Origin of the sequence: Amycolatopsis sp. 505, assembly GCF_031625235.1 — a bacterium.
GTDB lineage: Bacteria > Actinomycetota > Actinomycetes > Mycobacteriales > Pseudonocardiaceae > Amycolatopsis.
In genome coordinates this window covers 57,672-113,892 of sequence record NZ_JACKQP010000019.1, presented here as the reverse complement: position 1 = coordinate 113,892, position 56,221 = coordinate 57,672, and the positions used below count along the sequence as shown (strand labels likewise).

The window sequence follows — 56,221 nt, the reverse complement described above, 5'->3', positions numbered from 1 at the left end:
GGCGTGCCAGAGGCCGGCGAGCCTCGGATCCTCGCCGAGCACCGGCAGGTGGTCGTCGACGTACGGCCGGAAGCCGCCGTAGGCGCGCATCACCGCGGCGTCGGCCAGGGCCGGGAAGAGGCGGACCGCCTTGGCCGCGATCGCGCCCAGCACGTCCGGCCGGATGGTGTCGTCGAAGCCCACGCGGCGGCGGGACGAGCCGATCAGCACCGTGCCGCCCCAGGTCGACTCCACCACCGCGGACGTCTGCAGCTCGCCGCTGCCGGTGCCGACCGCGCCGACGTAGTCCGCGTCGTAGACCTTGTGCCGGACCACGCCGGGCATCGGCGTGGTCACCAGGACCTCGCCGCGCCGGGGCCGGACCGCGATCGGCGCGCCGAGCCGGGCCGACACCGGCCCGGACCACGGTCCCGCCGCGTTCACCACCACGTCCGCCTCGACCGGCTCGCCGGCCACGCGGACGCCGGTGATCCGGCCGTCCCGGACCTCGGCGCCGGTGACCTCGGCTTCGGTGCGCAGCCGGGCGCCGTGGCGCAGCGCCGAACCCAGCAGGGCGAGCGCGGCGCCGGCCGGCTGCACCTGGGCGTCCTCCGGGTAGCGGACGGCGGCGGTCACCTCGCGGGTCAGCGCGGGTTCGGCCGCCGCGACGTCCGCCGCGTCGAGGCGCTCGGTGCGCACCCCGGCCCCGGCCTGGGCCTCGGCGAACGCGAGGAGCGCGCCGGCGCCGGCCTCGGTGGTGGCGACGACGACGCCGCCCTTCGGGTCGAACTCCGTCGCGGCCGCCGCGCGCGGGTCGTCTCCGGCGATTTCGGCCAGCACCTGCGGCCACAGCCGGGCGGACAGCTGCGCGAGGGTGAGTTCGGCGCCCGGCCCCTTGTCGGAAACCAGGAGGTTGCCTTCGCCGTGCGACGTCGTGCCGCCCGCGGGCCGGCCGCGGTCGAGGACCAGGACGTCGAGACCGGCCAGGGCGAGTTCCCGGGCGCACGCCGCGCCGACGATACCGGCGCCGATCACCACCACCCGCGTTCGGTTCATCGACCCTCCAGCGTTCGGTATAGCGAACGATAGGTCCCGATCAGGAAGGGTGTCAATCCGGCAGGACGGGGTGCGGCCGGCCGTCGAGGCGTTCCTCCGCGCGGTACTGCAGCAGCAGCACCGACTGCACGGGCCCGTCCGGCGCGGTGTAGCTGTGCGGCTCGCGGGCGTCGAACGCGACGTAGTCGCCGGGCTCGAGGTCCACGCTCCGGCCGGCGACCTCGACGCACAGCCGGCCGGCCTGCACGACGGTGTGCTCGACGCCGACGTGCCCCTGCGAGCGCTGCGGCGCGTCCCCGCGGACGACCTGGTCGTAGACCTCGAAGACGCTGTTCTCGGCCTCGATCCGGCGCAGCGGCCGCAGGTCGACGCCCTCGCCGCGGAGCACCTCGACCCCGGCGGCCCGCACCACGGTCAGTCCCCCGCGCGGGCGGTGGTCGAGCAGGTCGGAAATGGCCACTTCGAGAACCCGGGACAGGCTGAAAACGGTCTCGATGGTCGGGTTGCCGGTGCCGCCCTCGAGCTGCGACAGCGTCGCCTTGCCGATCCCGGACCGCCGGGACAGCTCGGACAGCGACAGGCCACGCGCCGCCCGTGCCGCGCGCAGGTTGACCGCCAGCATGTCGCGGATCGACAGACCGCCGTCATCGTTCGGTAAAGCGTCCATCAGCGACGCCCTTCGTTCGGTTTGCCGATCGTCATGATGCCACGTCGTCGCTAAGCTCGACGGGGTGACACAGTCGATCCTCGGGATGGCCGAGCTGGCCACGCCCATGGCCATCCGGGTGGCGGCGACCCTCGGCCTCGCCGAGCACGGCGAGGCGACGGCCGCCGAACTCGCCTCCCTCACCGATGCGTCCCCCTCCGCGCTGACCTGCCTGCTGGACCACCTGGTCACGGCCGGGGTGTTCGCGTTCGACGCGGAGTCCGGCCGGTACCGGCCCACGGAGCTGGGGGCGCAGCTGCGGGAGGACGGCGTCAAGCTGCTGCTCGACATCGACGCGGCGGGTGGGCGCGCGGATCTCGCGTTCGCCGACCTGCTGGGCACGATCACCACCGGCCGGCCGGCTTACGAGCAGCGGTACGGCCGGGACTTCTGGACGGACCTCGACGCCGAACCCCGGCTGCGGCGCACGTTCGACGCCCAGATGAACTGGCGGTTCCGGGTGCAGGCGCCGCAGATCGCCGCGCGGTTCGGCTGGGGGCGGTTCGCGCGGATCGTCGACGTCGGCGGCGGGGACGGCGTCGTGCTGGCGGAAATCCTGCGCGCCCACCCGTCGGTGCGCGGCTCGGTGCTGGACCTGGCCCCGTCGGCGGCCGCGGCGGCGCGGCGGTTCGCGGCGGACGGGCTCGCCGACCGGGCGGAGGCGGTGCCCGGCAGCTTCTTCGACCCGCTCCCGCCGGGGGCGGACGCGTACGTGCTTTCGGACATCCTGCACGACTGGGACGACGAGCACGCGGCAGCCATCCTCGCCGGTTGCCGCGACGCGGCGGGCGACGACGGCACGGTGGTGGTCATCGAGCCGCTGCGCCAGGCCGCGGGCACGGCCATGGACCTGTTCATGCTGATGTGCTTCGGCGGCCGCGAGAGGACAGCGGCCGAGCTGACGAAGCTGGCCGAGGACTGCGGCCTGGTCCTGCGCGCGACGACAAAGGTGTCCGACGGCCGCACCGCCCTGGAGTTCAGACCGGCCACCCACGCCCGGTCGTGAGTGGTAAGGCGGGTTGGAACCCGCCTTACCACTCACGAGCGCCGCGGCAGGGCGCTCGTCCGGACCGGCCGGGGCTACCGGGTCGTGTACGTCAGGCAGTTCGCCGCGTGGCCGCCCTCGCCGGGGCCGACGCGGATGTTGTCCGCCGTGCACTCCAGTGCCGAGTTGTGCCGGCAGTCCGTCCTCGAGCACGCGCCGACCTGGGCCACGACCCGGTCCAAGCCGCCCTTCGTGTTCAGCGGGACGAAGGTTCCGCAGTCCGCCGATCCGTTGCCGCCGCCGACCGTGATGGCGAAGGCGTGGCAGCCGTCGTGGTTGTAGGAACAGCCGCTGACCGTGCACTCGTGCACGGCCGGCATCTCGGTGGTGGTCATCCGCTCTCCTGGTTCCGTGGTGGGAAAACAGTCGGTTCACCGACGCTCCCACCCGGAACCGGGGCTCGCAACGGACGCGGCCCCGGCCGGGTGACAAACGCCCCCGATCGAGCGCCGGCCCCTCAGTCGGTGAGCGTGTTCGGGTCGCTCGTGCTCGGCCGCCCCGTCTCGACGTGGCCGGCCAGGCGGCGCAGGAAGCGCGGGTCGCGGTCCGACACGATCGAAACGTCGTACCAGTTGCCGCTGCGCCGCGTGTCCACCACCTCGACCACCCGCGCGCCCGGCCGCAGCAGCCGCGACGTCGAACGGCGGGTGTACGCGTCGGTCAGGGTGAGCCGCACCGGCGTCGCGCCGCTGTTGGTCAGCACCAGCGCCAGGTTGCCGCTGCGCCCCTCCGGACGCGCGCTCACCTCGGGCCCGGCCAAGCCGCCGCGGAACTGCCGGACGAACCCGTTCGGACCGTGCGCGGTGTAGTCGTAGCCCCCGGTCACCGGCAGGTTGGCGGCCAGCGAGCAGCCGGCGCCCGCGGTGTACGTCCGTGGGTCGCCCCCGGGCGAGGTGACGTAGAACGTCGCGCCCGCCCGGCCCTGGTTGACGAACGTCAGGTTCAGCGCCGTCCCGACGTGGGCGTCGGCGGCGAGGTCGTACGGCAGCGCCCGCGCCGGCCGCACTCCGGGCTCCTGCTTCGGCAGCACCGCGTGGGCCGGGACGGCGGGCACGTAGTCCGGGTGCCGCAGGCGGTCCGGCGGCTCGTAGCCCGCGGTGTCCGGCAGGGCGGGCACCCGCGCGTCGGTCCGGGCGAAGTCGAACGCCGACGTCAGGTCGCCGCACACCGAGCGGCGCCAGGCCGTGATGTTCGGCTCGTGCACGCCGAAGCGCCGTTCGATGAACCGGATGATCGACGTGTGGTCGAACGTCTCCGAGCAGACGTAGCCGCCCTTGCTCCACGGCGACACCACCAGCATCGGCACGCGCTGGCCGAGCCCGTACGGGCCGGCCGGGTTCGCCGCCGAGCCCGCGAAGACCTCCCCCGTGGTATCCACAGTGGACTGTCCGGCCGTCGCGTACGGCGGGACGACGTGGTCGAAGAAGCCGTCGTTCTCGTCGTAGGTGATGAACAGCGCGGTCTTGCTCCACACGTCCGGGTTCGCGGTGAGCGCGTCGAGAACCTGCGCGATGTACCAGGCGCCGTAGTTCACCGGCCAGTTCGGGTGCTCGCAGAACGCCTCGGGCGCGGTGATCCAGGAAACCTGCGGCAACCGGCCGGCCTTGACGTCGGCGCGCAGCCGGTCGAAGTAGCCCTCGCCTGCCTTGGCGTTCGTGCCGGTGCGGGCCTTCTCGTAGAGGGCGTCGCCGGGCTTCGCGTTGCGGTAGGAGTTGAAGTACAGCAACGAGTTGTCGCCGTAGTTGCCGCGGTAGGCGTCCTCGATCCAGCCCCAGCCGCCGGCGGCGTCGAGACCGTCGCCGATGTCCTGGTAGATCTTCCACGACACCCCGGCCTGCTCCAGGCGCTCGGGGTAGGTCGTCCAGGAGTAGCCCTTTTCGTCGTTGCCGAGGACCGGACCGCCGCCCTTGCCGTCGTTGCCCGTGTACCCGGTCCACATGTAATAGCGGTTCGGGTCGGTCGAGCCCATGAACGAGCAGTGGTAGGCGTCGCAGATGGTGAACGAGTCGGCGAGGGCGTAATGGAACGGGATGTCCTCGCGGGTCAGGTACGCCATGGTGGTCGAACCCTTCGCGGGCACCCACTTGTCGTAGCGGCCCGCGTTCCACGCCGCGTGCGTGTCGTTCCAGCCGTGCGGGAGGTCCTGGATGAACTGCAGGCCCAGGTTGTCCGCTTCGGGACGGAACGGCAGGATGTCGCGCTTGCCGTCCGACTGCGCCCAGACCGACTTGCCGTTCGCCAGGGTCACCGGCCGCGGGTCGCCGAAGCCGCGGACCCCGCGCAGCGTGCCGAAGTAGTGGTCGAACGACCGGTTTTCCTGCATCAGCACCACGATGTGCTCGACGTCCCGCAATGTCCCGGTCCGGTGGTACGCGGGGATCTCCGCCGCGCGGGCGATGCTGGTGGACAGTGCGGAAAGGGCGGCGGTACCGCCGGCCAGCTGCAGAAAACGTCGTCGGTTGACGTCCGTCATGGGGACTCCGGGGGTGTCGTGGTGGCGAGCCGGGTCAGTATGGGCGGCGAAAAGGGAACCTGTCCCGGGACCGAGGCTAACGGCGGGCGAAAGCCTGGTTAACGCCTGCGAGCGGACAGGCTGTTGACAGAGATACGGAAGTACGTACTAATGTATCTCTTCACTATGAATGATGTACCCAACCTGGCCCGGGACGAGGACGACCGGCTCTACTCCCCCGACGTCCGCAGTGCGCTGGCCGGCTTCACCCTCGGCGAAGACACCGGCGTGCTCGAAGCCGCGGCCGCCGTCCGCACGGCCGCGCGGAGCCTCGAGGCGCTGCGCTCCCGGGGCACCGACAGCCGTGGCCTCAGCCCCGGTGCCCTCGACATCCTGATCCGGCTCGCCACCGGCGGCGCGCAGATCAAGGACCTCGCCGCGTCCGCCGGGGTGAGCTCCCGGAACGTGACCGGCCTGGTCGACACCCTCGAACGCGCCGGGCTCGCCGAGCGCGTGCCCGACTCGCGCGACCGGCGGGCGGTCCAGGTCGGGATCACCGCGGAGGGCCGGACGTGGCTGGAGGAGTTCCGGCGGCCGTCCCAGCTCGCCATGGCCGCGCTCTTCCGGGGCTTCACCACCGCCGAGACGGCCCAGCTGCGGCACCTGTGCCTGCGGCTGGCCGAAAACCAGTACCACCTCACCCGCCACCTGGAGGACCGATGACCACGCAGACAAGGGAAACCGTGCAGGCCTACCACCGCGCCCGCTTCGACGGGGACGTGACCGCGGCGGCCGCGCAATTGGCCGGCACGTTCACCTTCCGCAGCCCGCTGATCGAATCCGCCGACGCCCGCGGCCACCTGGACGGCCTCGCGGGATTCGTCGGGGTCGTCACGGGCGTCGACCTGATCAGCGAGCTCTACGGCGAAACGGAAGCCACGCTCGTCTACGACGTGCACACCGCGACCCCGGTCGGCACGCAGCACACGGCGGAGCACTTCCGGTTGCGCGACGGGAAGATCGAAGCCATCACGCTGATCTTCGACGCCACGCGCTGGCACCCGCTGATGGCAGCGATGGCCCGCCCGGGCGCCCGGGTTGTGGAGACCACAGGCTGAGCTCGAACACCGGGCGGGCACCGCCGGGACCGGTGTACCCGGCGCCGGGGGCGGCAAACGCGGGGTGGTTCAGGCCCGTCTCCGCCCAGCGGAGGTCCGAGGGGGGTCGACCTGCGAGCGGAGACGGGAGTTCGAGGCCGGTACGGGGGCCGCCTCGCGGCGGAAGGCTCAACACGGCTCCAGCCGGACTGGTATTCCGTGAAGGCAAGGGGTGAGGCCCGGGGGCACCACCGTACCGACACCCTGTACAACGTCCTGTCCCCGCTGGTGTTCCGGACTTCGAGGGTGACGTGCGTCGCTCAGCGGGCCGCCACGGGCTGCCGCGTCCGGACCGCCCAGCGGGTCAACGCCGGCACGGGCGCGACGGCCGCGAGGAACACGACCGCGACCAGCAACCACCCCGGGCCGCCGAGCCCGCCGACGGCGAGCGTGAACACCCCGGGCCCCACCATCTGCACGGTGGCCGTGGCCGCTTCGGTCGCGCCTTGGTAGGCGCCCTTGGCGTCTTCGCGCATCAGCCGCACCGACAGGCCCCAGTTGGCGGCCACGTACGCCAGCTCGCCGACGACGTGCAGCACCGCAGCCAGTCCCACCACCGCGATCGCGGCTGCGCCCGACCCGCCGGACGTCGTGGCGAGCAGCACGCAGCTCACCGCGAGCACCACGCCGGACACCACCGCCGTCCGCGCGGCCTGGCCGGTCGTGCGGGCGAAGCGGGCGAACGGCACCTGGAACACCGCGATCCCGACGGAACTGAGCACGACCACGACCCCGCCGAGGCCCAGCGGCAGGTGCGTCCGGCCGGACAGCCAGAGCGGCAGGCCGGCCGACAACATGGCCCAGCACAGCGAAAGCACGGCCGTGGCCGCGGTGACGCACAGGTACGGCCGGTCCGTCAGCACCGCCCGGGTCGAAGTCCGGACCGGGGTCCGGGCGGGTGCGGGCACGAGCAGGGTCGCGCCGGCGAGCACCAGGAAGCTGACGGCGTTCCCGGCGATGGCCAGGGTGTAGGCCCACCGCGCGTCGGCGGTGAGCACCAGCGCGCCGAGCCCGGCACCGGCGGCGTACCCGACGTGCTGGGCCACCCGCTGCTGCGCCAGCACGCGCACCCGTTCGGCGGGTTCGGTGACGAGCGCCGTGACGAGCGCGGTCCGCACCGCCGTGCCGCCGGTGGCCAAGGCGGTGAACGGCACCGTCACGGCCAGGAACGACCAGGTGCCGTCCACCGCGAGGTAACCGGCCATCGCGGCGGCCCGCACGAGCGTGAGCACGACCAGGACCGGCCGCGCGCCCGCCCGGTCGGCGAAGGCGCCCAACGGCACGGCGGCGGCCATGCCGACGGCGCTCGCCACGGCGAGTCCGGCGCCGACCGTGACCGGCGGGAGCCCGGCGATCCGGGTGAGGTACAGCGCCCAGATCGTGAACCAGAGGCCGTCGCCGAGCGCGGAAACCCCGCGGCCCCACAGGAGACTTCGCATGCATCCACCCTTCACGAGGATGTGAAGGGTAGTTCCCGGTCGACGCCGTAAGCAATCATCATTCACGTACTCGTGAAGCGTGCTAGGCTCGCGCGCGTCGGAAGGAACGGTGATGGGCGGACTGGTCGATGCGGGCAACGCGGTCCAGGGCGCGATCGTCGAGCTGACGCGCGAGCTGGCCGACCCGGTGCGGCTCACGGCCCTGCAGGTGCTGGCGGCGGAAGGCCCGCACACGATGGTGCAGCTGGCCGACGCGCTCGGGGTGACCGCACCCCGGCTGGGCAACCACTTGGCCCGCCTGCGAGCGGCGGGGCTGGTGACGGTCGAACACACCGGGCGGCACGCGATGTACCGCGTCGGCCGCGAAGACCTCCTGGGCGTGCTCACCGCCCTCGCGCACTACGCCGGCAACGAGAGCATCGCGCCACCGGATCGGACGGAGTCGGGCGCGGACCTCGCGCACACGTGTTACGACCACGCGGCGGGACGGCTCGGCGTGGCGGTGTTCGCCTTGCTCGTCGCGCGGGAAGCGTTGCGGCCGCCGGACGGTTCCGCGGCGGACGTCGTCCTCGGCGACGACCTGTCGGCGTTCCGGGACCTCGGGGTCACCCCGGCGGAGGTGGCCCCGGGCCGCCGCCGCCCGGCGACGGCGTGCCTGGACCGCACCCACCGCGTCCCCCACCTCGGAGGCGTCCTCGGCCACGAAGTCCTGGAGGCGTTCCTGGCCGACGGCCTGGTCCGGCGGGGCCCGGGAGAGCGCGAACTGCGGATCACCCCACGGGGGCGCCGCCGGTTCGGTACCCTGCTGCCGGGTTTCTGACAGTCGTCAGCGCCGCCCGGAGCGCGACGCGGCGAGGTACTCCCGGTTCAGCGTCGCGATGCTCGCGAACGGGATCCCCTTCGGGCACGACGCCACGCACTCCCCCGTGTTCGTGCAGCCGCCGAAACCCTCGGCGTCCATCGCCTCCACCATGTCGAGGACCCGGCTCGCGCGTTCCGGCCCACCCTGCGGCAGTAAGCTCAGATGCGTCACCTTCGCCGCCGTGAACAGGGTTGCCGAGCCGTTCGGGCAGGCCGCCACGCAGGCGCCGCAGCCGATGCACGTGGCGTTGTCGAACGCCAGGTCCGCGTCCGGCTTGGGGACCGGTGTCGCGTGGGCGTCGGGGGCGCTTCCCGTCGGCGCGCTGACGTACCCGCCCGCCTGGACGATCCGGTCGAGCGCCGAACGGTCGACCACCAGGTCCTTGATGATCGGGAACCCCGCCGCGCGCCACGGTTCCACGTCGATCACGTCGCCGTCGGCGAAGGAGCGCAGGTGGAGCTGGCACGACGTCGTGCGCTCGGGGCCGTGGGCGCGGCCGTTGATCACCACGCCGCACGAGCCGCAGATGCCTTCGCGGCAGTCGTGGTCGAACGCCACCGGTTCGTCGCCCTCCTCGATCAGCCGCTGGTTCAGGACGTCCAGCAGCTCGAGGAACGACATCTCCGGGCTGACGTCGTCGACCGGGTAGGCGACCAGCCGCCCTTCCGCGGCCGGGCCGGCCTGCCGCCAGACGCGGACGGTGAGTTTCATGTGTAGCTCCGCTGGGTCGGGTGGACGTGCTCGAAAACCAGTTCTTCGCGGTGCAGCACCGGCTCGGCGCCGTACTCCCACGCGGCGACGTGCGCGAAGTTCTCGTCGTCCCGCAGCGCCTCCCCCGAGGACGTCTGGTGTTCTTCGCGGAAGTGCCCGCCGCACGATTCCTCGCGCGCGAGGGCGTCGACGAGCATCAGCTCGGCCAGCTCCAGGAAGTCCGCGACGCGGTTGGCCTTCTCCAGCTCCTGGTTGAGCTCCGCGCCGCCGCCCGGGATGCGGACGTCCCGCCAGAACTCCGCCCGGAGCCCGGGCACCCGGTCGAGGGCCTTGCGCAGGCCTTCGCGGGTGCGGGACATCCCGCAGTGGTCCCACATCAGCAACCCCAGCTCGCGGTGGAACGAGTCGACCGACCGCGTCCCCCGCACCGCCAGGAGCCGGGAGATCCGCTCGCGCACCTCGGTCTCCACTTCGAGAACCGCGGATTCGGGGACGTCGTCGAGCCGGGTGCCGCCGAGGTAGTCGTTCACCGTCGCCGGGAGCACGAAGTAGCCGTCGGCGAGGCCCTGCATCAGCGCCGACGCGCCGAGCCGGTTGGCGCCGTGGTCGGAGAAGTTCGCCTCGCCGATCACGAACAGCCCGGGGATGGTGCTCTGCAGGTCGTAGTCCACCCACAGCCCGCCCATCGTGTAGTGGATGGCCGGGTAGATCCGCATCGGCACCGCGTACGGATCTTCCGCGGTGATGCGCTGGTACATGTCGAAGAGATTGCCGTAGCGGGCCTCGATCGCCGGGCGGCCCAGGCGCGCGATCGCGTCGGCGAAGTCGAGGTAGACGCCGAGACCGCCGGGACCGACGCCGAAGCCGGCGTCGCACACGTTCTTCGCCGCTCGCGAGGCGATGTCGCGCGGCACGAGGTTGCCGAAGCTCGGGTATAGGCGTTCGAGGTAGTAGTCGCGCTCGTCCTCGGGGATCTCCCCCGGCGGCCGCGTGTCGCCGGCCTGCTTCGGGACCCAGATGCGGCCGTCGTTGCGCAGCGACTCGCTCATCAGCGTCAGCTTCGACTGGTGCTCGCCCGACCGCGGGATGCACGTGGGGTGGATCTGGGTGAAGCACGGGTTCGCGAAGTACGCACCGCGTTTGTGCGCCCGCCAGATCGCGGTGGCGTTGGAGCCCTTCGCGTTCGTCGAGAGGGAGAAGACGTTGCCGTACCCACCGGTGGCGAGCACGACGGCGTCCGCGAGGTGTGTGGTGATCTCACCGGTGACCAGGTCGCGCGCGACGATGCCGCGGGCCCGGCCGCCGGCCACGACGAGGTCGAGCATTTCGGTGCGCGCGTGCAGCTCGACGTTCCCGGCGTCGATCTGCCGGGACAGCGCCTGGTACGCGCCGATCAGCAGCTGCTGGCCGGTCTGGCCGCGAGCGTAGAACGTCCGCTGCACCTGCACGCCGCCGAACGACCGCGTGTCCAGGAGGCCGCCGTACTCGCGGGCGAACGGGACGCCCTGGGCGACGGCCTGGTCGATGATCTGCGCCGACACCTGGGCCAGCCGGTACACATTGGACTCCCGGGCCCGGAAGTCGCCGCCCTTGACCGTGTCGTGGAAGAGCCGGTACACCGAGTCGCCGTCGTTGCGGTAGTTCTTCGCGGCGTTGATGCCGCCCTGGGCGGCGACGGAGTGCGCGCGCCGCGGGGAGTCCTGGAAGCAGAACTGGACGACGTGGTAGCCCTGCTCGGCCAGCGTCGCGCCGGCCGAGCCGCCGGCCAGCCCGGTGCCCACCACGATCACCCGGTGCCGGCGCCGGTTCGCCGGGTTGACCAGCTTCGCGGCGAACTTCCGTTCGTCCCAGCGCTGTTCCAGCGGAACCGGCGGGGTTTTGGTGTCGGCGATCGGGTCGCCGACGCGGTAGTCGGCCATCAGTGCACCAGTCCCGTCATGATCGCGACCGGGACGAGGGCGTAGCCGCCCGCGACCACGACCGCCGTCGTGCTGCCGAAGATCCGGATCGCGCGCTCCCGCCGCGGGCGGGTGACGCCGAGCGTGCGCGCGGCGCTCGCGAAGCCGTGGTGGATGTGCAGGCCCAGCATGGCCAGGGCGACGAGGTAGATCAGGTTGACCCACCAGACCCGGAAGTCCGCGACGAGGTTGTGGTACGGGTCGCCCGGGACGAAGTCCTGGTTCACCGTGCCGACGGTGAAGTCCAGGAGGTGCCAGACGACGAACACCGCGAGCGTCGCGCCGCCCCAGCGCATCGTCCGCACCGCGAAGGTCCCGTGCGACGGCGGCCGGTGGGCGTACCGGACCGGGCGGGCGCGGCGGTCGCGGCGGGCCAGCTGCACGGCCGCGGTGACGTGCAGGACCAGCGCGGCGAGCAGGACCGCGCGCTGGAGCCAGAGGAACCACTCGCGGCGCAGCACCGGTTCGCCGATCGTGCGCAGCCAGCCCGCGTAGTGGTTGAGGTCGCCGGCCCCCAGGAACGTCTTGAGGTTGCCGACCATGTGCGCGAACACGAAGGCGAGCAGGAGCAGGCCGCTCACCGCCATGACGGCTTTCTTGCCGATCGTCGAGGCCCAGAAGCGCCGGACGGCGGAGCGCCGGTGCGGGGCGAGGGTGTTCACCACCCGATCGACGGTAGGAGCGCGTCGACCAGAGGTCAAAGACATGATGACTCTGTTGTCGATAGGCTGTGGCTATGCAGTTCCAGCAGCTCGCGTACTTCGTCGCCGTCGCGGAGCACCGGCACTTCACCCGCGCCGCCGAACAGGTGCGGGTGGCGCAGCCGTCGCTGTCCCAGCAGATCCGCGCGCTCGAACACGACCTCGGCGCCCCGCTGTTCCACCGGATCCGCGGCAACGTCACGCTCACCGAGGCCGGCGAGACGCTGCTGCCGATCGCGCGGCGGATCCTCGCCGACACCGAAACCGCGCGGCTGGCCATCCGCGAGCTGGCCGAGCTCGACCGCGGCCGCGTCCGGCTGGGTGCGCCGCCGAGCCTGTGCACGGGCCTGCTGCCCGCGATGCTCGCGGCCTTCCGCCGCCGGTACCCGGGCATCCAGCTGGAGCTGCACGAGAGCGGGTCGGGTGACCTGCGGCAGCGGCTGGCCGAGGGCGCGCTGGACCTGGCGCTGCTGGCGGGCGCCCGGATCACCGCCGACGCCGGCCTGACGGCGACCCCGCTGCTGCTGGAGGAGCTGGTGGTGATCTCCGCCCCGGAGGCGCCGGTCGCCGGTGACCGCCTCGGCATCGGGCAGCTCGCCGACGTCCCGCTGGTGATGTTCCGCCGCGGTTACGACGTCCGGGAAGCGACGGTCAACGCCTGCGGCGCGGCCGGGTTCGAGCCGTCGTTCGCGATCGAGGGCGGCGAGATGGACGCGGTGCTGGAACTGGTCCGTGCGGGGGTCGGCGCGGCGGTGGTGCCGAGCACGGTGGCCGGCGACCGGTTCCGGATGACCCGCTTCACGCCCGACGCGGGGATGACGCGCGTGGTGCAGCTGGCCCACCGCGCCGATCTGGAACCGACCCGGGCGGTGCGCGCGCTGCGGGCGGCGATCGCGGGGTTCGTGGCCGACCGGGCCCGGCGGGAGAGCCTGCCGCCGGGCATCGAGTCCCTGGTGGACGAGGTCAGCTGAGGCCGAACCGCTCGGCGAACCCCGCCATCTCCGCCCGCCTGCGGCCGGGTTCCGCCGTGCCGGGCGTCACGACGATGCGGGTCACCCCTTGCCGGGCCAGCTCCTCGACGTCCTCTGTGGACATGTCCAGCGCACCCCAGCGCGTGTACTCGATGGTCTCCGGGTCGCTCGCGGTGGCCCGGACGAGCTCGAACTGGCGGCGGCGTTCGTCCGCGGTGAGCGCGCCGCCGGGGAAGTACCCGTCGCCGCGCCGGCCGGCCCGGCGGGCCGCGGCCGTGCTCGAACCGCCGACGTGGATCGGCAACGTGCGGACGCCGGCCGGCTTCGGAAAGATGCAGGCGTCCTCGAAGGAGAAGAACTCGCCGGCGAAGGAGACGCCCTCTTCACCGCCCGCCCAAAGCAGGCGCAGGACGTCGATGGCCTCGTCGGTCCGGCGGCCGCGGGTGGCGAAGTCGACGCCGGCCGCCCGTGCCTCGCCGGGCAGGGCGCCGACGCCGACGGTGAGCAGCCGCATGCGTCCGCCGGACAGCACGTCGATCGTCGCGAGCCGCTTGGCCAGCACGACCGGGTGGTGGTAGGGCAACAGCAGGACGCCGGTGCCCAGCAGGATGCGGCTCGTGACGGCGGCGACGAAGCTGAGGCACTCCAACGGGTCCGCGAACGGCAGCGACGGCGGCAGCGCCATCGGCCCGATCTTCGCGCCCGGGTACAGGGCGACGTGCTCCGGCAGGTACAACGACTCGAACCCGCACTCCTCCGCGTCCCGGGCGAACCCGGCGATCGTTTCCGGGCCGGCGCCGAAGAAGGGGGTGCTGTAGCTGATTCCGAACTTCACCCACGGAAAGCTAAAGGTTGCCGTGCACGTCAAGGCAACTTCGTCAAGCGGGTCAAAGCGGCGAACCCGTCGTCGGTCCCGGGCCAGTGGGCCCGCACGGCCTCGAGCCCGGCGCGGCGCACGACCGAGCGCAGGACGGCGCTGACGATGATGGCGTCGTCGGCGTACCCGAGCACCGGGATGAAGTCCGGCACCAGGTCGATCGGCAGCGCGAGGTAGGCCAGCAGGAGGCCGAGCCGGATCCGGACCCCGCGTGGCAGCGTCTTGTCGGCGGCCAGCCGGCGCACGAGCCGCAGCACGTCCGGCAGCAGCCGCAGCGCCTCCCGCAGCAGTCCCCCGCGCGGCCGGACGATCACGAGCGCGACGACGAGGGCGGCCCACGCGAGCAGCAGGGCGGCCGCGACCCCGATCAGCAGATCCCACCAGAACGCTCCCGTCACCCGCTCGAGGTTACGGGTGCGTCCCGCGATCGGGCGGGTTTGACCTCCGGCCACCGGGGAACGCGAAACGGACAGGCTCGGCAGGCGGAGGTCGGTGTGCTCGGTGGGTTGTTCGCGGTCACGAAGGCGGGGATGACGCTGGCCTTGGCCGGCCCGCTCCTCCTCACCCGCCAGGCGAAACAGGTGCTCGGCCCGCTCGCCGGCGACCTGGTCGCGGGCGCCGCCGGGACCGCGGCCGAAGCGACCCGGACGAGCAGCCGCACCGCCGTGCGCGCCGCGCGGGTCGTGCGCAACGCGGCGGGTCCGCGGTCCGCCGTCTGGCGCGCGGGACGCCGGCTGCACGTCCCCCTGCGCCCCACCGGAGACCGTCCGGACGGCTCCGCGTTCGCTGCCGAGCTGGCTGGGCACACCGACGTCGCCGGCGCCTACTGGGACGGCGGGCTCGGCAGCGTGGTCCTCCACCTCGCCGAAGAGGCCGCCGCCGACCGCGTTCTCGACTGGATCGCCGATCGCTGCGGGCGGCACGGGCTGACGGCGGCCGAGCCCGGTGACTCCGCCCCCGCCCACCCCGGCGACACCTACGGCGTGCGGACCGCCGCCCTCGCCCTGGCGATGGACGTCGCCGGGCTCGCCGTTTCGGTCGGCACCCGGACGACGCGGCTGCACCCGGCCGTGCGCGCCGCCGTGTCGGCGGCCCGGGAACACCCGGCCGTCCGTGCCGCGCTCGACGAGCAGTTCGGCTGGTACACGGCCGAGCTGGCGCGCGCGGGCGTGTCCGCGGCGGTGCGCGGGCTGAGCCAGGACCCCCTCGAACTGCTGCTGGACGCCGTCCTGCGAACCGGCCAGCTCACCGAGGTGATCGCCCGGCTCACCGCGTTCGACGCCCACCACGACGACCTCTGCTCGCCGGAGCGGCCCAGCCTCGGCGTGACCCCGGCGGAGCGCCGGGTCCGCATCCCCATGGAGGACTACGCCCGCAACGCCGTCGGCGGCGGCCTGCTCGCCGCCCTCGCCGACCTGCTGGTGCGCCGCAACGCGCGCGAAGCCGCCGAAGCGTTCCTCGCGGCGTCGCCGATGCCAGCCCGGTATGCCGACACCGCCTTCCACACCGCGATGGGGACCGCGTTCGCCCGTGAAGGCGTGCTCGTCCGCGACCCGGACCGGCTCAAGGCATTGGACACTGTGGACACCGTCGTGCTGCACGCCGACGCGCTGCACGGCCCGGACGGCCTCGACCCGCACGCCGAAGCCGTGCTGGACGCGGCCCGCCGGGCCGAGGCACGGGTGGTCATCGCCGGGGCCGGCGCCCGCGAGCGGCTCGGCGAGTTCAGCTCGCTCGCCGACGACGTCGCCGAGGAATCGTTCTCCGGGCTGGTGACGCGGCTGCAGGACGACGGCCGGGTCGTGCTCACCGTCGGGCGGCCGCCGGCGGCGTGCGCGCCGAACTGCGACGAGGTGGCGGGCCTGCTCGCCGGGGACCTCTGCGTCGCCCTCGCCGACCGCGGCGCCCCGGTGCTCTGGGGCGCCGACCTCGTCGTCCGGCCGGGGCTGACCGGCGTGTGGCGGGTGCTGCGGGCGGCCGCGGCCGCGCGGGTGAACAGCAAGCGGGCGACCCGGGTGGCGACCGCGGGCGGCTTGATCGGCGGCCTGCTGCTGATGTCCCGCCGCCGCCGGACGCTGGTGCCGGTCGTGCCGCGGCTGGACCCGGTGCTGCTCGGCGGGCTGACCGGCCTGACGATGGGCACGCTCGCCGCGGTGCGGGTGGCCGCCGCCCGGCCCCCGGCCGGCCGCACCCGGATCGCCTGGCACGAACTGACCGGCGAGGAGGTCCTCCAGCGGCTTGCGGACGCCCGAGCCGAGCCGACGAACTGGGAGCTGACGACCCGGCGGGTGCGGGCGGCCGCCGGGGCGGTGGCCCGGCACCCGGCCGCGGCGCCGGTCCGGTTCGGGACCGGCCTCGCCGCCGACGTCGTCGCCGAGCTGAACGACCCGCTGACCCCGGTGCTGGCCCTCGGCGCGGTCGCGTCCGCGGTGGTCGGCTCGCCGGTGGACGCGCTGCTGGTGGCCGCGGCCATGGGCCTGAACGCCGTCGTCGGCGGGGCCCAGCAGTTCCGCGGCCGCCGGGCGCTGGCGAAACTGCGGGACGACGAGCGGCAGCGGGCGCGGCGGGCAGGCGGCGAGGTCGTCGACGCGCGGGCGATCGAACCCGGCGACCGGATCGAGCTGCGGGTCGGCGACGTCGTCCCGGCCGACGCCCGGTTGCTGACCGCGGGCGACCTCGAAGTCGACGAATCCGCGCTGACCGGCGAGTCGCTGCCGGTCGCCAAGCAGCTCGACCCGGTGCCGGGCGCCCCGATGGCCGAGCGCAGCTGCCTGGTCTTCGCCGGCACCACGGTGGTCAGCGGCGAAGCCACCGCGGTGGTCGTCGCGGTCGGCTCGGAGACGGTGGCCGGCCGGGCGGTCGAGCTGGCCACCCGCACCGCCGCCGCGGTCGGCATCCAGGCGCGGCTGCAGGACCTCACCCGCCGCGCCCTGCCGCTGACCATGCTCGGCGGCGCGCTCGTCACCGGCCTTTCGGCGATCCGCGGCCGTCCGCTGCGCCGCGCGCTGGCCGGCGGGGTCGCCATCGCCGTCGCCGCGGTGCCCGAAGGACTGCCGCTCGTGGCCAGCGTCGCGCAGCGGGCGGCGGCCCGCCGGCTGTCCGCGCGTGGCATCCTCGTCCGGGCGCCGCGGGCACTGGAAGCGTTGGGGCGCTTGGACGTCGTGTGTTTCGACAAGACCGGCACCCTGACCGAGAACAAGCTGCGCGTGGTGACGACGACCGGGCCCGGCGGGGAGGCGCGCGAGCCGGGGCCCGAGGACGTCGTGGTGCGGGCCGCCGCACGGGCGTGCCCGGGCATGCTCGACGATCCCCACGTGCGAGCCCACGCGACCGACCACGCCGTGCTCGAGGCCGCCGGCCCGGACGAGGGCTGGACCGAGCTCGCCGGGCAGCCGTTCGAGGCGAACCGCGGGTACTCGGCCACGATCGGCCGGGAGGGGGACGGCGAGGTGACGCTGCTCGTCAAGGGCGCCCCGGAGGTCGTCCTGCCCGCCTGCACCGGCGCGGAGGAGCTCGCCCGCGCCGCGGAAGCGCTGGCGGACCAGGGGTTGCGCGTGCTCGCCGTGGCGTCCCGGAAGGCGCCGCCGTCGCTCGACGACGACGCGGAAGTGCTGGCGGACCTGGAGTTCCTCGGTTTCCTCGGGCTGGCCGACACGCTGCGGCCGACGGCCGGGCCGCTGATCGGCGGGCTGCGCGAGGCCGGCGTCTCACCCGTGATGCTCACCGGCGACCACCCGAACACCGCGCGGGCCATCGCGACGTCGCTCGGCTGGCCGTCCGACGCCCCGGTCGTCACCGGCGACGAGCTGGCCGCGCTCGATCGCGCCGGCCGGGCCCGGCTGCTGTCCGGCGCCGGCGTGATCGCCCGCGTCGCGCCGGAGCAGAAGCTGCAGGTGGTCGAGTGGTTGCGCGAGGCAGGGCGGGTGACGGCGATGGTCGGCGACGGCGCGAACGACGCGGCGGCCATCCGCGCCGCGGACGTCGGCATCGGCGTGCGCGCCCGGGCCTCGACCGCCGCCCGCACCGCGGCCGACGTCGCGCTGACCGACGAGGACCTGACCGTGCTGCTGGAGGCGGTCGCGGAGGGCCGCGCACTGTGGCGGAGCGTGTCGGACGCGGTGGTGATCCTGGTCGGCGGCAACGCGGGCGAGATCGGCTTCTCGGTGCTGGGCACCCTGCTGGCGGGCGACTCGCCGCTGGGCACCCGCCAGCTGCTGCTGGTCAACCTGCTGACGGACCTGTTCCCGGCGATGGCGGTGGCCGTGACGCGTCCGGACGACGACCGTGCGCCGGGCGGCCTCGGCCCGGGCCTGAACCGCGCGATCACCAGCCGCGGCGTGACGACGGGCGTCGGCGCGACGACGGCGTGGCTGATCGGCCGGTTCACCCCGGGAACGGAGCGCCGCACGAGCACGATGGCCCTGTGCGGCCTGGTCGGCACCCAGCTGGCCCAGACCCTGCGCGGCCGCCGCCGCAGCCCCCTGGTGGTCGGGACGGCGGTCGGGTCCGCCCTCGCGCTGGCGGCGATCGTGCAGACGCCGGGGGTGAGCCGGTTCTTCGGCTGCACCCCGCTCGGCCCGCTGGCCTGGGCCGGCGTCGGCGCGGGAGTCGCGACCGGGGCCTTGACGTCGTCGTTGCCGATCCTGCGCCGGGGGGCGGCGGTGTCCACAGTGGACACCACCGCCGGCCGCTGAGGTCAGGCGCCGTCCACCGACCCCGGCGGCAGGAAGTCGACGTCGTGCAGGGCCGACAGCCGGACCACCTCGGCCGGGTCGCTCAGGTCGTGCAGCCGGTCGAACAGCTGCGCCAGCCGCCCGGCCGGGCTCACCCAGAACAGCGCGCGGGTGAGGGCATCGCTGCGGTTGTAGTAGGCGTGCGGAAGGCCTTTCGGCATCCGCACGGTGTCCCCGGGGCCGGCGGTCGTCCATTCGCCGTCGAGGTAGAGGGTGAAGACGCCGTCCAGGACGTAGATGTGCTCGTCCTGGGTGGGGTGCACGTGCGGCGGTACGCCGGTCCCGGGCGGGTCGAGGGTTTCGAAGGCGAAGCTGGACGTACTGGCGGCCTTCATGGCGTAGGTGTGGCCGAGGACGTTCCACACCTTCCCTTCCCCGGCGGCGGTGATGCCCTTGGGCAAGGGGCCGAGCACGATCTCTTCTCCGGTCATGGCAGGTCACTTTCCGGTGTTCCGGCCGCGTTGTCCAGAACCTCGGCGGTGAACCCGGCTTCGGCGGCGAGGCGGACGAGGTCGGCGCCGTGGTCGGCGGGCAGGAGTACGAGCGGGTAGCAGTCGGACTCGATGTCGAACACGGCGAGGGCGGTTTCCGCGCGGTGCAGGCGGGTTCCGGCCTCCTCGAGGAAGTCGTAGGTCGGTAGCTCGCTCCCGGCCGGCGTCCAGACGTCATCGGCGATCGGTGCGGACCGCAGCCCCCGCAACCGGCCGGTGATTTCGTCCGGCGCCTCCTTCCAGTCGACCTCGGCGAGCAGCCCCTGATCGGCGAGGGCGTTGACGAGGGCGATCCACGGCAGCAGGTCGAAGGGCTCGTCGATCCCGCGCTCGTCGAGCCGGTCGGCGTGCGCCTGCAGGAAAGCCTCTTGATCGTCGTGGGCGGCCGCGGCGAGGGTGGCCACCTCCGGGGCGTCCGGCGCCAGCAGGGTGGCGACCGCGAGAAGCGCGTCACGTGCCGTCATCGATGTCCTCCGTGGGGCCGGCGTCCGACCGGCAGAGCATGGCAGATCATCCGGGCGGCCCGAACCTAACGGACCAGTGCCGCCAAGGCCTGGCGGAGATCGGCCGGGTGGCGGATCCATACGTCCACCGCCGGGCCGTCCGAGGACGTGAGCGTCAGGCACCCCTGGTCTCCCGGGCCCCACAAGGGAACCACCTCCGTCGTCCACGACCGGTCGAACGTCACCGGTCCCACGCCACGGTTGCGGTCCCCGGCCCTCGGCTTCCAGTGCAGCGAACCGTCCCGGAGGGACAGCCGGCCGAACAGCTCACCCACCTCGTCGGCGCGGCGGGCGTGGTGGCCGGGTGCCTTGGCGCCCAGGAGCAGTGCCGCCTGCACCGGCAGCTGGGCCGGCCACGACGGCGTCTGGCCCGTCGCCCGCCGTCGGCGCTCGGCCCGCGCGTCGCGCCACATGATCCACCGGAGCACCACGGCCAGCAGCACGAGCACGCCGAGCGGGGTGGCCACCGCCGGGAGCCAGCCGGTCTTGAGGCCCAGCACCGCCGTCAGCGCCACCAGGTACCCGACGCCGAGCAGCGTCCGGGTGCGCCGGCGACGTTCCCGGTCCCGGCCGTATCCGGTCATGCCCACGTCCATTCGCGTTGCGTCGGCAGGCGATCGCCCGCCCGCCGTACGGAGAATACGTGCGCGGCGAACCGTTTCCTCAGTGCGCGCGGGCGCGCAGGTGCGCGCGTTCGCCGTGCCGGCCGAACAGGATCAGCAGCTCCACCGGCTTCCCGTCGGCGCTGCCGAGCCAGTGCGGGATCGTCGTGTCGAACTCCGCCGCCTCGCCCGGCGGCAGGACCAGGTCGTGCTCGCCGAGGACCAGCCGCAGCTGCCCGTGGAGCACGTACAGCCATTCGTGCCCCTCGTGGGTCTGGTGGTCCGGCTCCGGCGGCCGGTCCGCGCTCGGGATGATCATCTTGTAGGCCTGCATGCCGCCGGGCCACCGCGACAGCGGCACGAACGTCATGCCGTACCGGTGGATCGGGGTCAGGTGGATCCGGGGGTCGCCGGTGCGGGGCGCGCCGACGAGGTCGTCGAGCGGGACGTCGTAGGCGCGCGCCAGCGGCAGCAGCAATTCCAAGCTGGCCCGCCGCTGCCCGCTTTCCAGCCGCGACAGCGTGCTCTCCGAGACGCCGGTGGCGGCCGAGACGTCCGCCAGGGTCAGCTCGCGGTGCCGCCGCAGCGCCCGCAGCCGGGGGCCGACGGCGTGCAGGACGTCCTCGAAGTCGTCGCTCACCCGGCCATCTTGCCGGAACCGCAAGAAAGCGTGCCGGAACCGCCAGGGGCCGGTCAGGGTGGGGCCATGACACCGACCACCGAAGCGTCCCGGTTCTGGGACGGCCACTACGCGGCCCACTTCCCCGGCGGCGTGCCGCGGCCCAACGTCCGGCTCACCGAGGTCGTGCCCCCGCTGTCCCCCGGCCGGGCCCTCGACCTCGGGGCGGGTGCCGGCGGGGACGCGCTCTGGCTGGCCCGGCGCGGCTGGCGCGTCACCGCGGCCGACATCTCCGCCGTCGCCCTCGCCCACCTGGACCGCCTCGCCGGGGAATTCGGGCTCGCGGACCGGATCACCACCGAGCGGCACGACCTGGCCGCGACCTTCCCGGCGGGCCCGTTCGACCTCGTTTCCGCGCACTACCTGCACACGTCGTTCCCGCTGCCCCGCAACCAGGTGCTGCGGCGGGCGGCGGAAGCCCTCTCCCCCGGCGGCCGGCTGCTGGTCGTCGAGCACGGCTCGGTCGCGCCGTGGTCGTGGAACCAGGACCCGGCCGCTCTTCCCGCGTTGGCGGTGCCGCCACTCGACCCCGCGGAGTGGACCGTCGAGCGCGCCGACACCCTGGCCCGCCGCGCCACCGGACCCGGCGGGCGGACCGCCGACGTCGTCGACCACCTGCTGCTCGTCCGCCGCACCGCCGGAAAGGACCCCCGATGACCCGGACCCCACGGCGGGACACCCCGCCCCCGCGCACCGGACCGGCCGAGAAGGACGTGCTGCGCGGCTTCCTCGACCACCTGCGGGCCGCGATCGTCGCGAAGGCCGAGGACGTGCCGGAACCGCAGGTCCGGACGCCCGGAGCCCCGTCGGGCACCTCGCTGCTGGGCTTGGTCCGGCACCTGGCCCACGTCGAGCGGTTCACCTTCCTCGGCGAGGACGTCGCCGACTGGCCCGGCACGTTCCGGCCGCGGCCGGACGAGACGGTCGCCTCGGTCGTGGCGGACTACCGCGCCGCGTGCTCGCAGGCGAACGCGGTCATGGACGCCTGCACCGACCTGACCCGGCCGGTGGCCCGCCCCGGCCGTGCCGCGCCGTCGATGCGCTGGGCCCTGGTCCACCTGATCGAGGAGACCGGCCGCCACGCCGGGCACGCCGACATCCTCCGCGAGCTGATCGACGGCAGCACCGGCCGGTGACGTGCCGCTCGTCGTGCTCGCCACTCCGATGTGGACGGTCAGCTGTTCCACATCCGGGCGGTCAGCCGGAGGAACTCACGACCGTCGCCGACGCTCAGTGCCGCGCGGCGATCCGGGTAGACGTCCAGCACGCGGTCCACCCCGGTCAGCCGCAACGCGCGGCTCACCAGGGGGTTGCCGCCGGTGACGACGCGGAGCCGGGCGTTCTGGGCGGCGGCGTGGTCGGTCACCGCGCTCAGCGCGCGGACGCCCGCCGCGCCCAGGAAGTGCAGTTGCGCCAAGTCCAGCACGATCACCCGCGGTTCCGGGCTGCTCGCCAGCGCCGCGGCGACCGCCCCGACGACGACCAGCACCGTGCCGGCGTCGAGCTCGCCGGACAAGGTCAGGAGCACCGGCTCGCCGTGCGAGCACGAAACCCGCAACCGCCCCGCCGGGGACCCGAAGGACGCCACGCGAAAACACCCCATCCACCACGAGACCGGCACGAACAGGCATTGCGGCTCCTGCACGACCCGCTCGCGCGTCAGGCTAATAACCGTCTCCGGCTGATCACAAGGTGTGACCACCCGAGTCGACCCGATCGTGTTTCACCAGGGGAAGACGGGGGAAGTCACGCGGGGCGATCTGCTCTCAAGGAGGTTGTCATGGCGGCAACACCCGATCCGGCGTCCGCCGGGGTGCGCACGCTCATCCCGGCCCGCATCGACCGGTTGCCCTGGTCCCCGTTCCACACGCGGATGGTGGTCGCCCTCGGGGTGGCCTGGATCCTCGACGGCCTCGAGATCACGGTGGCCAGCGCCGTCGCCGACACGCTCACCAAGCCCGAGACGCTGCACATGTCGTCGGCGGCCGTCGGGCTGCTGGCGACGATCTACCTGGCCGGCGAAGTGGTCGGGGCGCTGTTCTTCGGCAGTCTCTCGGACAAGCTCGGCCGGCGGAACCTGTTCATGCTGACGCTGGCCGTCTACCTCGTCGGCAGCGGCCTGACCGCGCTGACCCTGGGCAACGGCGCGGGCTGGGTCATCTTCCTGTACGCCACCCGGTTCATCGCCGGCATGGGCATCGGCGGCGAGTACGCGGCCATCAACTCCGCGATCGACGAGCTGATCCCCGCCCGCTACCGGGGCCGGGTGGACATCGCCGTCAACGGCACCTACTGGGCCGGCGCCGTGCTGGGCACGATCGGCACCTACATCCTGCTCAACCGGATGGACCTGTCCCTGGGCTGGCGGCTGGGCTTCCTCATCGGACCGGTGCTCGGCCTGGTGATCCTGCTGGTGCGGCGGCACCTGCCGGAGAGCCCGCGGTGGCAGATCATGCACGGCAAGGCCGACGCGGCCGAGCAGTCGATCAAGCAGATCGAGGAGGAGGTCGAGCACGGCGGCCGCAGCCTGCCGCCGGTCGACGAGAAGAAGGCGATCGAGGTGACGCCGGCCGAGCAGATCGGGTACGTCGCGCTGGCCAGGGTGCTGTTCCGCGAATACCCGTCGCGGGCGGTGCTGGGTGCGTCGCTGATGATCAGCCAGTCATTCCTCTACAACGCGATCTTCTTCACCTACACGCTGGTGCTCGGCAAGTTCTACGGCGTCTCATCCGAGGCGACGCCGATCTACCTGATCGCGTTCGCGGTGGGCAACCTGGTCGGCCCGTTCACGATCGGCCACCTGTTCGACACCCTCGGACGGCGCAAGATGATCTCCGGGACGTACGTCGTGTCGGGCGTCCTGCTGGCGATCACCGCGGTGCTGTTCTACGCGGGCGCGCTCAACGCGATCACCCAGACGATCGCGTGGTGCGTCATCTTCTTCTTCGCCTCCGCGGGCGCGAGCGCGGGTTACCTGACAGTGAGCGAGATCTTCCCCCTGGAGGTCCGGGCCAAGGCGATCGCGGTGTTCTTCGCCATCGCGCAGTGCTTCGGCGCACTCGGCCCGGTGATCTACGGCGCGCTGATCGGCACGGGTGAGCACCCGGTCCGCCTGTTCATCGGCTACCTGCTGGGCGCGGCGGTGATGATCGCGGGCGGCCTGATCGCCCGGTTCCTGGCCGTGGACGCGGAAGGCAAGTCCCTGGAGGACATCGCCCAGCCGCTGGCGGCCTCCGGACGCCGGGGCCGCACCCGCGCGGAAGGGGCGTCCTCGCCCTTCTCGACCTGACGGGACACCCGGCCCGAACGTCGCGAATGACTCATTCGGGACCTCCGACGTCCCGAATGAGTCATTCGCGGCATCGGCGGCGGGCGTCCGGGACCCGACCGGTTTAGGCTCGGCAAAGCCCGGGTAGTCGCCCCAGCGGGAACGTCGCGGTCGGGAGGTGGGCGTGGGACCACGGAAGTGGCTGGAGTCCTGGCCCGTCTACCGCCAGCTGACCGGCCCCGACCCGCTCGGCCGGGGCAAGGCCGCCGAGTCCCCGCACTCCGAAGCCCTCGCCTCGCGCACGACGAGCGCCGACCGGGTCGCCAAGTCCGTCTGCCCCTATTGCGCCGTCGGCTGCGGGCAGCAGGTCTTCGTCAAGGACGAGAAGGTCGTCCAGATCGAAGGCGACCCGCACAGTCCCATCTCGCGCGGCCGGCTCTGCCCCAAGGGGTCGGCCAGCAAGCAGCTGGTCACCGGCCCGCAGCGGGAACAGAAGGTCCGCTACCGCGCGCCCTACGCCACCGAGTGGACCGAGCTCGACCTCGGCACGGCCATGGAGATGGTCGCCGATCGCGTGCTCGACGCCCGCCGCAAAGGCTGGCAGGACACCGACGAGCGCGGGAAGCCGCTGCGCCGGACCATGGGCCTCGCCAGCCTCGGCGGGGCCACCCTCGACAACGAAGAGAACTACCTGATCAAGAAGCTCTTCACCGCCCTCGGCGCGATCCAGATCGAGAACCAGGCCCGGATTTGACACTCCGCCACGGTTCCCGGTCTGGGGACCTCCTTCGGTCGCGGTGGCGCGACGGACTACCAGCAGGACCTGCAGAAGTCCGACTGCGTCGTGATCATGGGCTCGAACATGGCCGAGGCGCACCCGGTGGGGTTCCAGTGGGTGATGGAGGCGAAGGCCCGCGGGGCCGAGGTGTTCCACATCGACCCGCGCTTCACCCGCACGAGCGCGCTGGCCGACGCCCACGTCCCGCTGCGGGCCGGTACCGACATCGCGTTCCTCGGCGGGGTGATCAACCACATCCTGAGCAACGACCTGGACTTCCGCGAGTACGTGGTCGCCTACACCAACGCCTCCTTCCTGGTGTCCGAGGACTACCGCGACACCGAGGACCTCGACGGCCTGTTCAGCGGCTACGACGAGGCCAAGGCCGCCTACGACCCGGCGACCTGGCACTACGAGGGCGTCCGGCCGAAGGAGACCTCGCACGGCAAGGAGACGTCGGCGTCCGACCAGCACGGCTCGGGCGGCCCGGTGCTCGAAGGCGGCAGCGACGAGATCGCCGCCGACCCGACGCTGCAGCACCCGCGCTGCGTGTTCCAGATCCTCAAGCGCCACTTCGCCCGCTACACCCCGGAGATGGTCGAGGCCACCTGCGGGACGCCGAAGGAGCTCTTCCAGCGGGTGTGTGACGCCTGGACGCGCAACTCCGGCCGCGAACGCACCGCCGCGCTCGTCTACAGCGTCGGCTGGACGCAGCACAGCGTCGGCGCCCAGTACATCCGGGCCGGCTCGATCATCCAGCTCCTGCTCGGCAACATCGGCCGCCCCGGCGGTGGGGTGTTCGCGCTGCGCGGGCACGCCAGCATCCAGGGCTCGACCGACATCCCGACGCTGTTCAACCTGCTGCCGGGCTACCTGCCGATGCCGACACCCGAACAGGCCACGCTGAACGACTACCTCGACAGCGTCCGCGGCGACAAGCAGAAGGGCTTCTGGCGCAACGCCGACGCCTACACCGTGTCGCTGCTCAAGGAGTACTGGGGCGAAAAAGCCACTCCGGACAACGACTTCTGCTACGACTACCTGCCACGGATCAACGGCGACCACGGCACCTACCGCACGGTCATGGACATGGTCGACGGCAAGGTCTCCGGCTACTTCCTGCTCGGGCAGAACCCCGCGGTCGGGTCGGCGCACGGGCGCCTGCAGCGGCTCGGCATGGCCAACCTCGACTGGGTCGTCGTCCGGGACCTGACGATGATCGAGAGCGCCACCTTCTGGAAGGACGCGCCGGAGATCGAGACCGGCGAGATCGTGCCGGAGCAGTGCCGCACCGAAGTGTTCTTCTTCCCGGCCGCCTCGCACGTCGAGAAGGAAGGGACGTTCACCCAGACCCAGCGCATGCTGCAGTGGCGGGAAAAGGCCGTCGAACCGGCCGAGGACCAGCGCTCGGAACTGTGGTTCTTCTACCACCTCGGGCGGCTGGTCCGGGAGCGGCTGGCGGGCTCGGAAGACGAACGCGACCGGCCGGTGCTCGACCTCGCCTGGGACTACGAAGCCCACGGCGGCGAACCGTCGGCCGAGGACGTGCTGCGGCGGATCAGCGGCCAGGACGTGACCACCGGCAAGCAGGTCGGCGGCTACCTCGAGCTCAAGGCCGACGGCAGCACCTCGTGCGGGTGCTGGATCTACAGCGGCGTCTACGCCGACGGCGTCAACCAGGCCGCCCGCCGCAAGTCCCGCTTCGAGCAGGACCTGTACGCGCGGGAGTGGGGCTGGGTGTGGCCGCTGAACCGGCGGGTGCTCTACAACCGCGCGTCCGCCGATCCGGACGGCCGCCCGTGGAGCGAGCGCAAGGCCCTCGTGTGGTGGGACGCCGAGCGCGGCGAGTGGACCGGCCACGACGTCCCCGACTTCGAGAAGACCAAGCCACCGGACCACGTCCCGCCGCCGGACGCCGTGGGGCCGGCCGCCCTGCGCGGCGACGACCCGTTCGTCATGCAGTCGGACGGCAAGGCGTGGCTGTTCGCGCCGTCGGGATTGGCCGACGGCCCGCTGCCGACGCACTACGAGCCGCACGAATCGCCGTTCCGGAACCCCTTCTACACGCAGCAGGGGAATCCGACGCGGAAGGTCTACGGCCGCCGGGACAACCCGTCGCACCCGTCGCCGCCCGAGGCCGGGGGCGAGGTGTTCCCGTTCGTGTTCACCGCCGCGCGGCTGACCGAGCACCACACCGCGGGCGGGATGAGCCGCACGCTGCCGTACCTGTCGGAGCTGCAGCCGGACCTGTTCGTCGAGGTCTCCCCCGAGCTCGCGAAGCTGCGCGGGCTTGCGCACCTGGGCTGGGCGCACGTCGTCACGGCGCGGGCGGCGGTCGAGGCGCGGGTGTTCGTGACCGACCGGATGGCGCCGCTGCGGGTGCAGGACCGGGTCGTGCACCAGGTGTGGATGCCCTACCACTGGGGCAGCTCGGGCCTGGTGTCCCGCGACGTCGTCAACGACCTGTTCGGCGTGGTGGTGGACCCGAACGTGTTCATCCAGGAGAGCAAGGTCGCCACCTGCGACGTCCAGCCGGGCCGGCGGCCGCGCGGCGCCGAGCTGCTGGCGCTGTTGGAGGAATACCGCACGCGGGCGGGCATCACGCCGGAGACGGGTACCCGGGTGGCGACCGCGCACGGCACCGAGCACGTCGAACCCGGCCACACGACGGAGGACCGACCATGACGACCGAGAACCGGCTCTCCGGGCCGCTGCCGGACGTCGCCGGCGAGGCCGGGCACACCGGGCACCCGCCGCGCGTCGGGTTCTTCACCGACACGTCGGTGTGCATCGGCTGCAAGGCCTGCGAAGTCGCCTGCAAGGAGTGGAACAACGTCCCCGAGGACGGGCTCGACCTGCTCGGGATGTCGTTCGACAACACCGGCGCCCTCGGCGCGAACTCCTGGCGGCACGTGGCCTTCATCGAGCAGCAGCGTCCGCTCGGCGGGCAGTCGCCGGGCCTCGAGGGGCTGCCGACCGGGCCGTCGGCGATCGACGTGACGACCGCGTTCGTCGCCGGCGAGCTGCGCGACGCCCCGCTCGGCACCGCTCCCGCCCCGCGGGCGCCGGAGGACCTCGGGATGCCGTCGTTCGACCTGCCCGGCGCGCGGACCGGCGCCGAGGGCCGGACGGACTTCCGCTGGCTGATGGCGTCGGACGTCTGCAAGCACTGCACCCACGCGGGTTGCCTCGACGTCTGCCCGACAGGAGCCCTGTTCCGCACCGAGTTCGGCACGGTGGTGGTGCAGCAGGACATCTGCAACGGCTGCGGTTACTGCGTTTCGGGCTGCCCGTACGGCGTGATCGACCGCCGCCCGGACGACGGCCGCGCCCAGAAGTGCACGCTCTGCTACGACCGCCTGCACGACGGCCTCGAGCCGGCCTGCGCCAAGGCCTGCCCGACCGACTCGATCCAGTTCGGCGAGCTCGACGAGCTGCGCGAGCGGGCCGCCCGCCGGGTTTCGGACCTGCACGCGCGGGGCGTGCCGGAAGCGCGCCTGTACGGGCACGACCCGGAGGACGGCGTCGGCGGCGCCGGCGCGTTCTTCCTGCTGCTGGACGAACCGGAGGTCTACGGGCTCCCGCCGGACCCGGTGGTGCCGACCCGCGAGCTGCCCGCGATGTGGAAGTACGCCGGGATGGCGGCCTCGGCCCTGCTGGCCGCCGCGGTGGCGTCGTTCGGTCCGTTCGGAAGGCGGCGCCGGTGACCCCACGCGACCCCCGCGGCGATGCCCGAGCCGCCGACACCCGCGCACCCGCGCCCGGCCACCGCGAACGCCGCGGCTCCGGCGAAGGGCCACCCACCGCCGCGGCAGCCACCTTCGAGAGGGGGCGCCGGTGACCCCACGCGAACCCCGCAGCGACGCCGGAGCCGCCGACACCCGCGCGCGCGTGTTCGGCGGCCGCCGCAAACGCGGCGGCTCCGGTGAAGAACTCATGGTTCCCCGCGCCGAATTCCGGTCCTACTACGGGCGGCCGGTGCTCAAGCCGCCCGTGTGGGAGTGGAAGGTTCCCGCCTACCTGTTCACCGGCGGGCTCGCCGCGGGCACCTCGCTGCTCGCCGCCGGGGCCGATCTCACCGGGCGGCCCGCGCTGCGCCGGGTGGGCCGGGCCGGGTCACTGGGCGCCCTGGTGGCCAGCGTCTACCTGCTGGTCGCCGACCTCGGGCGGCCGGCCCGCTTCCACCACATGCTGCGCGTCGCGAAACCGACGTCGCCGATGAGCGTCGGCACCTGGATCCTGAGTGCGTTCGGGCCCGGGATGGGCGTGGCCGCGGCCGCCGAAGTGGTGCCCTGGCGGCTGGTGGCCGCCGTGGCGCGGCCGGCCGGGCTCGTTTCGGCCGTGTTCGCTCCCGCCGTCGCCTCCTACACGGCGGTCCTGCTGTCCCAGACGGCGGTGCCGGCCTGGCACGAGGCCCACGCGGAACTGCCGTTCGTCTTCACCGGCTCGGCGGCGGCGAGTTCCGGCGGCTTCGCGATGGCGCTGGTCCCCGTCGAGGAGGCGGGCCCGGCGCGGGTGCTGGCGGCCATCGGTGCGGCGACCGAGCTGGTCGCCTCGAAGGTGCTGGAGAAGCGGCTCGGTCTCACCGCGGAGGCGTACACGACCGGCAAGGCCCACCGGCTGCGCAAGTGGTCGGAGCGCCTGACCGCGGCCGGGTTGCTCGGGGCGCTGGCCGGGCACCGCAGCCGGGCGGTCTCCGTGGCGGCCGGGGCGGCGCTGTTCGCCGGGAGCGCCCTGCAGCGCTTCGGGGTGTTCGAAGCGGGTGTGGCGTCCACAAAGGATCCTAAGTACGTCGTCGTGCCGCAGCGGCAGCGACGGCCGTGACCACCGCGATCACCGCCGCGGCGATCCCCGCGTAGCCGAAGGTCCAGCCGAGACCCGCGGCGTCGGCGATCGGCTGGGCGAGCAGCGGCGAGGCGAACTGGCCGAGGAACAACGCCGAGGTCAGCAGCCCGAGCGCCTTGGTGCGTGCGCCCGGCTCGACCGAGGCCACCACCCAGCCGTTGACCGTGGGGTTGAGCAAGCCGATTCCGAACCCGACGACGACCATGCCGAGCGCGGCGACACCGAGAGAGCCGGCCGAACCGAGCAGGACCAGCCCGGCGGCGAACGCCGCGAACACCGCGATCGCCAGCACCGGGAAGTCCCAGCGTGCCCGCAGCCGCCGGAAGTTCAGCCCCACCACGGTCATCACCAGGTTGACCGCGGCGATGAGCGCGCCGGCCACGGCCGGGCCCGCGCCACCCACGTGGTCCAGCCAGAACGGCGCCTGCGTCGGCACGGTGTAGAAGACCACGATCCCGAGGAACATCAGCGCACAACGGCCGAACAGCCGCGGCTGCCACGGCGACCCGGCCGGGACGTCTCCCCCCGTCTGGTGCCCCTCCGCTTCGGGGACGTACCGGAGCACGAGGACCACCAGCGGCACCGCGAGCAGGTAGACGGCGAACGGGCCGCGCCAGCTCACCGCGGCCAGCAGGCCGCCCAGCAGCAGCGCGACGACGCCGCCGAAGCCCATCGCCGCGCCCTGCAGCCCCAGCACCCGGCCGTGCTCGCCGGCGGAGTGGTGGTCGGCGAGCAGAGCGGTCGAGGTGGTCATCACGCCGGCGATCCCGACGCCGAGCAGGGCGCGCCCGGCAAGCAGCCAGGGCAGGGAGTCCAGGACCAGGCCGGAGCCGCCGCCGATGATGTAGAGCAGCAGGCACCCGGCGAGCACCGGGACGCGGCCGGTCCGGCCGCTGAGCCGCGCGAGCAGCGGCGCGGCGAGCACGATGGCCAGCCCGGGCAGGGTGAGCACCAAGCGGACCAGCAGCTGGGCGTGCGGTTCGGCGGCGAAGTGCCGTTCCATACCGGGCAGCGCGGGGGTGATGGTGGCGCTGGCCATGATGGTCATGGTGCTGACGCCGAGCAGCGTCATGAGCGCCGCTTTCGGCGGCCTCCGCACGTCGGCGAGTGTCGTCCCGGTCATGGTGGCGACGCTAGGACCTCCAGCATGGTCGAGGTCAAGCGGAGGCGGACGCGCTCCCCCGCAACCGGGGCAGCACCGCGAGCCAGTCCGAAGCCGCCTCGACGCTCTCGTGGATCGGCAGCAGCCGCTCGAGGCCCAGCGCCCGGATCGGCCGCAGCACCGCCCGCGCCCCGGTCGCGATCGCGAACGGCACGCCGCTCACGTGCGCCTCCGACGCCGCGACCAGCAGCTCCGTGATCCCTCCCGTGCCGCAGAACGAAACTTCCGACAGGTCCAGCACGAGCGCCCGCGGCGAGAGGTCGATCTCCTCGCCCAGCCGGGTGCGCAGACGGCTCAGCACCGGCAGGTCGATCTCGCCGCGGACCGCGACGGTCGTCGCCTCCGCCGTGGCCGTCACCCGCAAGGTCATCGCGGCCGGGACGTCGACGCGGAATTGCGGAGCGGCGATCTGGTCGAGCACAGGACCTCCCACGGACGGGGACGGACGCGCAGGGGGGCGGCTGCCGGCTGAACCGCGTTGCCCCACACCGTACGCCGTTGCGGCCGGGACTTCCGCGTCGGCGCCGAATTCGTCGAATGCGGACGCCGGCTCCCGAATTCCGGGAATGTCCCGCCGGTGATCCGGATAACGGTTCGGAGATCCAGCCGGTCCCGAACCCCACCGAACGCCCGTCTTCTGCTAAAAAGTGCATCGTTTCGTCGACCGACGCAGGGGTGTGGGTGGCTTTCGAGGAACAGCTCGTCAACGGGCGGTACCGGCTACTGGGGCACCTCGGCCGCGGCGCGATGAGCCTGGTGTGGCGGGCCAAGGACGAGCGCCTGGACCGCGTCGTGGCCGTCAAGCAGTTCCTGCACGAGCCGGGCGCGGGCGGCGACGTCTGCGAACGCGCGATCCGGGAGGCGCGGCTGGCGTCCCGGCTGCGGCACCCGCACGCCGTCGCGGTGTTCGACGTCTTCGAGGACGCCGGCTCGATGTACCTGGTCATGGAGTACGTGCCCGCGCGTTCGCTGACCGAGCTGCTCGTCGCGCGCGGGCCGCTGCCCCGGTGCGACGTGCTGCGGCTCGGGCGCCAGGTCGGCGCCGCGCTGGCCGCGGCCCACGGCGACTGGATCCTGCACCGGGACGTCACGCCGAACAACGTGCTCGTCACCGACGACGGCACCGCCCGGATCACCGACTTCGGCGTCTCCCGCGCGCTCGGCGAGCACCCGGCCGCCGACGAGGGTGTCGTCGTCGGCACGCTCCCCTACCTGGCTCCGGAAGTCGCCCGCGGCGGCGAAGCGGGCCTGCCGTCCGACGTCTACTCGCTCGGCGCCACGCTGTACACGGCGCTGGAGGGCACGCCGCCGTTCGGCACCAGCGACGACCCGATCACCCTGCTCCGGCGGATCACCGAGAACCAGCTCACCCCGCCGGTCCACGGCGGCCCGCTGACGGCCGTGCTGATGCGGATGCTCGAACGCGATCCCGCCGCCCGGCCGTCGATGCAGGAGGCGGTGGACCTGCTGGCCGCGGTCGGCAAGCCGGGCGCGGACGCCGCACCGCGCCGGTCGCGGTTCCGCCGCGTCGCCGTGACCGGGGCCGCCGCGTGCCTGACGTCGGTCAGCGTGGCCGCCGGCCTCGCCCTCGCCGACCGGCCCGCGACCACCACGGCGGCCCCCATCGAGCACCCGCCGGCGACGATCACCACCTCCCGCACCGTCAGCAGCACCACCACGGCACCCGCGCCGGCGTCGGCTCGCGTGTCCGACGGACCGGCGGGGCGTTCCACGCCGCCCGCACCGCTCGGCGCCACCGCCGGGTGCACCGCGCGCTACGAGATCACGAACGCCTGGCCGGGCGGTTACCAGGTGCAGGTGACCGTGCACAACGACCGGCCGAGGCGGCTCATCGCCTGGGCGGTGACCTGGGTCCAGCCCGGCAGCGCGAGCATCCGGGACCTCTGGAACGGCACCCTGACCCAGGTCGGCTCGGCGGTGACCGTCACCGACGCGGGCTGGAACGCCCTCGTCGAGCCGGACGGTTCGGCTTCGTTCGGGCTCAACCAGGACGTCACGCCCGGCCGCGCGGTCGTCCCGGCCCTCCCGGTCGTCAACTGCCGGTCGAACTGAGACCGTTATCGTTCCGTCACAACCGGATTGCCGATTCTTCCGTAGCGACCTCTTCCGTTTCCGGCATCCGGAACGAATACGTCGAACGCAATTTCGTACCCCCACCCAGGTGAGTGAATTGCTCCGACGAGCCGAACTGCGCCGGGGAACGGGCCGTGTTCCCTCTTGACGGAGACGACAGAGGGGAGCGTGCCCGTGCACGAAGGGGCAGTGATCGCCGGCCGGTACCGCGTGCTCGGCCGGGCGGGTCACGGCGCGATGGGGGCCGTGTGGCGGGCGAAGGACGAGCGGCTCGACCGCCTGGTCGCGATCAAGCAGCTCTTCCCCGACTCCCCCGCCGATCCGGCGGCCGCCGAGCGCACGCGCGACCGGACGATCCGGGAGGCCCGCGTCACCGCCCGGCTGCGCCACCCCCACGCCGTCGTCGTGTACGACGTCGTCGAGCAGGGAACCGCGGCCTACATCACGATGGAGTACCTGCCGGCCCGGACGCTGACCGAACTGCTGGAGGAACAGGGCCCGCTGGTGCCGGAGTACGTGGCCGAACTGGGCGCCCAGCTCGCCTCGGCACTGGCCGCCGCGCACGCGGAAGGCGTGGTGCACCGCGACATCAGCCCCAACAACGTCCTGGTCACCACCGACGGCTCGGCGAAGATCACCGACTTCGGGGTGGCCCACGCGCACGGGGAGGGCACCGCGACCGGCCGCGGGCTGGTCGTCGGCACGCCCGCCTACCTCGCCCCGGAAGTCGCCGACGGCGAGGAACCCGGCTTCCCGTCCGACGTCTACTCACTCGGCGCGACCCTCTACACCGCACTCGAAGGGCGGCCGCCGTTCGGCACCGACGAAAACCAGCTGGCCCTGCTCAAGCGGGTCGGCGCCGGCGCCGTCACCCCGCCCGCCACCAGCGGCCCGGTCACCGACGCCGTCCTCCGGCTGCTCGCCCGGGATCCGGCCGCCCGTCCCGCGATGGCCGGGGCGGTCCGGCTGCTCACCCGCGCCACCGCGCCCGGCGTGACCCCGGTGGCGGTCCCGGCGGACCAGCCGCCCGCGCCGCCCCGGCGCCGCCGGTCCCGGCCGGCCTTCGCGGGGACGGCCCTGGCGCTGACGGCGGCCGCGGTCGTGGCGGCGACGTCGCTGCCGCCGGGCCGGGAGCCCGCGAGCGCGGCGGCCCAGCTGGCGTCGGCGCCGTCGGCGAACCCGGTCCCGTCCCGGACCACCGGCCCGCCCGGCTGCGCCGCCCGCTACGAGGTGGTGGAATCGTGGAACGGCGGCTTCAAGGGGCTGGTGACCGTGCGCAACAGCGGGCGGGCCGAGGTCACCGGGTGGACCGTCAGCTGGCCGACCCCGGCCGGGACGCGCATCGACGACCTGTGGAACGGCAGGCTCGTGCGAACCGGTGCCACCTCGGCGATCGTGAACGCCGAGTGGAATGCCCGGCTGAAGCCCGGCGAATCGACCACCTTCGGCTTCATCGCCCTGACCCGCGGCGGCCACCGCGGCCTGCCGGTCACCGACTGCCGTCCGGGGGAATGAATCGTTTTCGATCATCCGACGAAGGTGTCTTGACCAGCGTCGTTGACCGGCATTATGGTCGTCACCCACCCCACCTGTTAGCGCTAACTTCCGGCCGGACAACGGATCGGACAATGGGTCTCGAGAAAGTCCTCACGAAGATGACGAATTTCCGCGACGCGGCGGACGAAGCGCCCGGCGGCGGCCGCGGCGCGGTCACGATCACCGACGTCGCGAACGCGGCCGGCGTGTCCGCGAGCACGGTGTCCTACGTGATCACCGGGAAGCGGACGATCTCCCCGGCCACCCGGCGCCGGGTCGAGGAAACCATCCGCGCCCTCGGCTACCGGCGCCGCGGCAGCTCCCCGTCGCCCCGCGCCGGGATCCTCGCGGTGGCGGTGCCGCCGCTCGGCGACCGGCAGCTGGGCATGGAGATGGAATTCTTCTCCTCGGCCGCGGGCGCGGCCCGTGAACTCGGCTTCGACCTGCTCCTGGTCACCGACGACGAAGGCACGTCCGGCCTGCACCGGGTGACGTCGGCCGCGCTGGCCGACGCGGTGATCGTGCTGGACGCCGGCGACGACGACCCGCGCGTACCGGTCCTGCTGGCTTCCGGCCGCCCCGCGGTGCTGGTCGGCGCGCCGGGGCAGCACCGCGGGCTGGCGTCGGTGACGCTCGACTTCGCCCCGGCCGCCCGGGCCTGCCTGGCCCACCTCGCCGACCTGGGCCACCGGTCGGTCGCCCACCTCGGCCCGTCGGCGACCTCGCCCGGCCACCGGCTCCGGTACCTGAAGGGCTTCGAGGAAGCCTTCGGCGCGGCCGCCGAAGAGCGCGGCGTGAAAGCGATTTCCCCACCGTGCGCGTCGGCCGCCGAAGACGTTGCCCGCTGCCTGGACGAGCTGCTCGTCGAAGGTGGCCCGACCGCGCTGGTCGTCCGCGACGAAGCCGCTCTTCCGCTGGTGCTGGGCACCCTGCGCCGACGCGGGCGGCAGGTCCCGGCGGACATTTCGGTCGTCGCGATCTGTTCGGACACCGTGGCGGGCCAGCAGCGGATCCGGCCCACCGCGGTCGTCGTCCCGGCGGCCGAGCTGGGGGTGCTGTCGGTCCGGCAGGCGGTGCGCCAGCTCGACGGCGAACCGGCCGAGCCCGGCACCGTGGCGCCCGCGCTGGCCGCCGGGGAAAGCACCGCGGCGGCCCCGGCCGTCCGGCACGGGGCGACGCTCTCCGGCGGGTGAGAATTCCCGGACAATCGGCTTCCGGACCGAACCCGTCTCCCGTTGCGGCCGTATTTCCTCGTAGAGGGGTCGCCGACGTCGACAGGGGAGCACGGTGGCAGCGAAAAAGGGCGCATTGGCCGGGCGATACCGGCTGCTGGAACCGACCGGCGGGCGGGCGTGGCGGGCCAAGGACGAATTGCTGGACCGATTCGTCGTCGTCGATCGGCTGCCGCCGGGCTGCCCCTTCGACGCGGCCCATTCCGACCGCGTCCGGGCGAAGGCGATCCGCGACGCACGGGTGGCCGTCCGGCTGCACCACCCCCACGTCGTGGTGGTGCACGACGTCTTCGAACACGACCTGACGCCGTACGTGGTGACCGAGGACCTGGCGGCCGGCACCCTGGCCGAGCTGGTCGAGCGGCGCGGCGGCGTCCCGCCGGACCGCGTGGCGGCGCTCGGCGCCCAGCTGGCTTCGGCGCTGGCGGCCGCGCACGCCGACGGCATCCTCCACCGCGGGTTCGGCCCGGACAAGGTGCTGGTCACCGCGGACGGGACGGCCAAGATCGCGGGTTTCGGGCTGGGCACCGGCGGCTTCCCCGCCCCGGAGCTGGCCCGCGGCGCGAGCCCGGGGTGTCCCGCGGACGTCTATTCCTTGGGCGCCACACTGTACTTCGCGCTCGAAGGGCGGGTGCCGGGCACGGCCGTCCCGCCGCGGGCGCACGGGCCGGTCCTCGACGCCGTGCTGGACCTCGTGCGCCCGGAACCGGCGGCCCGCCCGTCGATGGCCGAGGCCGAGCGGATCCTCACCGATCTGGCGGTTTCCCGTCCCCTGGCGGCGATCCCGGCCCGGGCCGCGCGGTCCCGCAGCCGGGTCCTGGTGGCGGGCACGGTGTTCGCGCTCGCCCTCGGCACGGCGGTGACGACCCACGCGGCCCTCCGCCGTCTCGCGGCTCCCTGAGGGATCACCGCGTACGCACTCAGCGCCGTCACCGCCGCCGCGCCCGCGACCAGCCGGCGCATCAGGCGGTCGGGATCCGGTGCGTCCTTTTCCGAAGGCCCGGCCGCAGGCCGCCGAAGAAACGTGGTTGAATTCGACGATTTCACAGCGGCCGCGATTCCGCCGCGCTTCCGCACGATTCCCGCACCACGAGCGTCGGCCACAGCTGCAGCCGGTGCACCGGCCGCTCGGTCGTGTCCGCGAGCCGGGCCAGCGCGAGCTCGGCGGCCACCGCGCCCAGCCGGTGCTTCTGCGGGCACACCGCGGTCAGCGGCGGGTCGGACGCCGCCGCGACCTCGTCGTCGTAGGAAACCACCGCCAGCTCGCCGGGCACCGCGATGCCGCCGTCGCGGGCGCGCTGGATCAGGCCGATGGCCTCGCGGTCGGCGTGCACGAGCAACGCTCGGACGCCGGCGCGGCGGCAGCGGTCCAGCAGCGTGTCGTACTCCCCCGCCCACCCCGGGGAGCCGTAGACCGGGACGTCGAGGTCCAGCGCCGCGCCGGCGTCCAGGCCCAGGGAGGCGATCGTCTCCCGCCAGCCGGCCCGCAGCGCCCGGCTCGTCGGGCTGGACCGGGACGTCACCAGCCCCACCGCCCGGTGGCCGAGGGAAACCAGGTGCCGCACGGCCAGTCCCGCACCCAGCGCGTGCGCCGTGGTCGCCGCGTCCAGGGCCAGCGTGGGCAGCTCCGGCGGCGGCAGGCGTTCGACGAGCACCACCGGGACGCTCAGCGAACCCAGCCACCGCAGCAGGTCCAGCGCTCCGCGGCCGCTGGTGGCCGGCGCGGCCAAGAGCGTCTGCACCCCGCGTTCGAGGAGCGTGGTGATCTGACGGCGGTCCTCCGCCGCGTCGTAGCTGGACGCGCGCAGGACCAGCCGCCCACCGGCCGCGGCCACCGTGGATTGCGCGCCCTGGATCACCGGCGGCCAGTAGTACTCGACCGACGGCGCGACCATGCCGACCAGCGCGCCGGGCGCGGACGGGCCGAACGGCGACGCGGCGCGCCCGGGCTCCGGGTGGCCGCCGCGGGGCCGGGTCAGGGTGACGCCGCCGTGCACCCGCGTCAGCAGGCCGCGGTCCGCCAGCTCGGTGACGTCCCGCCGCACGGTGACCGCGGTGACGCCCAGCCGCGCCACCAGCTCGGTGAGCCGGACCGCGCCGTGTTCGCGCACCAGGGAAAGGATCAGCTGGTGCCGTTCGGAGGCGAGCATCATCGGACCTGCTCCAGCCGGACCCGCGCCGGGCCCTCGCGCACCAGCAGCGTGAGCCGGCTGAGGTGGGCGCCCCAGGAGGCCCGCAGCAGCGGGTCGTCCAGCGCCCGCCGCTCGAGTTCCGCGGTGGTGGCCAGGGGGTCCCAGCTCAGCCGCAGCACCCGCCGGCCGCCGAGGGACACGAACGCCTCGCCCTCGGCCAGCTCGACGTCCCCGGCGAGGACGTGCCGCAGCCGCACCGGCCGGACGCTGTCGTCGTCCTCCACGAGGACGTGTGCGGGTGTGTCCCGAACCAGCCGCACCGAACGGATCCATCGCGCCACGCCCGGGTAGGCCCCGGCGAGGTCCGCGGACAGCACGGCTTCGGACGCGGTGAGCCCGACCCGGACGTCCCGCGCCCCGAAGGCGTCCCCGGGTTCCTGCGTCACCCCCGGCTCGGGGACGTTGTGCCACTCGCTGCGCAGCGGCCAGGCGCGGTACCGGTCCGGCCCGAAGCTGCCCGCGGTGTAGGTCGGCTGCCCCACGTCGGCCACCACCGGCACGCCCTCGACGGCCACCCAGTAGGACCCGACGTCGAGGTGGTTGTGCCGCTCGCCGTTGTGCCCGGCCTTCACCGCCACGGTCAGCCCGCGCACCGAGCCCGCCGTCTCCCGGGCCACGAGCACCTGCACCCGCGGCAGCCACTGGTCGCGGGCCAGCCAGGTTCCGTCCGGATCCCCCGCCCACGCCTTGCGCCAGCCCGGGTCGGCCAGGGCGGACAGGGCCCGGCCGAGCCCGGCCTGCGGCCACACCGGCCGCCCGCTCGCGCGGGCCTGGCTCACCGCGTGCGCCCGGACCTCGTCGTCGCCGAGCAGCTCGCCCCACCGGTGCAGCACGTGCCACGGCTGGGCCAGGGGCAGGCGGGCCGGGGCGTCCCCGGCGTTGACGTACGCGTCGCCGCCCAGGTGCATCCGGTGCGGGAAGCGGATCAGCGGCGCCGGCAGGGGGAGCTCCCGCGCGTCGACGCCGGTGGCCCCGGCCAGCAGGTCGAGGCATTCCAGCAGGCGGCAGGCGCCGTGCCACCAGTAGGCGACGCCTTCGTCGATGCCGCCGTCGTCGGGCAGCACGGCGAGGTAGTGGTCGAGGCCTTCGACGACCAGCCGCACGAGCCGCTGTCGCCGCTCTTCGTCGTCGACGAGCAGGAGCGCGGCGGTGAGGACGGCGCTGTGGATCCACGGGTTCCAGTTGTGCGCGTCGCCGTCGAGGCCGAGCCAGTGCCAGTCTCGGACGCGCTCGAACGGCGTCAGCACCCGGTGTCCGACTTCGCGTCGCAGGCGACGGCGCACGCCCGGCGCCCGGGCGTCGAAGCGGGGCCCCAGCACGTGATCGGCCCAGGCGAGCAGGGACGCGACCTCCGCCGCGCCCAGGTCGAGGAACGGGTCGCCGGGATCGGCCAGCACCTCCCCGCGGGCGGCCGTGTGCCGGTCGTGCGGCGCCCAGCACCAGGTGGTGGCCTCGGCCAGCGCGACCAGGCCGTCGATCGCACCGTCCAAAACGGACAGTTCGTCGGTCAGCACCGCGGCCAGGACCAGCGTGGTCACGCGTTCGCGCAGCTCGCGGGCAGCGTCTTCGTAGTCGGTCCGGACGCCGTCGCGGAACGTCCGGGCCCACGCCGTGGCCGTCAGGACCGGCGCCGGCCGCGTGAGCAGAACGCGGGCGTCGGCGATCAGCGCGGCGCCGTCGGCCGCGTCCCAGACCGCCCGGTCGCGCACGTCCGGGAAGGCGGGCCGGGCCACCGGACGGCCGGCGAAGAGAGCGCTCAGAACCACGTTGTTCCTTCGCTTCTGATCGATTGTGATTGTTTTTGAGCTGAATTGTTGACTCGCACTATGGCACAGCCCGACAGTGACAGCCATCACTTCGACGGAGGAGCAATGACGCTTCGGGGATCGGCGGGACTGAACCGCCGGAGGTTCCTATCGGCCACGGCCGGGCTCGCGGCCGGCGGGCTGCTCGGCGGCTGCGCGTCGACGACCACGGCGTCCGGCGCGACCCGCGTGACCATCTGGTCGTGGCTCACCGGCATGGACAAGTACGTGGCCGCGTTCAACGCCGCGCACCCGGACATCGCGGTGGAGCTCAACGTGATCGCGTCCGGCCTGAAGGGCGGCTACGCCCAGCAGACCAACGCCCTGCGCGCCCACAACGCCCCGGACATCCTGCACGCGGAGTACCAGGGCCTGCCGCAGCTGCTCACCACCGGCGGCCTGCGCGACCTCACCGGCGACCTCGCGGACCTGGAGCGCGGCTACTCCCCCGCGGCCTGGCAGGGTGTCCGCCCCGGCGGCCGCACCTGGGCGGTCCCGATGGACCTCGCCCCGATGGTGTTCTACTACCGCAAGGACCTCTTCGACCGGCACGGCATCGCGGTGCCGCGCACGTGGGACGACTTCCGCACCGCCGCGCAGGCCGTCAAGAAGGCCGACCCGGCCGCGCGCGTGACGACGTTCCCGCTCAACGACGGCTCCTTCTTCGCCGGGATGTGCTGGCAGGCGGGCGATCCCTGGTGGCGGGTCGACGGCGGGTCGTGGCGGGTGAACATCGACGGCGCCGGCACCCTGCGCACCGCGGACCACTGGCAGGGCCTGATCCGCGACGGCCTGGTCGCCACCGCCCCGACCGGCGACCAGGACTGGATCGGGGCGATGCACACCGGACGGCTGTGGGGCCTGCTCGGCGCGTCCTGGAGCGTCGGCTCGCTGGTGAAGTCCATCCCGCGGGACAAGAGCCGCTGGGCGGTCGCCACCATGCCGACCTGGGACGGCGTCCCGGCCAACGGCGTGCAGGGCGGCAGCGCGTTCGCCGTCTCGGCCGAGAGCAAGGTGCCCGATGCCGCCGTGAAGTTCCTGCGCTGGCTGAGCACCGACCCGGCGGTCGCGAAGATCGGCACGACCTTCACGACGCCGTTCCCCGGCTACCTGCCGAGCCGGGACGTCGCCCGGAAGGCCTACCAAGGCGGGTACTTCCTCGGCGCCCCGGTGTACGACGTGCTCGACGAAGCCGCCCGGCGCGTCCCGGACTGGACGTGGGGTCCCAACGCGTTGCGGACGTTCTCCACCGTCGTCGACCGGATGGGCGGGGTGAAGACCGGCGGCACGACGCTGGCCGCCGCCGTCCGGCAGACACAGGCCGGCGCCGTCGCCGAGCTGCGCGAGCGGGGTTTGACCGTGCTGGAAGGGAAAGCCTGATGACCGTCCTCACCCCGGAACGCGCCGCGAGGGTGCCGGCGCAGGCCCGCCCCGGCACCGCCACCCCGGCCCGCCGTGGCCACGGCCGGGCCGGCCTCGTGCTGGCCGCACCGTTCGCGCTCCTGCTGACCGCCACCGTGCTCGTGCCCATCGGGTACGCGCTCTACCTCAGCCTGTTCACCGATCGCCTGTCCGGCCTGGGTTTCTCCGGCCCGACGCAGGCGTTCGTCGCGCTCGGCAACTACGTCGACGTGCTCACCGACAGCGCCTTCCACGCCGGCCTCGGCAACGTGGCGCTGTTCGTCCTGGTGCACATCCCGATCATGCTCGGCCTGGCCCTGCTGCTGGCCCTGCTGGTCGACTCGGCCGTCGTGCGGCTCAAGCGGGTCTTCTCCCTCGCCGTTTTCCTGCCCTACGCGGTGCCGACGGTGATCACCGGGCTCATCTGGGCCTACCTCTACAGCCCGAACTCGGGGCTGACCGCGCTCTTGCCGTTCGACCCGCTGGGCAAGACCGGCATCCTGCCCTCGATCGTGAACATCGCGACCTGGCAGTGGGTCGGCTACAACATGATCATCTTCTACACGGCGCTGCAAGCGGTCCCGCGCGACGTCCTCGAAGCCGCGCGCGCCGACGGCGCCGGGGGCGTCCGGACGGCGTGGTCGGTCAAGGTCCCGATGATCCGGCCGACCATGTTCGTCGCCCTCGTGTTCACCGTCATCGGGTCCCTGCAGCTGTTCACCGAACCCCTGGTGCTGCGCGGCTTCACCGGCTCGGTGACGAGCACCTGGTCCCCGAGCCTGTACGTCTACGAGGCCGCGTTCATCGCCAACGACTACGGCCGCGCCGCCGCCGCGTCCGTGCTGCTGGCGCTCGTTTCCGCCCTGCTCTCGGCGCTGGTCATGCGCCTGTCCGACCGGAGGTCCCGGTGACCCTGTCCCCTGCCGGTTCGAGGTGGACGTCCCGCACCGTCGTGCACGTCCTGCTGGTGCTGGCCGCGCTGTACGCGGTCCTGCCGCTGGTCTGGCTGGTCACCTCGGCGACCAAGTCCGTCGGCGACTTCTCCACCACCGGGGCGTTCGAGTTCGGGCAGTTCGACCTCGGCGCCAACCTCAGCACCCTGTTCACCCAGGACGGCGGCGTCTTCCTCGCCTGGATCCGCAACTCGCTGCTCTACGCCGGCCTCGGCGCGGTGCTCGGGTCGCTGATCTGCGCCGCCTGCGGGTACGCGATCGCGAAGCTCGACTTCCCGGGCCGCCGCGCGCTGTTCGCGGTGACGCTGGCCGGCGTGCTCGTGCCGACGACCGCGCTGGCCCTGCCGCTGTACCTGCTGGCCTCGCAACTGGAGGTCGTCGGCACGTTCTGGGCGGTCTTCATCCCGTTGCTGACCAACCCCTTCGGCGTCTACCTCGCCCGCGTCTACGCCGAGGCCGCGGTGCCCGGTGAGGTCCTCGAAGCCGCCCGGACCGACGGCGCGGGCGAGCTGCGGACGTTCTTCACCATCGCGCTGCCGATGATGCGGCCCGGCCTGGTCACCATCTTCCTGTTCCAGTTCGTCGGGATCTGGAACAACTTCTTCCTGCCGCTGGTGATGCTCACCGACCCGAAGCTGTTCCCGATGAGCCTCGGCCTGTACCAGTGGAGCACGCGCGTGACCCAGTTCCCGCAGTACAACCCGCTCGTCATCACCGGCTCCCTGCTGGCCGTGCTGCCGCTGGTCGTCGCGTTCGTCCTGCTGCACCGGCAATGGCGGTCCGGGCTGGCGGCGGGCAGCGTCAAGTGACGCGGCGCCCGGAGACCCTGCTGGTGATGGCGCGGGACACGATGGAGCTGCAGTTCGGCGCGGGCGAGCTGGCCCGGTTGCGCGCCACGGCCCGGCTGGGCGAGCCTCTGTGCACCGACGAATTGGCCTCGGACGCGGTGCGCGCGCGGCTGGCGGAGGTGGAGGTGCTGATCACGTCCTGGGGCTGTCCCCCGCTCGACGACGCTGTCCTGCGGGCCGCGCCGAACCTGCGGGCGGTGCTGCACGCCGCCGGCAGCGTCCGGGACCACGTCGGCGCGGCGGTGTTCGACCGCGGCCTGCTGGTCACCACGGCCGCCGACGCCAACGCCGAGCCGGTCGCCCAGTACACGCTGGGCGCGATCCTGTGGGCGTTCAAGAAGGTGCCGTTCCTGGCCGCCGACGCCCGGAAGTTCCGGGAGGACTGGGGTTACCGCGAGCAGCGCGGCGAGCTGTCCGGCCGCGACCGGACGGTGGTGCTGGTCGGCTTCTCCCGCGTCGGACGGCGGGTCGCCGCGCTGCTGCGGCTGCTGGACCTGGCGCGCGTGCTCGTCGTCGACCCGGTGGCCGGCCCGGGCGAGATCCGGGCGGCCGGGGCCGAACCCGCTTCCTTGGCCGAGGCCCTGCCCCAGGCGGACGTGCTGAGCCTGCACGCGCCGTCGCTGCCGGAGACGCGGCACATGATCGGCGCCGCCGAGCTGGCCGCCCTGCCGCCCGGCGCGGTGCTGATCAACACCGCACGTGGCGCGCTGGTCGACACCGCGGCGCTCGAACACGCCTGCGCCGCCGACGGCCTGCACGCCGTCCTCGACGTCACCGAGCCCGAGCCGCTGCCCGCCGGGTCCCCGCTCTACGACCTGCCGAACGTGGTGCTGACGCCGCACATCGCGGGGTCACTGGGCTCGGAGACCCGCCGGATGAGCGCCGAGGCGCTCGGCGAGCTGGAACGGTACGTCGCCGGCTTGCCGCCCCGGGCCCCGGTGACCCGGCATTCCCTGGCCGTGCAGGCATGACCGCCGTCGAGGGTCCGAACGCCGCGAATGACTCATTCGGGACGTCGGAGGTCCCGAATGAGTCATTCGCGACACCGGCGACCGCGGTCGAGGACCGGCGGCTGTCGCCGTACACCGGCTGGACCCGGGCGCACTGGGCGGCCTACGCCGACCGGCTGCTCGCGGCGGCCGGGCAGTACCGGTCGCCGGCGGGCGCCCGGCTCGACCTGCCCGGCCCGGCCAGCCGCAACGGCCGTGTCTCGGATGGCCTGGAAGGGTTCGCCCGGACGTTCCTGATCGCCGGGTTCCGCGTGGCCGGGGAGGGCGGCGCGGACCCGGGCGGGGTGCTGGAGCACTACGCGCGCGGGCTGGCGGCCGGCACCGATCCGGCGTCACCCGAGGCCTGGCCGCGGCCCGACGAGCTCGGCCAGGCCAAAGTGGAAGCCGCGTCGATCGCGCTGGTCCTCCAGCTGACCCGGCCGTGGCTGTGGGACCGCTTGGACGACGGCGTGCGCGAGCGGGTCGTCACCTGGCTCGCGACGGTGATCGGGCAGCCCTACCCGCCGATCAACTGGGTGTGGTTCCGGATCGTCGTGGAGTCGTTCCTGCGCGAGGCAGGCGGCCCGTGGTCGGCGGCGGACGTCGAGGAGGACCTGGCCGTGCACGCGTCGCTGCGGCGGCCGGGCGGCTGGCTCAGCGACGGCGACGAGCGCGCCTACGACCACTACACGGGCTGGGCGTTGCACCTGTATCCGCTGCTGTGGACGCACTTCTTCGACGTCACCGGCACCCTGTGCCCCGGCTCGCTGCGGCTGCAGTGGGGCGCGGACCTGCGCGAGTACCTCGACGACGCCGTCCGGCTGGTGGGCAGCGACGGCTCGCCGTTGCTGCAGGGCCGCAGCCTGGTCTACCGCTTCGCGGCCGCGGCACCGTTCTGGGTGGGTGCGCTGACCGGGACGTCGGGGCTGGCCCCCGGCTTGACGCGCCGGGTGGCGGGCGGGATGGTCCGGCACTTCGGCGCCTCCGACGACCTGCTCACCCTCGGCTGGCACCACGCCTGGCCCGCGATGCGCCAGGCGTACTCCGGGCCCGGGTCGCCGTATTGGGCGGCCAAAGGCCTGCTGGGGCTCGCGCTGCCCGCGCACCATCCCGTGTGGACGGACGTCGAACGGCCGCTGCCGATCGAGACGGGGGACGTCGCCCGGGTGGTCGCCGCGCCGGGCTGGCTGGTGTCGGGACGGCGCCGCGACGGCATCGCCCTGGTGGTCAACCACGGCACGGACCACGCCCGCCCCGGCGACCCGCGCTCCGACGCGCCGCTCTACGCCCGGCTCGGCTATTCGACGGCGACGTTCCCCGCGGCCGCGGTGCCCGACAACACGGTGGCCGTGCTCGACGCGGACGGCCGGGCGAGCCACCGGGCGGGGTTCTCGACGTGCTACGCGACCGAACTGCCGGGCGGCGTGCTGGCCGCGGCGTCCCAGGGCCGGGTCCGCTGGGTCGACACGTCCGCCGACGACTCCCCCGACCACGGCTCCGGCCGCGGCGGGCCGGTGGTGGCCGGGCCGGTGCTGACGGTGGTGTCCGTGGTGCGGCGGGGTGTCGAGGTGCGGCTCGCGCGGCTCGACCACGTCGATGACGGGGTGTGTTCGCTGCGGCTGAGCGGCTGGCCGGTCTCGGGCGAGACACCGCCGGAAACCCAGGCGGCTTCCGCACGGACTCCGGAGCTCCGGTCGGAAGTGCGTCCGCTGCGGGGGTTCACCACGGCGGACGTGGTGGTCGAGTCCGGTGTCTCTCCCCTGGGTGAGTGGACCGCGATCCCGTTCGTCGCCACCGAAGGGCCGCCGGAGCCGGGAGCCGTGTACGCCGCCGTGGTGGTCTTGGACCGCGGCGGCCCGGACGACGCCGATCCGTCGTTGACGGTCGCCGGGGACGGCCGCGCTGTCACGCTGACCTGGCCCGACGGCGTCACCGCGCGAGTCGCGATGCCCGCTCCGGCGTGATGCCGGTGCGACGGCGGCGGGCCGGTGCCAGCGACGTCGGGTGCGAGACGCTCCAGGCCGCGCTCTTGCAGATCAATTCCTTGACGCGCGCGGCCGTCTTGCCGGTGAGGGCGGACGGTTTCGGCTGGTCGTCGTGGGTCACCCACTGCACGACGGCGTCGTGGCGGCCGAGGCTGATGCACTGGGCGGCGTAGCCGATCTTGTTCTCCGGCAGCGGGCGTCCGGTCAGCCGGGCGGCGATCGCGTCGGCCGCCTGGTGGGCCGTCGGCACCCCCGACGCGCAGGACATCCGCAACGGCGCGCCGTTCGCGCCCGGGGCGAGCGCGGCGTCACCGACGGCGTAGACGTCGGCGTGCGAGACCGACCGCATCGTCTCGTCGACGACGACCTGCCCGGTCGCCGACACCGCCAGCGTCGTGGCCGCGGCGATCGGGTGGACCGCGAACCCGGCCGTCCACACGGTCACCTGCGCCGGGATCACGCGGCCGTCGGCGGTGCTCGCCGTGGCCGGCTCGACGCTCGTGACGGCCGTGTTCTCGTGCACGGTGATACCGAGCCGGTCGAACGCCTTCCGCAGGTGGTCGCGGCCCTTCTCGCTCAGCCAGTCCCCGAGGCCACCGCGAGCGGCGAAGGCGACGTCGAGGTCCGGGCGGGCTTCGGCGATCTCGGTGACGCTTTCGATCCCGGTGAGGCCACCGCCGACGACGAGCACGGCCCCGCCCGCGGGGAGCTCGGCCAGCCGCGCCCGCAGGCGCAGCGCGGCTTCCTTGCCCGCGACGCTGTGGGCGTGCTCGGGGACGTCGGCGGCGGTGCTGCCGAGGGCGTAGACGAGCGTGTCGTAGGCGAGCTCCTCACCACCCGCGAGGGCGACGCGCCGGCGTTCGGCGTCGACGGCGGCGACCCGCGCGATCCGCACCTGCACGCCGGTGCCCGCGAAGACCTCCGCCAGCGGGCGGGGCTTGAGGTCCTGGCCGGTCGCCAGCTGGTGCATGCGGACGCGCTCGACGAACTCGGGCTCCGCGTTGACGAGGGTGATCTCGGTATCGGCGGGGTGCAGGCGCTTGGCGAGGCGGCCGGCGGCGTTGGCGCCGGCGTACCCGGCCCCGAGGACGACGATGCGGTGCTTCATGGTTTTGCTCCTGTCCGGTCGGTGTGTGCTTCCTGAACCGGACAGCGGCGCGAAACCTGACAGAAGTCGGCTGTGACCTGAGTCACCAGGTGCCGGCGAGTGGCTCCCCGTGCTCGACGGCGTCCCACTGCCCCCTCGCGCGGGCGAGCTTGGCGGGGTTCGCCTGGGCGTGGACCCCCGCGATGCCGTCCGCCGTGACGTCCAGCGCGAAGACGCCGACGACCCGGTCGCCGACCACCATGACCAGCGCCGGCGCGCCGTTGGCGACCGCGGCGTAGAGGTCGGGGCGGCCGCCGACCATCTCCCACTTGGCCTCGCTCGGCGTGAACAGCGTGCGCAGGAACCGCGCCACCCGCAGGGCACCGGTGATCGGCCGCGGCACCGAGAACACCACGCCGCCACCGTCGCCGATGCTGATCGCGTCGTCGGCCAGCAGCTTCACGAGCGAGTCGGTCCGGCCGCTGAGCGCCGCGGCGAGGAACTCCTCGACGATCCTGCGGGCGGCGGCCGCGTCGACCTCGACCCGGCGGTGGTCGGCGACGAGGTGCTGCTTGGCGCGCCGGTGGATCTGCTGGCAGTTGGCCTCGGTGAGGTCGAGCACCTCGGCGATCTCGCCGTGCGAGTACCCGAACGCTTCGCGCAGCACGTACACGACGCGTTCCTTGGCCGAAAGCCGCTCCATCAGCGTGAGCATCGCGATGGACACCGATTCCCGCTGTTCGACGGTGTCGGAGGGACCGAGCATGCGGTCCCCGGCGAAGACCGGCTCCGGAAGCCACTGGCCGACGTAGGTCTCCCGCCGGGCCCGCGCCGAGGTGAGCCGGTTGAGGCAGAGGTTGGTGAGCACCTTCGTCAGCCACGCCTCGGGCGTCTCGACGAGCTCCCGGTCCGCGGCTTGCCAGCGCAGGAAGGTGTCCTGCACGGCGTCCTCGGCATCGGTGGCCGACCCGAGCAGGCGGTAGGCGATGGCCTCCAGCCGCGCCCTGGCCCCCTCGAACACCTCGAGCTCGTGCGTCCCCACAGACATGGCCCCAGTGAACCATCCGCCCCGTACGCGCGTGCGAAGATCGCGGGGTGTCGCCGACTTCCTCCCGCCCGCGCTCGTTCTGGGACGACGCGGTGGTGTACCAGCTCTATGTCCGTTCCTTCGCCGACAGCGACGGCGACGGCGTCGGAGACCTCGGCGGGGTGATCCGGCGGCTCGGGCACATCGCCGGGCTCGGCGCCGACGCGATCTGGCTCAACCCCTGCTACCCCTCGCCGCAGGCGGACCACGGCTACGACATCGCGGACTACCTCGGCGTCAACCCCGACTACGGCAGTCTCGAGACGTTCGACCGCCTGGTCGCCGAGGCGCACGCCCGCGGCCTGCGGATCCTGATGGACCTGGTGCCCAACCACTGCTCCGAGCAGCATCCGTGGTTCACCGCGGCGCTGGCCGCCGGCCCCGGTTCCCCCGAGCGGGCGCGGTTCGTCTTCCGCGACGGCCGGGGCGACGAGCCGCCCAACAACTGGCAGTCGGTCTTCGGCGGTCCGGCGTGGACCCGCGTCACCGAACCCGACGGCACGCCCGGGCAGTGGTACCTGCACCTGTTCACCCGCGAGCAGCCGGACTTCGACTGGCGCAACGCGGAGGTGCTGGCGTACTTCGACGACGTCCTGCGCTTCTGGTTCGACCGCGGCGTGGACGGCTTCCGCATCGACGTCTGCCACGGCCTGATCAAGGACGCGGCCCTGCGCGACTGGGACCCGGCGGACGGCGGCTACAACGCGTACAGCTGGAACCGGCCGGAGGTGCACGAGATCTTCCGGAGGTGGCGCGCGCTGGCGGCCGGCTACGGCCCGGAGCGCGACCTGCTGCTGGTCGGCGAGGTCTGGGTGCCGGACCCGGCCGATCTGGACAGCTACCTGCGTCCGGACGAACTGCACCAGGCCTTCTCGTTCGACCTGCTCGTCCAGCCGTGGGAGGCAGGCGCCCTGCGCGGCGCGATCGAGCGCGCCACGGCCCGCACCGAGGTCCACGGCGCCCCGGCGGCGTGGACGCTGGCCAACCACGACGTCCACCGGGCGGTGACGCGGTACGGGATCGTCCGCCCGGAACCGGCCCCGGAGAGCAACGACGCCTTCGCGGCGCTGATGCGCCCCCGCGGCGAAGTCGACGTCGAGCTCGGCGACCGCAGGGCCCGCGCGGCGCTGCTCCTCGTGCTGGCCCTGCCGGGTTCGGTGTTCCTGTACCAGGGCGAGGAGCTCGGCCTGCCGGAAGTCCAGGACCTGCCCGACGAGGCCCGCCAGGACCCGGTGTTCCACCGGACGGGCGGCCTCGAGAAGGGCCGCGACGGCTGCCGGGTCCCGCTGCCGTGGGTCGCGGACGCGCCGGCGTTCGGGTTCGGCACCGGGACGCCGTGGCTGCCGCAGCCGGAGTGGTTCGGCCGCTACGCCGTCGACGTGCAGGAGAAGGACGACACGTCGACGCTGCAGCTGTACCGCCGCGCGGTCCGGGCGCGGCGGGAACGGCAGCTCGGCGCGCCGGGCCCGGTCGAGTGGCTGGACACGGGCGCGCCCGGGGTCCTCGCGTTCCGGCGCGGAGACCTGGTGTGCGTGGTGAACACCGGAGGCACGCCGTTCACCGTGCCGGACGGCTGGGGCGAGGCCGTGCTCACCAGCGGCGGGTCCGCCGTGGTGGCGGCCGACGCGGCGGCCTGGTTCACGCCTGCGGGCTCCTGAGCCCGGGCGGGTGGTTCGCGGGTTCGACGCCGAGGGCCGCGACCAAGTCGGCCACCCGGTGGTGCGCCTCCAACGGGTGACGCAGCCGGCCTTCCGGGTGGATCTTGTAGTGGTTGCGGCGGCCGACCCGCTCGCGCTCCACGTAGCCCTCGGCGATCAGGTCGGCGAGGATCAGCTGCACGCCGCGTTCGGTGATCCCGACGCGCCCGGCGATGTCGTGCAGCGTGCGGTCGGGATCCGCGGCCACGCAGAGCAGGACGTGCGCGTGGTTGCTGAGGAACGTCCACGAGGCCATACCGGCCACAGTAGACGTCCGAACTTGACAGACGAAGAGCAGTTCGTCATTCTGGTGGCAGCGGAGGGGAGTACCCGCCCGGTCCGGCATCGTCAATCCGGCTGCCCCAGAGCAGCCCGGTGCCGGCGTCACCTTCGGGTGACCGGGGAGACCTCCGGTTCGTCACCGAACCGGAGGATTGTGTCGTGACCGTCCCGTTCTGGGCCTGGGCCGCCGTGCTCGGCGTCATCCTGGCCATGCTCGCGATCGACCTGGCCGCCCACCGCAAATCCCCCGTCGTCGGCGTCCGGTCGGCGCTGGCGTGGTCCGGCGCGTGGGTGGTGCTCGGGCTCGCCTTCGGCGGCGTGGTCTGGTGGGCCTGGGGCGGGGAGTTCGCGGGCCAGTACTTCGCCGGCTACGTCATCGAGAAGTCCCTCGCGGTCGACAACGTCTTCGTGTTCGCGATCATCTTCAGCTACTTCGCCGTCCCCCGCGAGTACCAGCACCGCATCCTGTTCTACGGCGTAGTCGGTGCCCTGGTGTTCCGGGCGGTGTTCATCGCGGCGGGCTCGGTGCTGATCGCGAGCTTCGCCTGGATCCTCTACGTGTTCGGCGCGTTCCTCGTCCTCACCGGCGTGCGGATGGCGTTCCACAAGGACGAGGCGGTCGACTACGAGCGGAACCCGGTGCTGCGGCTGTTCCGCCGGATCGTGCCGTCCACCGACGGCGACCACGGCGGCAAGTTCGTGGTCCGGCAGGCCGGCCGCTGGGTGGCCACGCCGCTGCTCGCCGTCCTGGTCCTGATCGAAGTCACCGACGTCGTCTTCGCGGTCGACTCGATCCCGGCGATCTTCGCGGTCACCCAGGAACCGTTCCTGGTGTTCACCTCGAACGCCTTCGCCGTCCTCGGCCTGCGGGCGATGTACTTCCTGCTCGCCGACGTGATGCACCGGTTCGTGTACCTGAAGCTCGGCTTGGCCCTGGTGCTGGTCTGGGTCGGCGTGAAGATGCTGCTGCTGGACGTCTGGAAGATCCCGACGGCCCTTTCGCTGGGCGTGGTCGGCGCGATCCTCGCGACGGCGGTCACGGCCAGCCTGCTCAAAACCTCGGCTGTCTCCCGGAAGGAATGACGATGCGCCTGACCACCACAGTCCTCGCCGGAGGCCTCCTGCTGACCTTGACGGGCTGCGGCGTGGCAGCGGAAACGGCGGGCCAGGTGAGCAACGCGGCCTCGACGGCGGCGGTCTGCGCGGACGCCGTCCGCATCGCCACGGCGAACCCGGACCCGACGAACCCCCAGGCGGCGGCCGACCGCGCCCACGCGGCCGCCGACGAGCTGACCGGGTTGGCCGCGAAGGCGGCGAACACCACCGCGGCGGAGGCCATCAACAGCCTGGCGGCAACGCTGCGCGAGACGACCGTGGACGACCTGGTGAAGACCCCGGCGGACTGGGCCCGGAAGAAGGCGGACCAGGTGACGGCCCTGACCCGGGCCTGCGCCGGCTGAAGCCACGCACCGCACGTGACACCCACCCCAGGAGCCCTCATGACCGCACCCACCACCGCCGGGGAGATGACCGGGGTGGCCGGATGGGCCGTCGGGCTCATGGAGTCGCTCGGAGGTCCCGGGGCCGCCCTCGTCGTCGGGCTCGACAACCTCTTCCCGCCCCTTCCCAGCGAGCTCGTCCTGCCGCTCGCCGGCTTCGCCGCCGGGCGGGGCTCCTTCAGCCTCGGTGGTGCCCTCTTCTGGACCACCCTCGGGTCGGTGGCCGGGGCCGTCGTCGTCTACCTGCTCGGGCAGCGGCTCGGGCACGACCGCACGCGCCGGCTCGTCGGCCGGATCCCGCTCGTCAAGACCGCCGATTTCGACCGGACCGCCACGTGGTTCGCCCGGCACGGCGGCAAAGCCGTCTTCTTCGGGCGGATGATCCCCGTCTTCCGCAGCCTCGTCTCGCTGCCCGCCGGGGTCGAACGCATGCCGTTCGGGCGGTTCCTGCTCTACACCACCGCCGGCAGCCTCCTCTGGAACACCGGGTTCGTGGTCGCCGGCTACCTGCTCGGCGAACACTGGCAGCTCGTCGAGCGGTACGCGGCGATCTTCCAGTACGTCGTGTTCGCCGCGATCGCCGTCGCCATCGGGGTGTTCGTGGTCCGCCGCGTCCGGGGACGCAAGCCCGTTTGAAGTTACGCCGTCGTGGGCGTGAAACCGCTCGCCCACTAGAGCCTGTTTCAATGGCCAGTACCGCCTCGAACTGCGGTGAATCATCCCCAGCGCGTGATCGGCTGGCTCGGGCTCCCCGACACCACCGGGCGGTTCCTTCTGCCGGGCACTGTCGGTGCGGGCAGCCCGGCCGCGTCCGCCCGAGTGTGCAACGCCGCCAGGAGCATCGCCCACTGCGCGTCGGTCGGATCGGCTCGCCCCGCTGCCGTCAGGCCGGCCACGAGGTCGCCGGTGTTCTCGTCTTCTTGGTCGTTGATCGATCTATCGGGCACTACCTGGCTGGTCAGCACCTCGAAACAGGCCTAGAGCCGGTCCGGCAGGCCCGCCGCCGCGACGAGGGCCGGGCCGTGGAACTTGACCGCCCTCGCGAACCGGCCGCCGGCGATCGTGAACACCCACAGCCCCTCGGCGCGGCGGACTCCGGCGGCGTCCAGGCGGTAGCTGCCCGCCGCGGGCTGGCCGTTGGCTCGGGTCGGCAGCAGCCGTGCCGCACCACCCGGGGCCGCGAACGCGCGCTCCAGGAACGGCAAGCACCGGTCGACGCCCTTGAACCACACCGGGTGCGGCACGGCTTCGAGGCTGAAGTCGTCCTGGATGACCGCGCGCAGCGCCGCGGTGTCCTCGGCCTCGAACGCGGCGATGTAGCGGTCGAGCAGCGCACGCTCGTCCGGCTCCGGCACCCGGGTGTCCAAGTCCAGCTCGTCGAGCGCCGCACGCGCCCGCTGCAGGAGGCTCTTCACCGCCGGCACGCTGATCGCGAGCGTGTCCGCGATCTCCGCGGCCGACCACGAAAGCACTTCACGCAGCAGGAAAGCCGCGCGCTGGCGGGGTGGGAGGTGCTGCAGCGCGGCGACCAGCGCGAGCCGGACCGACTCGCGCCGCACCACCACCTCCCCGGGGTCGCCGAGCACGGCGTCGGGCAGTGGCCCGAGCCACGCGACGGAGTCGTCGGCGAACACGCGCGTCCCCGGATCGTCCGACGGCGGCCCGAGCCCGGCGGGCAGCACGCGCCGGCTGCGGTGATTGAGCTCGGTGAGGCAGGTGTTGGTGGCGATCCGGTAGAGCCACGTCTTGAGCGACGACCGCCCCTCGAAGGCGGCCACCCCGCGGGCGGCCTTGAGGTAGGTCTCCTGGACGGCGTCTTCGGCGTCCTGGTGGGACCCGGTCATCCGGTAGCAGTGCGCCACCAGCGCCGGGCGCAGCGAGCCGAACTCGTCCCGCAGCCGCTCCTCGGAAGACACCACGCGCTCCTCGTTCGTCATGGACATCGTCGATCATCCCTCCCGAGGGCGGCCAGCAGCCGGGCACCGGGTCCGCACCCCGGCGGCCGGGCGACGGGCTCGGCGAACAGGCCCGGGCGGGTGCCGCGGTCGAGCACCGACGGCAGTTCGGCGAGCAGCCGGGTGGCGAGGTCGTCGGGGATCGGCCGGGCGGGCCGTACGTCCCAGCCGTGGACGGTGGCTTCGATGGCGCCCACGACGATCAGCCGGTGACACGGCAGCGGCAGCCCGTCGACGGCGACCGAACGACGGCCGCGGAGATCCCCTGCCGCGGCCGTGAGCGCGGCCGCGGCGCCGGCGAGGTCGCGCCGGAGGGAGCGGGCGGTGTTCGGCCCGGTTCGCGGCGGTGTCACCGGTGGGACTTCGCCGGAGGCGAGTGAAGCCGCCACGCAGCGGAGGGAGCGCACGAGGTGAGCGAGGGTCTCGGCGACGGTCCAGGCGTCGCAGGCCGAGGGCCGGCCGAGATCGGCGAGCCCGACCTCCGCCGCCGAGATGACGGCGTACTCGAGCGCGGCGGCGAGCGTCGCCGCCGTTCCCGCCGCGGGGCGGGAATCGGCGGGCGACCGGCCGTCACGCATCCGCCAACCTCGCCGCACGGCGCAGCTCCTCCAGCGAGCCACGCATCGCCGCCAGGCCGGCGCGGTAGAACCGCGGCCCGAACGACACTCTGGCGACCCCCAATGACGCCAGAGTGCCGAGGTCGAGTTCCGGGCCGGTGTTCCCGTTGACCGGCCCGGGCACGCCCGCCACCAGGCGACGGAGGTCGTCCGCGCTCGAAATCCCGATCGGGTACACGCAATCCGCTCCAGCCTCGCGGTAGAGCCGCCCGCGCCGGATCGCCTCCGCCGTCCGCTCCGGTCCGGAAAACCCGCTCGGCGGCAGGAAAGTGTCGATCCGCGCGTTGATCACCAGCGCGGCACCGGCCGCCGCGCGGATCGCGGCCAGCCGGTCCGCCTGGGCCGTCGCCGCCACCAGTCCCCCGGCCCGGTGGTCGGTGTCCTCCAGGTTGCAGCCCACCACGCCGGCGGCCAGCAGTTCCGCCACGAGCTGATCCGGCGCCAGGCCGTAGCCCGCCTCGGCGTCCATCGTCACCGGGACCGGCACCGCGCGGGCGATCCGCGCGACGGCGGCGAACATCTCCCGCCACGGCGCCCGCTCGCCGTCCTCGTGCCCCAGCGCGCCGGCCACCGCCGCACTGGACGTCGCCACCACCGGGAACCCGGCCGCCACCACGAGCGAGGCGCTCTCCTCGTCCCACGCGTTCGGCAGCACCAGCGGCTTCCCGTGGTGCAGCTCGCGCAGCACACCGGCTTTCAGGTCAGACATCGCTCGGCTCCTCGGCGGAACGTGGGGGGATGACGGAACCGGCCACCGCGCCCGCCGCGGCGAGGACGGCGCCGGCCACCGCGGCGGCGGTGAACCCGGCGGAGAACGCCGCACCGGACGCGTAGCTGCCGGCCAGCGAGAACCCGGCGACCAGGACCGCGACGCCGAACGCCCCGCCCAGCTGCCGCATCGCGCTGAAGGCGCCGGAGGCCTTGCCGAGGTACCGCGGCGCGACCGACGTCAGCACCGCGCTCTGCGCCGCCGGCAGGCACATCGCGATCCCCGTGCCCGACAGCACGAGCGGCACCCCGATCACCCAGTAGCCGATCTCAGGCCCGGCGACCAGGGCGAGCCACACCATGGCGAGAGCGTGCAACCCCAGCCCGGCCACGATGAAGGGCCGTTCGCCGAACCGGCCGACCAGCCGGCCCGCCAGCTGCGGGACGACCGTCGTCGTCAGCCCCCACGGCGCGAGCCCGAGCCCGGCCGCCAGTGGCCCGTAACCGAGTCCGTCCTGCAGGAACTGAGCCATGAAGAAGACCGCGCCCAGCGCGGACGCCCAGTGGAAGAAGATCACCGCGTTGCCGGCGGCGAACCGGCGTGAGCGGAACAGGTGCAGCGGCAGCATCGGATGGGCGGCTCGCCGTTGCCACGCCACGAACGCGCCGAGCGCCACCAGGCCCGCCACCAGCGGCCCCAGCACGCTCACGCTGGTCCAGCCGGCCGTATTGCCCTGGACCAGGCCCCACACCACCCCGAACGAGCCGGCGCCGGCCAGCACCAGGCCCGGGACGTCGAGGGCCGGGTCCGGGCCGTGGCTCTCCGGCATCCGGGTCAGCGCGAAGTACGCCAGCGCCAGCCCGATCGGGACGTTGATCCAGAAGATCCACGGCCACGAGATGCCTTCCACGACCGCGCCGCCGAGCAGCGGCCCGAGCGGGACCGCGACCCCGCTGACGCTCGCGAACACCCCCAGTGCCTTGGCCCGCAGCTGCGCCGGGAAGGCGGCCCCGAGCAGGGCGAGCGCAAGCGGCATGACGAATGCGGCCCCGGCGCCCTGCAGCACCCGCCCGGCGATCAGGACCTCGGCACCGGGCGCGACCGCGCAGATCAGCGACGCCGCCGAGAACAGCGTCACCCCCGCCGCGAAGACCCGCCGCCGTCCCCAGCGGTCACCGGCCGCCGCCGACGTCATGAGCAGGACGGCGAAGCTCAGCCCGTAGGCGTTGACCGTCCATTCGAGCTCGGTGACCGACGCTCCGAGGTCGGTCCGGATCG

The 56,221-nt window shown here is 73.5% G+C and carries 51 protein-coding genes (2 of these 51 only partly in view); 25 read left to right on the top strand and 26 right to left on the bottom strand.

Translation table 11 applies throughout. The annotated features are described in order from the left end of the window. Positions 1 to 1,035, bottom strand: partial view of an FAD-dependent oxidoreductase gene (locus H5965_RS44290; RefSeq protein ID WP_310977307.1) — the 5' portion only. The gene continues 132 nt to the left of window position 1, outside the view; the window shows 1,035 of its 1,167 coding nt (coding positions 1–1,035); its start codon is at positions 1,033 to 1,035; the stop codon falls past the left edge of the window. 52 nt (positions 1,036 to 1,087) lie between these two features. Then, positions 1,088 to 1,702: an XRE family transcriptional regulator gene (locus H5965_RS44285; RefSeq protein ID WP_310977306.1), complete on the bottom strand. Its 615-nt coding sequence runs from the start codon at positions 1,700 to 1,702 to the stop codon at positions 1,088 to 1,090. 64 nt (positions 1,703 to 1,766) lie between these two features. Between H5965_RS44285 and H5965_RS44280 the strand changes: the two genes are divergently transcribed. Then, complete coding sequence (locus H5965_RS44280) at positions 1,767 to 2,747, top strand: methyltransferase (RefSeq protein ID WP_310977305.1); 981 nt, start codon at positions 1,767 to 1,769, stop codon at positions 2,745 to 2,747. 74 nt (positions 2,748 to 2,821) lie between these two features. On the opposite strand, the gene H5965_RS44275 is transcribed toward H5965_RS44280, so the two are convergent. Next, positions 2,822 to 3,121 (bottom strand): DUF1540 domain-containing protein, encoded by a 300-nt coding sequence (locus H5965_RS44275; RefSeq protein ID WP_310977304.1) that lies wholly within the window; start codon positions 3,119 to 3,121, stop codon positions 2,822 to 2,824. A gap of 122 nt (positions 3,122 to 3,243) precedes the next feature. Then, complete coding sequence (locus tag H5965_RS44270) at positions 3,244 to 5,259, bottom strand: phosphocholine-specific phospholipase C (RefSeq protein ID WP_310977303.1); 2,016 nt, start codon at positions 5,257 to 5,259, stop codon at positions 3,244 to 3,246. A gap of 165 nt (positions 5,260 to 5,424) precedes the next feature. On the opposite strand from H5965_RS44270, the gene H5965_RS44265 reads away from it, so the two are divergent. Beyond that, entirely contained in the window at positions 5,425 to 5,961 is a 537-nt protein-coding gene (locus H5965_RS44265) for a MarR family transcriptional regulator (RefSeq protein WP_310977302.1), read from the top strand. Next, positions 5,958 to 6,356 (top strand): hypothetical protein, encoded by a 399-nt coding sequence (locus H5965_RS44260; RefSeq protein WP_310977301.1) that lies wholly within the window; start codon positions 5,958 to 5,960, stop codon positions 6,354 to 6,356. The genes H5965_RS44265 and H5965_RS44260 overlap by 4 nt, the downstream gene beginning before the upstream one ends. Before the next feature lie 299 nt (positions 6,357 to 6,655). Here the strand turns inward: H5965_RS44260 and H5965_RS44255 are convergent, their stop codons facing one another. Then, positions 6,656 to 7,834, bottom strand: coding sequence for an MFS transporter (locus H5965_RS44255; protein WP_310977300.1), 1,179 nt, complete (start codon positions 7,832 to 7,834; stop codon positions 6,656 to 6,658). Between the two features lie 112 nt (positions 7,835 to 7,946). Here H5965_RS44255 and H5965_RS44250 point away from each other — a divergent pair, with 112 nt between their 5' ends. Further along, on the top strand, positions 7,947 to 8,654 hold the full coding sequence (locus H5965_RS44250; RefSeq protein WP_310977299.1) for a metalloregulator ArsR/SmtB family transcription factor: 708 nt from the start codon (positions 7,947 to 7,949) through the stop codon (positions 8,652 to 8,654). A gap of 6 nt (positions 8,655 to 8,660) precedes the next feature. Here the strand turns inward: H5965_RS44250 and H5965_RS44245 are convergent, their stop codons facing one another. Genes H5965_RS44245 through H5965_RS44235 form a run of 3 tightly spaced genes read right to left on the bottom strand, consistent with a single transcriptional unit; the run spans position 8,661 to position 12,030 of the window. Beyond that, positions 8,661 to 9,407, bottom strand: a complete 747-nt coding sequence (locus tag H5965_RS44245) for a succinate dehydrogenase/fumarate reductase iron-sulfur subunit (RefSeq protein ID WP_310977298.1) — start codon at positions 9,405 to 9,407, stop codon at positions 8,661 to 8,663. Beyond that, positions 9,404 to 11,326, bottom strand: a complete 1,923-nt coding sequence (locus tag H5965_RS44240; RefSeq protein ID WP_310977297.1) for a fumarate reductase/succinate dehydrogenase flavoprotein subunit — start codon at positions 11,324 to 11,326, stop codon at positions 9,404 to 9,406. The genes H5965_RS44245 and H5965_RS44240 overlap by 4 nt, the downstream gene beginning before the upstream one ends. Beyond that, the gene (locus tag H5965_RS44235; RefSeq protein ID WP_310977296.1) at positions 11,326 to 12,030 is read right to left on the bottom strand and encodes a succinate dehydrogenase cytochrome b subunit; all 705 of its coding nucleotides are present in this window, start codon (positions 12,028 to 12,030) and stop codon (positions 11,326 to 11,328) included. The genes H5965_RS44240 and H5965_RS44235 overlap by 1 nt, the downstream gene beginning before the upstream one ends. Positions 12,031 to 12,101: 71 nt before the next feature. Between H5965_RS44235 and H5965_RS44230 the strand changes: the two genes are divergently transcribed. After that, positions 12,102 to 13,037: a LysR substrate-binding domain-containing protein gene (locus H5965_RS44230; RefSeq protein ID WP_310977295.1), complete on the top strand. Its 936-nt coding sequence runs from the start codon at positions 12,102 to 12,104 to the stop codon at positions 13,035 to 13,037. Here H5965_RS44230 and H5965_RS44225 read toward each other — a convergent pair. Together H5965_RS44225 and H5965_RS44220 are read right to left on the bottom strand one after the other, a co-directional pair. Continuing rightward, positions 13,030 to 13,872 carry a TIGR03619 family F420-dependent LLM class oxidoreductase gene (locus H5965_RS44225; RefSeq protein WP_310977294.1) on the bottom strand — a complete coding sequence of 281 codons (843 nt, stop codon included), beginning with the start codon at positions 13,870 to 13,872 and terminating at the stop codon, positions 13,030 to 13,032. The two genes, H5965_RS44230 and H5965_RS44225, sit on opposite strands and share 8 nt — an antisense overlap. A 29-nt stretch (positions 13,873 to 13,901) precedes the next feature. After that, the gene (locus H5965_RS44220) at positions 13,902 to 14,312 is read right to left on the bottom strand and encodes a YkvA family protein (RefSeq protein ID WP_310977293.1); all 411 of its coding nucleotides are present in this window, start codon (positions 14,310 to 14,312) and stop codon (positions 13,902 to 13,904) included. Between the two features lie 96 nt (positions 14,313 to 14,408). On the opposite strand from H5965_RS44220, the gene H5965_RS44215 reads away from it, so the two are divergent. After that, positions 14,409 to 18,608 carry a cation-translocating P-type ATPase gene (locus tag H5965_RS44215; RefSeq protein ID WP_310977292.1) on the top strand — a complete coding sequence of 1,400 codons (4,200 nt, stop codon included), beginning with the start codon at positions 14,409 to 14,411 and terminating at the stop codon, positions 18,606 to 18,608. Positions 18,609 to 18,610: 2 nt separating this feature from the next. Here the strand turns inward: H5965_RS44215 and H5965_RS44210 are convergent, their stop codons facing one another. The 4 genes from H5965_RS44210 to H5965_RS44195 all read right to left on the bottom strand — a co-directional run bounded on the left by H5965_RS44210 (position 18,611) and on the right by H5965_RS44195 (position 20,883). Next, positions 18,611 to 19,078, bottom strand: a complete 468-nt coding sequence (locus H5965_RS44210) for a cupin domain-containing protein (RefSeq protein WP_310977291.1) — start codon at positions 19,076 to 19,078, stop codon at positions 18,611 to 18,613. Then, a complete protein-coding gene (locus tag H5965_RS44205) occupies positions 19,075 to 19,602 on the bottom strand; it encodes a DUF6630 family protein (protein ID WP_310977290.1) in 528 nt (175 codons plus the stop codon). The genes H5965_RS44210 and H5965_RS44205 overlap by 4 nt, the downstream gene beginning before the upstream one ends. A gap of 65 nt (positions 19,603 to 19,667) precedes the next feature. Then, the gene (locus H5965_RS44200; protein WP_310977289.1) at positions 19,668 to 20,225 is read right to left on the bottom strand and encodes a hypothetical protein; all 558 of its coding nucleotides are present in this window, start codon (positions 20,223 to 20,225) and stop codon (positions 19,668 to 19,670) included. 79 nt (positions 20,226 to 20,304) lie between these two features. Beyond that, positions 20,305 to 20,883: an XRE family transcriptional regulator gene (locus H5965_RS44195; RefSeq protein WP_310977288.1), complete on the bottom strand. Its 579-nt coding sequence runs from the start codon at positions 20,881 to 20,883 to the stop codon at positions 20,305 to 20,307. A gap of 66 nt (positions 20,884 to 20,949) precedes the next feature. On the opposite strand from H5965_RS44195, the gene H5965_RS44190 reads away from it, so the two are divergent. Together H5965_RS44190 and H5965_RS44185 are read left to right on the top strand one after the other, a co-directional pair. Continuing rightward, a complete protein-coding gene (locus tag H5965_RS44190) occupies positions 20,950 to 21,579 on the top strand; it encodes a class I SAM-dependent methyltransferase (protein WP_310977287.1) in 630 nt (209 codons plus the stop codon). After that, positions 21,576 to 22,058 carry a DinB family protein gene (locus H5965_RS44185; protein WP_310977286.1) on the top strand — a complete coding sequence of 161 codons (483 nt, stop codon included), beginning with the start codon at positions 21,576 to 21,578 and terminating at the stop codon, positions 22,056 to 22,058. Before H5965_RS44190 ends, H5965_RS44185 begins: the two co-directional genes overlap by 4 nt. Positions 22,059 to 22,096: 38 nt before the next feature. Here the strand turns inward: H5965_RS44185 and H5965_RS44180 are convergent, their stop codons facing one another. Next, positions 22,097 to 22,510 (bottom strand): STAS domain-containing protein, encoded by a 414-nt coding sequence (locus tag H5965_RS44180; protein WP_310977285.1) that lies wholly within the window; start codon positions 22,508 to 22,510, stop codon positions 22,097 to 22,099. Positions 22,511 to 22,702: 192 nt separating this feature from the next. Between H5965_RS44180 and H5965_RS44175 the strand changes: the two genes are divergently transcribed. The 4 genes from H5965_RS44175 (at position 22,703) to nrfD (ending at position 29,792) form a co-directional block, all read left to right on the top strand. After that, positions 22,703 to 24,211 (top strand): MFS transporter, encoded by a 1,509-nt coding sequence (locus H5965_RS44175; RefSeq protein WP_310977284.1) that lies wholly within the window; start codon positions 22,703 to 22,705, stop codon positions 24,209 to 24,211. A 163-nt stretch (positions 24,212 to 24,374) separates the two neighbouring features. Then, entirely contained in the window at positions 24,375 to 27,653 is a 3,279-nt protein-coding gene (gene fdh, locus H5965_RS44170; RefSeq protein WP_310977283.1) for a formate dehydrogenase, read from the top strand. After that, positions 27,650 to 28,675 (top strand): 4Fe-4S dicluster domain-containing protein, encoded by a 1,026-nt coding sequence (locus tag H5965_RS44165; protein ID WP_310977282.1) that lies wholly within the window; start codon positions 27,650 to 27,652, stop codon positions 28,673 to 28,675. Before fdh ends, H5965_RS44165 begins: the two co-directional genes overlap by 4 nt. Positions 28,676 to 28,805: 130 nt before the next feature. After that, on the top strand, positions 28,806 to 29,792 hold the full coding sequence (nrfD, locus tag H5965_RS44160; RefSeq protein WP_310977281.1) for an NrfD/PsrC family molybdoenzyme membrane anchor subunit: 987 nt from the start codon (positions 28,806 to 28,808) through the stop codon (positions 29,790 to 29,792). On the opposite strand, the gene H5965_RS44155 is transcribed toward nrfD, so the two are convergent. Continuing rightward, positions 29,752 to 30,936, bottom strand: a complete 1,185-nt coding sequence (locus tag H5965_RS44155; RefSeq protein WP_310977280.1) for an MFS transporter — start codon at positions 30,934 to 30,936, stop codon at positions 29,752 to 29,754. The genes nrfD and H5965_RS44155 overlap by 41 nt on opposite strands. A gap of 34 nt (positions 30,937 to 30,970) precedes the next feature. Next, positions 30,971 to 31,396 (bottom strand): STAS domain-containing protein, encoded by a 426-nt coding sequence (locus H5965_RS44150; RefSeq protein ID WP_310977279.1) that lies wholly within the window; start codon positions 31,394 to 31,396, stop codon positions 30,971 to 30,973. Positions 31,397 to 31,656: 260 nt separating this feature from the next. Here H5965_RS44150 and H5965_RS44145 point away from each other — a divergent pair, with 260 nt between their 5' ends. From H5965_RS44145 to H5965_RS44130, 4 genes are all read left to right on the top strand, one after another. Beyond that, positions 31,657 to 33,048, top strand: a complete 1,392-nt coding sequence (locus tag H5965_RS44145; RefSeq protein ID WP_310977278.1) for a protein kinase domain-containing protein — start codon at positions 31,657 to 31,659, stop codon at positions 33,046 to 33,048. Between the two features lie 195 nt (positions 33,049 to 33,243). After that, entirely contained in the window at positions 33,244 to 34,584 is a 1,341-nt protein-coding gene (locus H5965_RS44140; RefSeq protein ID WP_310977277.1) for a serine/threonine-protein kinase, read from the top strand. 113 nt (positions 34,585 to 34,697) lie between these two features. Further along, the gene (locus H5965_RS44135; protein WP_310977276.1) at positions 34,698 to 35,798 is read left to right on the top strand and encodes a LacI family DNA-binding transcriptional regulator; all 1,101 of its coding nucleotides are present in this window, start codon (positions 34,698 to 34,700) and stop codon (positions 35,796 to 35,798) included. 94 nt (positions 35,799 to 35,892) lie between these two features. Continuing rightward, the gene (locus H5965_RS44130) at positions 35,893 to 36,738 is read left to right on the top strand and encodes a protein kinase domain-containing protein (protein ID WP_310977275.1); all 846 of its coding nucleotides are present in this window, start codon (positions 35,893 to 35,895) and stop codon (positions 36,736 to 36,738) included. A 142-nt stretch (positions 36,739 to 36,880) separates the two neighbouring features. On the opposite strand, the gene H5965_RS44125 is transcribed toward H5965_RS44130, so the two are convergent. Then, positions 36,881 to 37,990 carry a substrate-binding domain-containing protein gene (locus H5965_RS44125; protein ID WP_310977274.1) on the bottom strand — a complete coding sequence of 370 codons (1,110 nt, stop codon included), beginning with the start codon at positions 37,988 to 37,990 and terminating at the stop codon, positions 36,881 to 36,883. Further along, on the bottom strand, positions 37,987 to 39,795 hold the full coding sequence (locus H5965_RS44120) for a heparinase II/III family protein (protein WP_310977273.1): 1,809 nt from the start codon (positions 39,793 to 39,795) through the stop codon (positions 37,987 to 37,989). Before H5965_RS44120 ends, H5965_RS44125 begins: the two co-directional genes overlap by 4 nt. 105 nt (positions 39,796 to 39,900) lie before the next feature. Here H5965_RS44120 and H5965_RS44115 point away from each other — a divergent pair, with 105 nt between their 5' ends. Genes H5965_RS44115 through H5965_RS44095 form a run of 5 tightly spaced genes read left to right on the top strand, consistent with a single transcriptional unit; the run spans position 39,901 to position 45,989 of the window. Next, positions 39,901 to 41,214 carry a sugar ABC transporter substrate-binding protein gene (locus H5965_RS44115; RefSeq protein WP_310977272.1) on the top strand — a complete coding sequence of 438 codons (1,314 nt, stop codon included), beginning with the start codon at positions 39,901 to 39,903 and terminating at the stop codon, positions 41,212 to 41,214. After that, positions 41,214 to 42,146 (top strand): sugar ABC transporter permease, encoded by a 933-nt coding sequence (locus tag H5965_RS44110; protein ID WP_310977271.1) that lies wholly within the window; start codon positions 41,214 to 41,216, stop codon positions 42,144 to 42,146. The genes H5965_RS44115 and H5965_RS44110 overlap by 1 nt, the downstream gene beginning before the upstream one ends. Positions 42,147 to 42,187: 41 nt before the next feature. After that, positions 42,188 to 42,997 carry a carbohydrate ABC transporter permease gene (locus H5965_RS44105; protein WP_310977314.1) on the top strand — a complete coding sequence of 270 codons (810 nt, stop codon included), beginning with the start codon at positions 42,188 to 42,190 and terminating at the stop codon, positions 42,995 to 42,997. Next, positions 42,994 to 44,007 carry a hydroxyacid dehydrogenase gene (locus H5965_RS44100; protein WP_310977270.1) on the top strand — a complete coding sequence of 338 codons (1,014 nt, stop codon included), beginning with the start codon at positions 42,994 to 42,996 and terminating at the stop codon, positions 44,005 to 44,007. Before H5965_RS44105 ends, H5965_RS44100 begins: the two co-directional genes overlap by 4 nt. Continuing rightward, positions 44,004 to 45,989 (top strand): DUF2264 domain-containing protein, encoded by a 1,986-nt coding sequence (locus H5965_RS44095; protein ID WP_310977269.1) that lies wholly within the window; start codon positions 44,004 to 44,006, stop codon positions 45,987 to 45,989. Before H5965_RS44100 ends, H5965_RS44095 begins: the two co-directional genes overlap by 4 nt. Here H5965_RS44095 and H5965_RS44090 read toward each other — a convergent pair. Beyond that, positions 45,955 to 47,118: an FAD-dependent oxidoreductase gene (locus H5965_RS44090; protein ID WP_310977268.1), complete on the bottom strand. Its 1,164-nt coding sequence runs from the start codon at positions 47,116 to 47,118 to the stop codon at positions 45,955 to 45,957. The genes H5965_RS44095 and H5965_RS44090 overlap by 35 nt on opposite strands. A gap of 82 nt (positions 47,119 to 47,200) precedes the next feature. Further along, positions 47,201 to 48,145 (bottom strand): RNA polymerase sigma factor SigJ, encoded by a 945-nt coding sequence (gene sigJ, locus H5965_RS44085; RefSeq protein ID WP_310977267.1) that lies wholly within the window; start codon positions 48,143 to 48,145, stop codon positions 47,201 to 47,203. 47 nt (positions 48,146 to 48,192) lie between these two features. Between sigJ and H5965_RS44080 the strand changes: the two genes are divergently transcribed. Next, positions 48,193 to 49,842, top strand: a complete 1,650-nt coding sequence (locus H5965_RS44080; RefSeq protein WP_310977266.1) for a glycoside hydrolase family 13 protein — start codon at positions 48,193 to 48,195, stop codon at positions 49,840 to 49,842. Here H5965_RS44080 and H5965_RS44075 read toward each other — a convergent pair. Continuing rightward, positions 49,823 to 50,137: a winged helix-turn-helix domain-containing protein gene (locus tag H5965_RS44075; protein WP_310977265.1), complete on the bottom strand. Its 315-nt coding sequence runs from the start codon at positions 50,135 to 50,137 to the stop codon at positions 49,823 to 49,825. The two genes, H5965_RS44080 and H5965_RS44075, sit on opposite strands and share 20 nt — an antisense overlap. 185 nt (positions 50,138 to 50,322) lie before the next feature. Between H5965_RS44075 and H5965_RS44070 the strand changes: the two genes are divergently transcribed. From H5965_RS44070 to H5965_RS44060, 3 genes are read left to right on the top strand one after another with little or no spacing between them, the layout of a single operon-like run. Beyond that, positions 50,323 to 51,246: a TerC family protein gene (locus H5965_RS44070; RefSeq protein WP_310977264.1), complete on the top strand. Its 924-nt coding sequence runs from the start codon at positions 50,323 to 50,325 to the stop codon at positions 51,244 to 51,246. Between the two features lie 2 nt (positions 51,247 to 51,248). Then, entirely contained in the window at positions 51,249 to 51,623 is a 375-nt protein-coding gene (locus H5965_RS44065) for a bacteriophage spanin2 family protein (protein WP_310977263.1), read from the top strand. A 39-nt stretch (positions 51,624 to 51,662) separates the two neighbouring features. After that, positions 51,663 to 52,298: a DedA family protein gene (locus tag H5965_RS44060; RefSeq protein WP_310977262.1), complete on the top strand. Its 636-nt coding sequence runs from the start codon at positions 51,663 to 51,665 to the stop codon at positions 52,296 to 52,298. Between the two features lie 341 nt (positions 52,299 to 52,639). On the opposite strand, the gene H5965_RS44055 is transcribed toward H5965_RS44060, so the two are convergent. The 4 genes in view from H5965_RS44055 to H5965_RS44040 are tightly spaced (each overlapping or abutting the next) and all read right to left on the bottom strand, a layout consistent with a single transcriptional unit that may run on beyond the window. Further along, complete coding sequence (locus H5965_RS44055; protein ID WP_396137005.1) at positions 52,640 to 53,599, bottom strand: RNA polymerase subunit sigma-70; 960 nt, start codon at positions 53,597 to 53,599, stop codon at positions 52,640 to 52,642. Further along, on the bottom strand, positions 53,596 to 54,195 hold the full coding sequence (locus H5965_RS44050) for a maleylpyruvate isomerase N-terminal domain-containing protein (protein WP_310977260.1): 600 nt from the start codon (positions 54,193 to 54,195) through the stop codon (positions 53,596 to 53,598). Before H5965_RS44050 ends, H5965_RS44055 begins: the two co-directional genes overlap by 4 nt. Next, the gene (locus H5965_RS44045) at positions 54,188 to 54,943 is read right to left on the bottom strand and encodes an isocitrate lyase/phosphoenolpyruvate mutase family protein (protein WP_310977259.1); all 756 of its coding nucleotides are present in this window, start codon (positions 54,941 to 54,943) and stop codon (positions 54,188 to 54,190) included. The genes H5965_RS44050 and H5965_RS44045 overlap by 8 nt, the downstream gene beginning before the upstream one ends. Then, positions 54,936 to 56,221 carry the 3' portion of a DHA2 family efflux MFS transporter permease subunit gene (locus H5965_RS44040; RefSeq protein ID WP_310977258.1) on the bottom strand. Its footprint extends 130 nt past the window's final position, so the window shows 1,286 of its 1,416 coding nt (coding positions 131–1,416); the start codon falls outside the window, past its right edge; its stop codon occupies positions 54,936 to 54,938. Before H5965_RS44040 ends, H5965_RS44045 begins: the two co-directional genes overlap by 8 nt.

What these genes read in the sequence shown, in the direction of transcription:
- H5965_RS44285 (WP_310977306.1), bottom strand. Translation starts at nt 1,702, where the DNA reads ATGGACGCTTTACCGAACGATGACGGCGGTCTGTCGATCCGCGACATG.
- H5965_RS44275 (WP_310977304.1), bottom strand. Translation starts at nt 3,121, where the DNA reads ATGACCACCACCGAGATGCCGGCCGTGCACGAGTGCACGGTCAGCGGC.
- H5965_RS44270 (WP_310977303.1), bottom strand. Translation starts at nt 5,259, where the DNA reads ATGACGGACGTCAACCGACGACGTTTTCTGCAGCTGGCCGGCGGTACC.
- H5965_RS44265 (WP_310977302.1), top strand. Translation starts at nt 5,425, where the DNA reads ATGAATGATGTACCCAACCTGGCCCGGGACGAGGACGACCGGCTCTAC.
- H5965_RS44260 (WP_310977301.1), top strand. Translation starts at nt 5,958, where the DNA reads ATGACCACGCAGACAAGGGAAACCGTGCAGGCCTACCACCGCGCCCGC.
- H5965_RS44255 (WP_310977300.1), bottom strand. Translation starts at nt 7,834, where the DNA reads ATGCGAAGTCTCCTGTGGGGCCGCGGGGTTTCCGCGCTCGGCGACGGC.
- H5965_RS44250 (WP_310977299.1), top strand. Translation starts at nt 7,947, where the DNA reads ATGGGCGGACTGGTCGATGCGGGCAACGCGGTCCAGGGCGCGATCGTC.
- H5965_RS44245 (WP_310977298.1), bottom strand. Translation starts at nt 9,407, where the DNA reads ATGAAACTCACCGTCCGCGTCTGGCGGCAGGCCGGCCCGGCCGCGGAA.
- H5965_RS44240 (WP_310977297.1), bottom strand. Translation starts at nt 11,326, where the DNA reads ATGGCCGACTACCGCGTCGGCGACCCGATCGCCGACACCAAAACCCCG.
- H5965_RS44230 (WP_310977295.1), top strand. Translation starts at nt 12,102, where the DNA reads ATGCAGTTCCAGCAGCTCGCGTACTTCGTCGCCGTCGCGGAGCACCGG.
- H5965_RS44210 (WP_310977291.1), bottom strand. Translation starts at nt 19,078, where the DNA reads ATGACCGGAGAAGAGATCGTGCTCGGCCCCTTGCCCAAGGGCATCACC.
- H5965_RS44205 (WP_310977290.1), bottom strand. Translation starts at nt 19,602, where the DNA reads ATGACGGCACGTGACGCGCTTCTCGCGGTCGCCACCCTGCTGGCGCCG.
- H5965_RS44200 (WP_310977289.1), bottom strand. Translation starts at nt 20,225, where the DNA reads ATGACCGGATACGGCCGGGACCGGGAACGTCGCCGGCGCACCCGGACG.
- H5965_RS44190 (WP_310977287.1), top strand. Translation starts at nt 20,950, where the DNA reads ATGACACCGACCACCGAAGCGTCCCGGTTCTGGGACGGCCACTACGCG.
- H5965_RS44185 (WP_310977286.1), top strand. Translation starts at nt 21,576, where the DNA reads ATGACCCGGACCCCACGGCGGGACACCCCGCCCCCGCGCACCGGACCG.
- H5965_RS44175 (WP_310977284.1), top strand. Translation starts at nt 22,703, where the DNA reads ATGGCGGCAACACCCGATCCGGCGTCCGCCGGGGTGCGCACGCTCATC.
- H5965_RS44165 (WP_310977282.1), top strand. Translation starts at nt 27,650, where the DNA reads ATGACGACCGAGAACCGGCTCTCCGGGCCGCTGCCGGACGTCGCCGGC.
- H5965_RS44155 (WP_310977280.1), bottom strand. Translation starts at nt 30,936, where the DNA reads ATGACCGGGACGACACTCGCCGACGTGCGGAGGCCGCCGAAAGCGGCG.
- H5965_RS44135 (WP_310977276.1), top strand. Translation starts at nt 34,698, where the DNA reads ATGGGTCTCGAGAAAGTCCTCACGAAGATGACGAATTTCCGCGACGCG.
- H5965_RS44125 (WP_310977274.1), bottom strand. Translation starts at nt 37,990, where the DNA reads ATGATGCTCGCCTCCGAACGGCACCAGCTGATCCTTTCCCTGGTGCGC.
- H5965_RS44115 (WP_310977272.1), top strand. Translation starts at nt 39,901, where the DNA reads ATGACGCTTCGGGGATCGGCGGGACTGAACCGCCGGAGGTTCCTATCG.
- H5965_RS44110 (WP_310977271.1), top strand. Translation starts at nt 41,214, where the DNA reads ATGACCGTCCTCACCCCGGAACGCGCCGCGAGGGTGCCGGCGCAGGCC.
- H5965_RS44095 (WP_310977269.1), top strand. Translation starts at nt 44,004, where the DNA reads ATGACCGCCGTCGAGGGTCCGAACGCCGCGAATGACTCATTCGGGACG.
- H5965_RS44090 (WP_310977268.1), bottom strand. Translation starts at nt 47,118, where the DNA reads ATGAAGCACCGCATCGTCGTCCTCGGGGCCGGGTACGCCGGCGCCAAC.
- sigJ (WP_310977267.1), bottom strand. Translation starts at nt 48,145, where the DNA reads ATGTCTGTGGGGACGCACGAGCTCGAGGTGTTCGAGGGGGCCAGGGCG.
- H5965_RS44075 (WP_310977265.1), bottom strand. Translation starts at nt 50,137, where the DNA reads ATGGCCTCGTGGACGTTCCTCAGCAACCACGCGCACGTCCTGCTCTGC.
- H5965_RS44065 (WP_310977263.1), top strand. Translation starts at nt 51,249, where the DNA reads ATGCGCCTGACCACCACAGTCCTCGCCGGAGGCCTCCTGCTGACCTTG.
- H5965_RS44060 (WP_310977262.1), top strand. Translation starts at nt 51,663, where the DNA reads ATGACCGCACCCACCACCGCCGGGGAGATGACCGGGGTGGCCGGATGG.
- H5965_RS44055 (WP_396137005.1), bottom strand. Translation starts at nt 53,599, where the DNA reads ATGACGAACGAGGAGCGCGTGGTGTCTTCCGAGGAGCGGCTGCGGGAC.
- H5965_RS44050 (WP_310977260.1), bottom strand. Translation starts at nt 54,195, where the DNA reads ATGCGTGACGGCCGGTCGCCCGCCGATTCCCGCCCCGCGGCGGGAACG.
- H5965_RS44045 (WP_310977259.1), bottom strand. Translation starts at nt 54,943, where the DNA reads ATGTCTGACCTGAAAGCCGGTGTGCTGCGCGAGCTGCACCACGGGAAG.